Raw genomic sequence first — 57671 nt, forward strand, 5'->3', positions numbered from 1 at the left:
ATGGGGGCTTGTGAGATAGGGCGAGGGTTCTATCGCGCTCGATGTCCTGACAAGGATAGGCGAGGGCAGGTGTACCCAATAGAGGTTAGTTTTTTTTTTCAAGCAGAAGACGGCATACGAGATAGGAGTCCGTCTCGTGGGCTCGGCCACGGTGGTCTCACCGGTGCGCAGGTCGCGCACGGCGCCCTGGCGGAGGGTGACGACGCAGCCCATGCAGATGCCCATGCGGCACCCGGAAGGGAGGATCACCCCGGCGTCCTCCCCGGCGTCGAGGATGGTCGTGCCGCCGTCGGCCTCGACGGTGACATCGCTGTCGACGAAGGTGATCTCGCCGCCCTCGCCGGCATCGACGAGGGGCGGTCGGAAGCGCTCGGTGTGGAGGGCGTCGGCGAGCCCGGCCGCGGCCCAGTGCTCCTCGGCGGCGTCGAGCATCCCGGTGGGACCGCAGACCCATGCCTGGCGCTCGCGCCAGTCGGGGACGACCGTCTCGAGGTCGGTCATGGCGAGCATGCCGTCCTCGTCGTCGTGCCGGGCGACCAGGCGGATGAGTCCCGCGCCGTCGAGCTCGCGCAGCAGGCCCGCGAAGATCATCTCGTCCGCGCGCGGCGCGGCGTGGTGGACGACGACGTCGACCTCCCCGAGCCGTCCCTGCGCACGCAGGGTGCGCAGCATCCCGGCGACGGGGGTGATGCCCGAGCCGGCGGTGAGGAAGAGGATCCGCGGCGGCAGCGGATCCGGCAGGACGAAGTCGCCCGTGGCCTGGTCGAGCGCGACGAGGGTGCCGGGGCGCAGCGCGCGGACGATGTGACCGCTGACGACACCGTCGGGGATCGCCTTGACGGTGATCGCGATGACGTCGGCGGTCGGGGCGGCCGGGCACGTGAGGGAGTACGCGCGCCAGTGCCGGACCCCGTCGACGTCGACGCCGATGCGGATGTACTGCCCGGCGACGTGACCGGCCCAGCCGCGGCCGGGGCGGATGGTCACCGTGACCGCGTCGGCCGTCTCGTGGTCGACGGCGACGACCCTGCCGCGCAGCTCGGCCCCGGACCGCAGCGGGTCGAGGAGGTCGAGGTAGTCGGCGGGGACGAGCGGGCTGGTCAGCGCCTCGGCCAGGCGCCAGGCGCCGTCGACCCACGCTCGACCGGTGGGCGTGCGCCGGGTGGCAGCCGCGTCGCTGCGCACGGCGTGCGCGGTGCGGCGGGCGGAAGTGGTGCTCACCTACGGAACCGTAACTTACGGTCCCGTAGGTTTGTCAAGCGCCGTCAGCGACGACGTAGCAGGGCGCGGGGTCCGCGGCCGCGTACAGAGCGCCGTTGCCCCGCCGCCATGAGCGGCCCGAGGACCCGCCAGTACGAGCCCGGCGCCAGCCGCGCCAGGACGTCGAGCGCCTTCGCGTCCGACCCGATGAGCAGGCGCGGGCGCCGGGCGATCGCCGCCTCGATGATCTCCTCGGCGGCGCGGTCGGCGGGGTAGTGGAGGAGCTTCTCGAAGGACTTCTGCTGCTCGGCCTTCTCGACGGGGTCGACGCGCGCGCCGATGCGGGCGTGAGTGGCGATGTTCGTCCGGATGCCGCCGGGGTGGACGACGGTGAGCCCGACGGGTGCCCTCCGCTCGGCGAGCTCGCTACGGAGGGACTCGGAGAACCCGCGCAGGCCGAACTTCGCCGTGCAGTACGGGGTCTGGCCGGGCGGGCCGATGAGCCCGAAGAGGCTGCTGGTGTTCACGACGTGGGCGTTGCCGTTCTCCATCAGGAGGGGCAGCAGGGCGTGCGTGAGCCGGATCGGGGCGTGGAGGTTGATCTCGAGCAGCCAGTCGATGTCGGCGAGGTCGACGTCGTTCAGGCGCCCGCCGAGGGCGACGCCTGCGTTGTTGAAGACGAGGTTGAGGTCCGGGTGGTTGGTCGCGACCCGGCGTCCCAGTGCCTCGGTGGCGCTCCGGTCGGACAGGTCGACGACGTCGGTCGTCACGGTGACGGCGGGGGACTCGGCGCGGATGGACTCCGCGACCCGTTCGAGGCCCTCGGCGAGGACGTCGACGAGGACGACGTCGCAGCCGCGGCGGGCGAGGCCGCGGGCGATGTGCTCGCCCATGCCGCCGGCCGCGCCGGTGACGAGGGCTGTCGAACCGTGGACCGTGAGTCGAGGCAGTGCCATGTGGTGAGGATGGCAGACGGCCCGCAACCCCAGAAGGGGCTGCGGGCCGTCGGTGCGCACCGATCGGTCAGCGGGCGACCGGGCGGTCCCACTTCCGCAGCGGCGTGAGCGCGGCGAAGAACGCGTCCGCGTCCGCGGCCGACAGGCTCGGGCAGGCCTCATCGAGGTCGTCCTGCGTCAGACCGGCCGCCTCGACCACCGGCATCGCCTCCGCGCCGAGACCGATGAACTTGTAGTGGTTGTACGCGTCGTTGACGAAGTCCTTGGCCGCCGGGTCCTTCGCGAGCTCGGCCGCGCCGTCGGAGCTCGGGAGGATGGCGACGGCGTCGAACAGGACCGACGGGGCGCCCTTGATCATCTCGTCGGCCGCGAGGCGGGAGCCGTCGGAGAGCTTCACGCCGCCGATGACCGGCGCGACGATCTTCACCGTCGCCCCGACCTTCGCCGCCGCGTCCTGGATCGCCGAGACGATGTCGGCGTCCGAGCCGTCGGTGACGAGCAGCCCGAGCTTGCGGCCGGCGAAGGAGTCAGGCCCCTTGCGCAGGATGCTCAGGCTCGGCGACTCGGCCAGGTCGTCCCGGACCGGGGCGAACGGCTCGCTCGCGTCCGGCAGCGGCATGCCCAGGCCGTCCGCGACGAGGCGGGCGAGATCCTCGTGGACGTTGCCGAGGTTCGCGACGACCCGCTCGCGGATGACCGGGTTCTTGACCTTGCTCAGCTCGAACGTGTACGCGTCGACGATGTGCAGCTGCTCGACCGGCGTCTGGCTGATGAAGAACTGCCGGGCCTGGCTGTAGTGGTCCGCGAAGGACTCGGGGCGGATGCGGCGGGTGTCCCCCTGCACCGGTGCGGCGAAGTCGAGGAACGAGGCCTGCTGCGGCCGAGGACCTCGGTCGGCGCCCTGGTGGCCGTTCGGCTCGTAGTTGGCCGGGCCCTTCGGGACGTCCGTCTGCATGTGACCGTCGCGCTGGAAGTGCGCCACCGGGCACTTCGGCGCGTTGATCGGCAGCTTCGTGAAGTTGGTCGAGCCCAGCCGCGAGAGCTGGGTGTCGAGGTAGGAGAAGTTCCGGCCCTGCAGCAGCGGGTCGTTCGTGAAGTCGATGCCCGGGACGACGTTCTGCGTGCAGAACGCGACCTGCTCGGTCTCGGCGAAGTCGTTGTCGACGACCCGGTCGAGCGTGAGGGTGCCGACGACGCGCAGCGGCACGACCTCCTCGGGGATGATCTTCGTCGGGTCGAGGATGTCGAACTCGAAGGAGTCGGCGACCTCGTCGTCGAAGAGCTGGACCGCGAGGTCCCACTGCGGCAGGTCGCCGGAGACGATCGCCTCGTTGAGGTCGCGGCGGTGGAAGTCGGGGTCCGCGCCATTGATCTTCACGGCCTCGTTCCACACGACGGACTGCAGGCCCTGCTTCGGCTTCCAGTGGAACTTGACGAAGGTGCTCTTGCCCTCGGCCGTGAGGAAGCGGAACGTGTGGACGCCGAAGCCCTCCATGAACCGGAAGCTGCGGGGGATCGCGCGGTCCGACATCTGCCACAGGGTCATGTGCGTCGACTCGGGCATGAAGGAGACGAAGTCCCAGAAGTTGTCGTGCGCGGACTGCGCCTGCGGGAATCCGGTGTCCGGCTCCTCCTTCACCGCGTGGACGAGGTCGGGGAACTTGATCGCGTCCTGGATGAAGAAGACCGGGATGTTGTTGCCGACGAGGTCCCAGTTGCCCTGCGAGGTGTAGAGCTTGACCGCGAAGCCGCGCACGTCGCGGGCGAGGTCGAAGCTGCCCTTGCTCCCGGCGACGGTGGAGAAGCGGACGAACGCCGGAACGGTGGTGCCGGCCTGCTGGAAGAGCTCGGCCATGGTCACGTCGGCGAGCGCGTCGGTCACCTCGAACGTGCCGTGCGCGCCGTAGCCGCGGGCGTGCACGACCCGCTCCGGGATCCGCTCGTGGTCGAAGTGGAAGATCTTCTCCCGCATCGCGAAGTCCTGCAGCATCGCCGGGCCGCGGTCGCCCGCACGCAGGGTGTTCTGGTTGTCCCGGATCGGGATGCCCTGCGCGGTCGTCATGGCCGCACCACCGTCGACGGGGTGCTGGTGGAGCTCGCCGGCGTTGCCGGTCGTCGTGCCGTCCTTCGGAACCATGGGGGTCCTCTCGTGCCTCGTGGTGGGCCGGGGCGATCCGGTCTGCGTCCGATGACCAACCTAGGACAGACCTTGGGCATGTGTCGTCCCCCCGTCCGGGTGGAGGCGTCCAGCGCGCCGCCCTGCCGCTACCGTGGGGGCATGCCCGACCCCTCCTCACCCGCGCCGATCCGGGTCGCCGTCGTCAACGACCACGAGGTCGTCGTGGCCGGGGTCGCGGCCATGCTTGCGGGCGACGACCGGGTGCGGGTCGTCGAGCTCGCGTCGAGGGTGCCGGTCCTGTCGGAGGTGGACGTCGTCCTCTACGACCTGTACGCGCGAGCAAGGGTTGCCGAGCAGCAGGCTGGCCGCCTCATCTCCTCCCTCTCGGTCCCTGTCGTCCTGTTCGGCTGGCAGCTCGACGACGTGCTCGTCGAGGAGGCGCTCTCCGCAGGAGCCCGCGGGTGCGTCCCGAAGTCGGCGACCGCGGCCGAGCTCGTCGACGTGCTCACCCGCGTCCACGCCGGCGAGGTCGTCGTCCGGCTCGAGGCGGTTGCCGAGGAGTCGGCCGACGACCACGGCGAGGAACGGGCGCTGCCGGGATCGCGTCAGCTGCAGTGGCCGGGCAAGGCCGAGGGTCTCAGCGCCCGGGAGTCGGAGATCATCGCGCTCATCACCCAGGGCCTGACGAACGAGGACATCGCCGCCCGTGCCCACCTGAGCATCAACTCGGTGAAGACGTACATCCGCACGAGCTACCGGAAGATGGGCGTCGAGCGCCGCAGCCAGGCCGTGCTGTGGGGCGTGCAGCACGGGTTCGCGCCGGAGGCCGCCCGCAGGATCGGCTGACGGGCCCTAGTCGGTCGGGGGGAGCAGCCACGACCGCAGCACCTCGAGCACCCGGTCGTCGTTGACGAGCGTGAGGTGGTGCAGCGGCGCGACGACGGCGACGTCCTCGGCCGCGAACCGGGAGAGCGACTCCTCCGGCGACTCGTGCCGGGCGCTCGCGACGGGAACGACGAGGTCACCGATCGTCCGTCCGACGGGATGGTCGCCGCGGGTGAGGGAGCCGACGACCGCGCGGTGGCGCACCCGCCCGCGCGGACGGCCCGGGGATCGGGTGTCGGCGGGGTGGTCGGGGTCGTGCCCGGACCAGTCGGCCTCGAGGAGGTTCCCGTGCCGCATGTCCTTGATCCCGACGGACCGTGCCCGCAGCACGGCGGCCGCCCACCGGGTGCGGCGCCCCCGGTCCAGCGCCGCGGCCGCGGAGGCGACGGCCCGCTCGAGGGGTGCTCCGTGGTGCGGCGCCCCGAGCGAGACGGTGTCGGTGACCAGCCGGGTCCACGCGAGCTCGTCGGGCAGCTCGTCGACGGGGACGTCGGGTACCTGCGCGAGCGCCGAGTGGATGACGAGACCGCCCATCGAGTGCCCGACGAGCACGATCCGTCCGACCTCGACGGGCCAGCGACGGACGACGGTCCCGAGGAGCTCGAGCAGGGCCGCGCCGTTGTCCGACACCCGCAGGCCGGTGTCGTACCGGACCATGAGCGCCGTCGAGCCGAGCTCGTCGGCAAGGGCGTCCCCGTACGTCGGGGCGGTCCGGACCCCGTGCCGGCCGATCCCGGCGAACGACCACACCGCCTCGGTCTCGAAGAGGCCGTGGACGAGGACGAGGAGGGTCGGCCGCGCGGACGGGAAGGCGCGGGCCAGGCCCGAGCGCGTCGCGCGGACGCGGCGACCGGCGGCGCGCAGCTCCATGCGGGTGGTGACGATCGGAGCGGCGCGGTGCAGGGAGTCCCCGACGAGTCCGTGGACGGCACCGACCCCGGTGAGCGCGGCCGCGCGGATGGCCCCGGCGGCCAGGCGGGCGACCTCCGACGCGCTGGCGTCCTCGCTCACGCCACGACGCTAGCGGTCCGGTCGGCCCGGTGGCTCCGGACGGCCGGGATCCGTTCGTCACATGAGGCGGCGGACCTGCTGCAGGGGGAGGACGCGCATGGCGGCGCCGATCGGCACCCACGGCCAGGCCGGGACGTAGGCCTTCGGCCGGCGCCCCTCGATCGCCGCGACCATCGCCGCGACACCGGTGGTCGTGTCGACCATGAACCGGGTCTTCTGCGCGACCTTCTCGTTCATCTCCGACCGGATGTAGCCGGGGAAGACGACGGAGACGTCGATGTCGAGCTCGGGGGCGCCGAGCATCTCCGAGCGCACGCCCTCCGCGAGGTTGGCGACGAACGCCTTCGACGCGGCGTACGCCGTCATCGTCTTGCGCATGCCGCGCAGCGCGGAGATCGAGCTGACCATGACGAGGTGGCCGCGCTGCTGCTCGCGGAAGACCTCCATCGCCGCCTCCGTCTGGGCGAGCGCGCCGACGACGTTCGTCATCACCGTCTGCCGGTTCGCGTCGAACCGACCGGTGCCCATCGGCGCGCCCTTGCCGAGCCCGGCGTTGACGACGTACCGGTCGATGCGGCCCAGCTGCTCCGCGAACCTGCGGGTGGCGGCGAAGACCTGGTCGGCGTCGGTGACGTCCATCGGCTCGAGGACCACCGTGCGGTCGGGATGCGCGGCGAGGATCTCGGCGCGCAGCTGCTCGAGGCGCTCGGTGCGCCGGGCGGCGAGCCCGAGGTCGTAGCCGAGGTCGGCGAACTGGCGGGCCATCTCGGCCCCGAGGCCGGACGAGGCACCGGTGATGACGATCGTTCCGCGCGAGGAGGTCATGGGTACCACGATGCCACCGCCCGCCCCGGGTGGGGCGGGCGGTGGCACCGGCGCGCTCGTCGCGCGGGGTCAGTGCTGCTCGTTCGGATCCTTCTCGGCGTCCCTCTTCGTCGGGTGGAGCGTGCCGTGGACGTGGTCCGGCGGGCCGTAGAGCGAGTACAGCTTGAGAGGCTCCTCGCCGGTGTTGACGATGTCGTGCCAGGAGCCGGCGGGCACGAGGACGACGTCGTCGTCGGAGACGGTCGCCTCGAAGGACAGGTCGTCCTTCGACGGGCCCATCCGGACGGTGCCGGTGCCCTGCTCGATCCGCAGGAACTGGTCGTGGTCGTCGTGGACCTCGAGGCCGATGTCGTCCCCGGGCTGGATGGTCATCACGGTGAGCTGCAGGTTCTTCCCCGTCCACAGGGTCGCGCGGAAGTTGTCGTTGCCCAGCGTCGCCTCCTCGATGTCGAGGACGTACGGCTGCGGGCCGTGGTCGGTGAGGTCGATCTCCGCCATCTCTTCTCTCCTGTCTCGATCGGTACGAGGCTCAGGGACGCTGCGCACCGGAGGCGATGTCCGGGGTGTCGATCTCGTCCCCGGGGCCGTCCGCCTCCTTCGTCGCGGCGACCGAGTGGGTGCTCGATGGTGAATCGGTGCGGATGAGGTGGTCGAACGCGCTGAGCGCGGCGGTCGACCCCGCCCCGAGGGCGACGACGATCTGCTTGTACGGCACGGTCGTGCAGTCACCCGCGCCGAAGATACCGGGGAGGTCGGTTGCGCCACGGCCGTCGACGACGAGCTCCTTGCGATCGGTGAGCGCCAGGCCGGAGCCCTCGAGCCACTCGGTGTTCGGCAGGAGGCCGATCTGGACGAAGACGCCGTCGAGCTCGGTGAGGGTGCTCTCGCCGCCGTCGCGGGGCTCGTGGCGCAGGCCGGTGACCTTCGAGCCGTCGCCGACGACCTCGGTCGTCCGGGTGCCGAGGACGACGTCGACGTTCGGCAGGGAGCGCAGCTTGTCCTGGAGCACCTGGTCGGCGCGCATCTCGTCGAGGAACTCGACGAGCGTCACGTGCCCGACGACGCCCGCGAGGTCGATCGCGGCCTCGACGCCGGAGTTGCCGCCGCCGATGACGGCGACGCGCTTGCCCTTGAACAGCGGGCCGTCGCAGTGCGGGCAGAAGGTCACGCCCTTGTTCCGGTACTCGTCCTCGCCGGGGACGCCCATCGTCCGCCAGCGCGCGCCCGTGGCGACGACGACCGTGCGGGCCCGCAGCGAGGCACCCGAGGCGAGCTCGACCCGCGCGAGTCCGTCGTCGCCGGCGCCCGCGAGGGCACGCGCCTCCTGACCCTTGATGAGGTCGACCTCGTACTCGCGCACGTGCTGCTCGAGGTCGGCGGCGAGCCTCGGACCCTCGGTGTGCGGGACGGAGACGAGGTTCTCGATCGCCATCGTGTCGAGGACCTGCCCGCCGAAGCGCTCGGCGACCAGACCCGTGCGGATGCCCTTGCGCGCGGAGTAGATCGCGGCCGATGCGCCTGCGGGGCCACCCCCGACGACGAGGACCTCGTAGGGCTCGCGCTGCGACAGCTCCGCGGCGGCCTGCTGCGCGCCGGCGCCGCCGGTGCGCTCGTCGAGCTTTGCGACGATCTGGGACAGCTCCATCCGACCGGAGTCGAAGAGCTCGCCGTCGAGGTAGACGGTCGGCACGGCGAGGATCTCGCGCTCGGAGATCTCGTCCTGGAAGAGTGAGCCCTCGACGGAGGTGTGGCGGATCCTCGGGTTGATGACGCTCATCGCGTTGAGCGCCTGGACGACGGTCGGGCAGTTCTGGCACGTGAGGGACATGTACGTGACGAACTCGTGCTCGCCCTCGACCGCCTGGACTGCGGCGATCGTCGCCTCGTCCTCTTTGACGGGGTGCCCGCCGACCTGGAGGAGGGCGAGGACGAGGGAGGAGAACTCGTGGCCCAGGGGGATGCCAGCGAAGGTGACGCCGACGTCGGTGCCGGTGCGGGCGATGGTGAACGCCGGCGTGCGGGGGCCGCGCTCGTCGTCCTGCGCGGGGCGGGCGGTGACCTTGTCCGAGAGCCCGGCGATCTGGTCGAGCAGCTCGATGAGCTCGCGGGACTTGTCGGAGTCGTCGGTCGTGTGGACGAGCTCGATCGGCTCGCGCACGTTCTCGAGGAGGGTTGTCAGCTGGGCGACGAGGTCGGCGTCGATGGCCACGGTCGGTCTCCTGCGGCAGGGGTGGGCGGTCGGGGATGTGCGGAGGACGCGGCGCGGGGCCGGGCCGGTGGTGGCCCGGCCCCGCGGTCACGGAGGGCGCGGCTCGATCAGATCTTGCCGACGAGGTCGATGCCGGGCTTGAGGGACTCGGCGCCCTCCTCCCACTTGGCCGGGCAGACCTCGCCCGGGTGGGCGTGGACGTACTGGGCGGCCTTGACCTTGCGGACGAGCTCGGCGGCGTTGCGGCCGATGCCCTCGGCGGTCACCTCGAGGAACTGGATGACGCCGTCCGGGTCGACGAGGAAGGTGCCGCGGTCGGCCAGGCCCTCGTTCTCACGGAGGATCTCGAAGTTGCGCGAGATCTGCTGGGTCGGGTCGCCGAGCATCGGGTAGGTGATCTTGCCGATCGTCTCGGAGGTCTCGTGCCACGCCTTGTGCGTGAAGTGCGTGTCGGTCGAGACGCCGAAGACCTCGACACCCAGGCCCTTGAGCTCCTCGTAGTGGTCCGCGAGGTCACCGAGCTCGGTGGGGCAGACGAAGGTGAAGTCGGCCGGGTAGAAGAAGAAGATCGCCCACTTGCCCGCGATGTCCTTCTCCGAGAAGTCCTTGAACTCGCCGTTGACGTACGCGGTGCCGCTGAACGGCTTGACCTGGGTGTTGATGAGGGACATGCGTGCTCCTTGATCGTCGATCGGTCGCGACGGACCGCGTGGCGGCCCTGTCCTTTTTTGGAACGATTCCAATCTAGCGCACCGCGCCGCGTCGTGCACCCCGGGTTCGACAGCAGGTCGTCCGGCGCTGCGCCCGCGGGTCCGTGCTCGCGCGCAGCGAATCGACTCGTGGTCACCGGATCCGGTGACCACGAGCCGATTCACGAGGCGCGAACAAGGCGCGAGTCGGCTCGGACCGCGCGAGTCGACTGGGTGGGCGCGAGTCGGTTCGGGCGGCGCGAGCGGGCCGGTGGAGTCGTCAGAGCTGGCGGATGGCGCCGGGGTCGGGCGCCGGGGCGGACCGGCGGGTGCCCGCGGTCGCTCGGACGACGAGCCCGTGGACCCACACCGCGTCGATCTGGTCCCGCCAGCGGCGCGGCGTCGTGCTCGCGTCGTCCTTGGCCCAGGTCGCCATCTGGTGGCCGAGGACGTCGGGGGCGTCGGCGCGGTGCTTGTCCTGCCACCACCACTCGAAGATCGCCCGGGTGTGGGTGAGGTCGACGATCCCGTACCCGTGGTCGGCCCACTCGAGGAACTGGACGTTCGGCGCGAGCCCGGCGATCGCCCGTTCCGCGACCCGCGTGAGCCCCACGGCGCCCTCTGGCTGAACCCGGCCCCGGTGATCGCGTCGTCGGCACCGCCGCGGCCCATCGACGACGGCGAGAACTCGACCCCGACCGACTGCGCCCGGCGGTTCCACGCCCCGAGGTTGCCCGTCGTCGTGCGCACGCACCCCGCGTCCCGGTTCTCCGGGAACGATCCGTCCCGCGGGTTGCCGCCCCGGAGCCCGCTGCCGTACCCGTCGGCCGCGACCGCTCCGAGCAGGTCCGCGCCGAGGTTGCCGTGGCTGTCGCCGGAGACGCAGATCGTCCCGCGCACCCGGTCGTGGACGGCGTCCCCGCGCAGCGCAGAGGTGAACGCCGATCGCTCGGCCGGGAACTTCGCCCACCGCGAGATTCCGATCTTCGGCATGGGCTGACCCTCGACGACGTCCGGCAGGTCGACCGGGGTGAACCACGCTTGGTTCCCGACGATCCGCCACCGGGTGCCCGCGGCCTGCGACCGGCGTAGCCCATCGACGAGCCAGCGGAACTGACGTGACCCCAGGAGACTCTTCTCCCCGGCCTTCAGGTGCGAGGCGTCCGGCGTCCGGCCGTAGCGGTCCAGCCCCGACTGCGCGTCGAGCTGGAAGACGTCGGCGAGGTCCCCGTACGTGAGGTGCCGGTGGATGAGCGAGGGGTCCTTCGGCCACGGGTACGAGCCGTCGTCGACGAGGTCCCACCGCCCCGAGCCGTCCGGCAGCACGGGGCGGGTCGGCGTCCACTCGTGGAACGCGCGCATCGTGTCGGCCAGGGTCGTCCGGGCGCTGCTGGGGTCGATGCCCGGCACGTCGATCTCGTTGCCGTAGCCGGGGTCGATGTCGTGGTTGTCCCAGACGATCGACCAGGGGTGCTGCTGGTGGGCCCGCACGAGGTTCGGCTCCGAGCGCCACAGGGCATACCGGCGGCGCACCTCGTGCAGGTCGAGCCAGTCGCGGTTGTCGGGGTGGTCCATCCGGTCGAAGCCGACCCGGGAGCGCACCTTCTCGTTGCCGTCGATGAAGTCGTAGATGTAGTCGCCGAGGTGGATGACGAGGTCGATGTCGTTCCGGCGTGCGAGGTGGCCCAGCCCCGCCCAGCGGGAGGACCAGTACGACTGGCACGACATGACGGCCAGCCGCGCCCGGCCGAGGTGCCCGCTCGTGCTCGTGCGGGTGCGGCCCGTCATCGAGCGCTGGGCCCCGAGGCGGAAGCCGTAGTAGTACGTCGTCGCCGGGCGCAGCCCCGTCACGTCGACCTTGACGGTCCAGTCCCGCTCGGCTGTCGCCGTCTGGGTGCCGGACGCGACGACCGTCGTCAGGGCCGGGTCGGTGGCGACGACCCAGCGGACCGCCGGGCGCGAGCCGCGCGGGTTGGCACCGGGTGGGCCGGCCGGGTCCCGGTCCGGAAGGGTGACCCGGGTCCAGATGATCAGCCGCGTGGGCGTCGGGTCCCCGCTGGCAACGCCGTGCGCGAACGGCAGGGTGTCCAGGCGCGGGTAGTCGTCGACGCCGACGGGGGCAGCGGGAGAGGTGCCGGTCGCAGCCTCGGAAGGGCTCGCCGGCGTGGCGGCGAGGGCGAGCCCCGGCGTGGCGGCGAGGACGGTGCGGCGGCTGACGGGCGGCGGGGTCATGCCTCCGGACGGTAGGGACGGACGGTGAACCACGGGCGACGAGCGGTCGGCCCTCCGGTGTCGGTCCCCGTGCGCACCGGGGGCGCGTGCGGCGACCGTACGCTTCTGCGTCGTGAGTACCGCCCAGCTGCCCGGCTCCCCGCGCCGTGGCCCCTTCATGACGTGGTTCCTCGACGCGGAGTCCCAGCCCGACCCGGGCGGGTACTACGAGGGTCAGGAGCACGCGAAGAAGACCGAGCACGTCCAGGCCTGGCCGAAGGTCATGTGTCTGACGGGCGTCGACTACTTCTCCACCCTCGGCTACCAGCCGGGCATCGCGGCCCTGGCCGCCGGTGCGCTCGCCCCCGTCGCGACGCTCGTCCTCGTCCTCGTCACCCTCCTCGGCGCACTGCCGATGTACCGGCGGGTGGCCGAGGAGTCCCCGCACGGCGACGGCTCGCTGTCGATGCTCGAGCGGCTCCTCACGTACTGGCCGAGCAAGCTGCTCGTCCTCACCCTCCTCGGGTTCGTCGCCACCGGCTTCGTCATCACGATCACCCTGTCGGCCGCCGACGCGACCGCCCACCTGGTCGAGAACCCCTTCCTGCACGAGGCCCTCGAGGGCAAGAGCGTCGTCGTCACCCTCGGTCTGCTGCTCGCCCTCGGCGCCATCTTCCTCAAGGGGTTCAAGGAGGCCATCGGGGTCGCCGTCGTCCTCGTGCTCATCTACCTCGGGCTCTCGGCCGTCGTCATCGTCGACGGGCTGCGCGAGATCGTCGCGCACCCCTCGCTGCTGTCCGACTGGAACGCCTCGATGCTCGCCGGCAACGGCAACGTCCTGGGCATCATCGGTGCCGCGCTCCTCGTCTTCCCCGCGCTCGCGCTCGGCCTGTCCGGCTTCGAGACCGGTGTCGTCGTCATGCCGCTCGTCAAGGGCGAGCCCGGTGACGACCCCGCCCACCCGGTCGGCCGGATCAAGAACACCCGCAAGCTGCTCACGACGGCTGCCCTCGTCATGAGCGTCATGCTCCTGGGCTCCTCGCTCGCGACGACGCTGCTCATCCCCGCCGAGGAGTTCCAGCCGGGCGGCTCGGCGAACGGTCGCGCGCTGGCCTACCTCGCGCACGAGCGGCTCGGTGAGGGGTTCGGCACGGCCTACGACGCGGCGACGATCGCGATCCTGTGGTTCGCCGGGGCCTCGGCCATGGCGGGCCTGCTCAACATCGTGCCCCGCTTCCTCCCGCGGTACGGGATGGCGCCGGACTGGGCCCGCTCGACCCGCCCGCTGACGCTCGTGTTCATCGGCATCGCCGCGCTCGTCACCGTGATCTACCAGGCGAACGTCGACAAGCAGGCGGGTGCCTACGCCACCGGCGTCCTCGCGCTCATGACGTCGGCCGCGTGCGCCGTCTTCCTCACCGAGCTGCGGCGCAGGCACCGGCTCGCGGCGGCGTTCTTCGGCGCGATCAGCCTGATCTTCATCTACACGCTCGGCGTGACGATCCTCGAGCGCCCCGAGGGTCTGGTCATCGCGCTCATCTTCGCCGCGCTCATCCTCGTCGTGTCGGTCTACTCGCGGATCACCCGCAGCACCGAGCTGCGGGTGAGCCACGTGACCTTCTCCGACGACGCGCTCGAGATCCTCGACGCCGCGGTGAGCAACCCGCCGGTGCGGTACATCGCCCGCAAGCGCGGGTCGTGCGCCGACGACGTGTACCTCGCCAAGGACCTCGAGGTCCGCCGCGACAACCACCTGTCGGACGACGAGGAAGCGATCTTCCTCGAGATCGTCGTCAGCGACGCGAGCGAGTTCGAGACGACGGTCGAGGTCGAGGCCGACACGGTCGGCGCCTACTGGGTCTTCCGGGCCACGGGCGCGAGCATCCCCAACGCCATCGCGGCCGTTCTCCTGGCCACCCGGGACCGCTTCCCCGACTCGGAGATGCCGCACTGCTACTTCGAGTGGAGCGAGAAGCCCCCGGCGCAGAACGCGCTGCGGTTCTTCCTCTCGGGGCAGGGCGACGTCCCGCCGCTGACCCACGAGATCCTGCGCAAGGCCGAGCCGGAGCAGAGCAGGCGCCCGCAGCTGCACGTCGGCGGCTGAGCACGGCCCGGCGTCAAGGGCCCCGGCGGGGGCACGCCCTGCGGGTCGGCCGGACGCCCCGTCCTACTGTGTTGGGCATGGCGGATCGGACGGTGGGCGAGATCGACAGGCGTCCGGGACGGATTCTGGGCGGCGTCGCCCTCGTCACGACGGTGCTCGCGCTCGTCATCGGGCGGGCCGTCGCCCCGTACCTCGTCGCCGACCCCGGACCCCTCGTCCGCTGGGGGCTGCCGCTGGTCCGCACGGTCCACGACCTGGCCGCCGCCGCGACGATCGGGTTCGCGTTCGTCGGCGCGTTCCTCGTGCCGGAGACGACCCGGACCCGCCGCCGGCTCACGGCCTCCGGGTGGGCCGCCCGCGCGGCCCTGCTGTGGGCGTTCACCGCGGTCCTCGGCGCGTCGCTGACGTTCGCCGACCTCGCCGGGACGGCGCCCGGGGCCGATGGTTTCCTCGCGCAGCTGCGCGCGACCGGCTGGTCGGTCGACACCGTCCGCAACCCGCTGCTCACGGCGATCGTCGCGGTGGCGATCGCGGCACTGGTCGGGCGGACCGAGTCGAAGGTGCGCCTCGCGTGGGGTTTCGCCCTCGGTGTCCTCGCCCTCATGCCGCTCGCGCTCGTCGGGCACACCTCCGCCAGCGTCGATCACATGAACGGCGTCAACGGCCTGGCGGTCCACCTCGTCGCGGCGTGCCTGTGGGTCGGGGGTCTGGCCGCGATCGCCGTCCTCCGGCCGGGCCTGGGCGCGCACCTGCCCGTGGTCCTGCGCCGGTTCTCCGCCGTGGCGCTGTGGTGCGTCGGCGCCCTGCTGCTCTCCGGGCTCCTCGTCGTCGTCACGAGCATCGCGAGCCCGCGCGACCTGCTCTCGCGCTACGGGCTCGTCCTCGCGATCAAGGTCTTCGCGCTGACCGCGCTCGTCGCGGCGGGCTGGGCCCACCGCCGTCGGGTCATCGCGGGCCTCGAGGCTGCGCCGCAGGACACCGTTGCGTTCGTCCGGCTCCTCCTGGCGGAGATCGCGACGATGGGCGTGGCGTTCGGGGCCGCCACCGCGCTGACCCGCACCCCCGCTCCCGGGGACGCGGCGCTCGCGCCGCCGTCCACGGCGGTCTACCAGCTGTCCGGCTACCCCGATCCCGGCCCGCCCGACGCGTCCAGCTGGTGGCGAGACTGGAGCATCGACTGGCTGTGGCTGGCCGTCGCCGCCGTCGCCGTCGGGGTGTACGTGTCGTGGGTGCTCCGGCTGCGGCGCCGCGGTGACTCCTGGCCGTGGCTGCGGACCGCGTGCTGGGTGGTCGGCTGGCTCGTGTTCGTGTACGCCACGTGCGGCGCGCCCGGCGTCTACGGCCGGATCCTCTTCAGCTGGCACATGGTCATGCACATGTCGGTCGCGATGGTCGTGCCGCTGTTCCTCGTGCCGGCCGCCCCGATCACGCTCGCGCTCCGGGCCCTGCCGGCCCGGCGGGACCGGACGATGGGCCCGCGCGAGGCGCTCCTGGGGTTCGTCCACAGCCGCTACCTCGCGGTCTTCGCCAACCCCGCGGTCGCCGCGTCGATGTTCTTCTTCTCGATGGCGATCTTCTACTTCTCGCCGCTGTTCGAGCTCGCGCTGCGCACCCACACCGGGCACGTGCTGATGATGGTGCACTTCCTGCTCGCCGGGTACGTCTTCGCGTGGGTGCTCGTCGGGATCGACCCCGGGCCCAAGCGGTGGTCGCCGCTGGCGCTGCTCGTCGTCCTCTTCGCGACGATCAGCTTCCACGCGTTCTTCGGCGTCATCCTCACGGGGATGAACAGCGTGCTCGCGCCCGAGTTCTTCACCCGGCTCGCCCTCCCGTGGGGGCCCGACCCGTTGCGCGACCAGCACCTGGGCGGCGAGATCGCGTGGGGCGTCGGCGAGGGACCGACGCTCGCGCTCGCGCTCATGGTCGCGCTGCAGTGGATGCGTTCGGACGCCCGAGAGACGCGACGGACGGACCGCCGGGCCGAGCGCGACGGCGACGCCGACCTCGAGGCGTACAACTCCTACCTCGCCGCGCTGCGGGAGAAGGACTCCGCCGCGGGTCGGCGCTGACCCGCGCCCGCGTCAGGCCGGCAGCCCCCACGACTGCGCGAGCAGCTCCATCGAGCGCACCCGCAGCGCCGGGTCGTGCGTGTACGTCGTGACGATGAGCTCGTCGAGGTCGTACGCCGTGACGAACCGCTCGAGCTCGGCGACGACGTGGGCCGGGTCGCCCACCGCCCGGCCGCGGCCCCGGGAGCGTCCGGCGATCGCGAGAAGCGGCTCGGGGAGCGCCTGGGCCAGGTCCGCGACGGGTGGGTCGAGCGGCGCCGGCTGACCCGTGCGGATCCGGACGGCCATCAGCTGGGACGTCGTGAACAGGTGCTCGGCCTCCTCCTGCGTGGGCGCGACGAGGACGTTGACGCCCGCCATGACCGTCGGCCGGTCGACCTGGGCGGTCGGGGCGTCCGCCCGGAACCCCTCGCGGTAGACGTGCAGCGCCTCGGCGATCTGCTGGGGGGCGAAGTGGCTGGCGAAGGAGAACGGCAGGCCGAGGGCCGCGGCGACCTGCGCCCCGCCCGTCGACGACCCGAGCATCCAGATCGGCACCTGCGTGCCCTCGCCGGGGATCGCCCGCAGGCCCGAGGTGCTGCCACCCTCGGGGCCGAACCAGCCGACGAGGTCGGTGACGTCCCGGGCGAACGTGTCGAGCTGTCCGCCGTCCCCGGCCCGGCGCAGCGCGGCCGCGGTCATCGGGTCGGTGCCGGGGGCACGACCGAGCCCGAGGTCGAAGCGGTCGCCGTAGAGCGTCGCGAGGGTGCCGTAGTACTCGGCGACCATGAGCGGCGCGTGGTTGGGGAGCATGACCCCGCCGGACCCGAGCCGGATCCGCTCGGTGTGCTCGGCGAGGTGACCGAGGATGACACTCGTCGCGGACGCCATGAACGCGTGCGAGCCGTGGTGCTCGGCGACCCAGTACCGGCGGTACCCGAGGGCGTCGGCCCGGCGGGCGAGCTCGGTCGATGACTCGAACGCCTCCTGCCGGGTGCTGCCCTGCGAGACGGGGACGAGGTCGAGGATCGACAGGGGGACGCGCGGGGAGGTCATGGGGGCGTCAACGCACGTGGCCCGGCAGACCTTCCGTCGCCGCGGGTCGCGACGTCAGCTGCAGCCGGACCAGATCGTCCGGCGCGACTTGCCCGCGAAGACCGAGTCGCCGCCGAAGGTGGCGCGGTAGGTCCGGCACGAGCCCGGCGGGGGCCTGTGGTTGATCGCCCACCAGCCCTGCGTGGTCGCGCGGTCGCTGTCGACCTTGTACCACCGGGTCTCGCCCTCGAGGCGGGCCTCGACGACGACCCAGCGCAGGGGGACCGGTCGGCCGCCCTCGACCCGCGTCAGGCGCCCGGCGACCTTCGTCCGGCCCGTCGTCGTGCGCGAGACGTGCGCGGAGACGTTCGTCCAGACGCCGGGCGTGGCCCGGTTGATCTCGGCCTTGGACACGGCCTTGGCGTCCCGTGTCGTCGCCGAGATGACGGCGCGGTACTGGCGGGAGCGGTCGACGGTGCGGACGTAGGTGAACTGGCCGTAGGCGTTCGTGCGGACGGTGGTCGTCGTCCGCCACGGCCGGGTCGTCCACGCCGGGCGCGACTGGATGTAGACGGTCCGGTCGACGATCGGGGAGTACGTGTCGGTGCGGTAGCCGACCCCCTGGATCCGCAGCCGCTCGCCGATCCCGAGGGTCTCGGGGGTGAGCGTGAGGCGGATCTTCGTCGGGCGGAGGGTGGACGTCGCCAGCGGTGCCGCCGGGGGCGCGGAGTGGGCGGGGGCGAGCGGCGCGAGGAGGGCGGCCGCGGCGGCGGTCGAGGTCAGGACGGTCTTCAGCACGACAGGCTCCGGACGGGGTCGGGGGGGCGCGTCCACCGTAGCCCGCATGTGATGGGTGGTGCACATGTGGCGGGTGTGACGACAGCATCGTCTGCTTTCGGGACCGAATCGTGCCCATCCGGTCCCTCGGTAACCGCGCCGCGGGCGTCTACCCTGCTCGGGACGGACCCGACGGGTCCCCCAACCAAGGAGTGACCATGTACATCGGAGTCGGGATCTTCCTGCTCGTCGTCGGCGCGATCCTGTCGTTCGCGCTCGGCGCCGACGCCGTCTCGGGCGTCAACATCAACATGATCGGCTGGATCATGATGCTCGCCGGCCTGCTGGCGATCCTCCTGTCGTTCGTCATGGCTCGCGGCCGCCGCGACCTCGACGCCGGCTACACCTCGACCCGCCGCACGATGACCGACCCGAACACGGGCGAGACGGTCGACCGCGTCGACGTCGAGCGGGACCGCGGCGCCTTCTGACGCGCCTCTCCCGACGCTGGGCCTGCGGGCCCACGGTGCCCCGGTGAGCCTCGGCCGCCGGGGCACCGGCGCGTCCGGGAACGGACCGGGGCCCGGCCCGCAGGATCGCTGCGGTGCCGGGCCCCGGGTCAGGGCTGAGCGGGTTCGGTCAGAACGCCGACTCGGGAACCTCCATGAGGTCGTTGTCGCTCGCCTCGGCGATGGCGCGCTCGGCGGCCAGACGCGGCAGCACCTGACGCGCGAAGAACTGCGCGGCGGCGATCTTGCCGGTGTAGAAGTCGACGTCCTTGCCCGACGCGCCGGCCTCGAGGGCGTCCGCGGCGACGGCGGCCTGCTTGACGAGCAGCCAGCCGACGACGAGATCACCGGCCGCGAGGAGGAAGCGGGTCGTGTTCTGCCCGACCTTGTAGAGGTTGGTGACGTCGCCACCCTCCTGGCGGGGGTCGGACTTCATCAGCTCGCCGACCATGTAGCCCATCGTCCCCTGGACGTCCTCGAGGGCCTTGGCGAGCAGGTCGCGCTCGCGGTCGAGCTTGCCGCCCTGCGCGCCCTTGGCGCCGGCCGTCTCCTGGATCTGCTGGGCGAGCCACATGAGGGCCTGGGCCTTGTCGCGGATGATCTTGCGGAAGAAGAAGTCCATGCCCTGGATGGCCGTCGTGCCCTCGTAGAGGGTGTCGATCTTGGCGTCCCGGACGTACTGCTCGATCGGGTAGTCCTGGAGGAAGCCGGAGCCGCCGAACGTCTGGAGCGACTCGGTGCCCAGGAGGACCCACGCCCGCTCGGAGCCGAGGCCCTTGACGATCGGCAGGAGGAGGTCGTTGACGCGGTTGGCCATCGCCGCCGGGCTGTCCTCGGCGATCTTCTCGCTGCCGGTGCGGCGCTGCTCGATGTCGACGATGTCCTGCTGCGTCGCGGTGAAGTGCACGAGCGCGCGCAGGCCCTCGGCGTAGGCCTTCTGCAGCATGAGGGAGCGGCGGACGTCCGGGTGGTGGGTGATCGTCACTCGCGGGGCGGCCTTGTCCGTCATCTGCGTGAGGTCGGCGCCCTGGACGCGCTCCTTGGCGAACTCGAGGGCGTTGAGGTAGCCGGTCGACAGGGTGGCGATGGCCTTCGTGCCGACGAGCATGCGGGCGTGCTCGATGACGCGGAACATCTGGGCGATGCCGTCGTGGACGTCGCCGAGGAGCGTGCCGACGGCCGGCTCCTTCTCGCCGAAGGTGACCTCGCAGGTCGTGGAGACCTTCAGGCCCATCTTCTTCTCGACGTTGGTGACGTAGGCGCCGTTGCGCTCGCCGAGCTCACCGGTCTCGAGGTCGACGTGGAACTTCGGGACGATGAAGAGCGACAGGCCCTTCGTGCCGGGGCCGGCGCCCTCGGGGCGGGCGAGGACGAAGTGGATGACGTTGTCCGTCATGTCGGACTCGGCCGAGGTGATGAAGCGCTTGACGCCCTCGATGTTCCACGTGCCGTCGCCGTTGTCGTGGGCCTTCGTCCGGCCGGCGCCGACGTCCGAGCCGGCGTCCGGCTCGGTGAGGACCATCGTGCAGTGCCAGCCCTTCTCGATGATCCAGCGGGCGAGCTTCTTCTGCTCCTCGTTGCCGAGGAGGGCGAGGAGGTTGCCGAAGGAGTACGAGGCGGCGAACATCGCGATCGCCGGGTTGGCGCCCAGGACCATCTCGTTCATGGCCCACTTCAGCGACGGCGGGGCGTCGGTGCCGCCGAACTCGGCCGGGGCGTCGACGCTCCAGAAGCCGGACTCGACGTAGGCCTGGTAGCTCTTGGCGAAGGACTCGGGCATCGTCACCGAGAACGTCTTCGGGTCGTAGACCGGCGGGTTGCGGTCGGCGTCGGCGAACGACTCGGCCAGCTCGTTCTCCGCGAGGCGCGCGACCTCCTTGAGCATCTCCTTGGCGGTGTCGGCGTCGACCTCGCCGTACGGGTCCTGACCGAGGACCTCCTGGCGGTTGAAGACCTCGAAGTAGTTGAACTCGACGTCCCGCAAGTTGCTCTTGTAGTGACCCATCGGTCGCGTCCTCACTGTCGCAGGGGAAGGAAGTCGTCGCCGGGTAAGCGCGCGCTCACCTAGCCTGCCTCATCGTCTCCGGCCGGGTGGGCCTCGGGCAAGGCGGGGGACACGATCGTGGCGAACGACACTCGCGCCGGCGTCTCTGGTTCACTGGCGGGCGTGCCGACGAAGCCCCCTGCCGACACAGAGCCCGACGACCTCGACGCGACCTTCGGCGACCCCCGGGGTGATGACCTGATCGACGACGACCGCAGCGGTGACCTGCTCGAGCTGACCGAGGGGGAGCGCCCCGCACGGCCCGGGATGAAGCAGCTGGCGTTGCTCGGAGCGGGCCTGCTCGGGGCCCTCGTCGCGGTCGCCCTGCTCATCGGGCTCTTCGTGTCGCTGGCCGACCCGACGCGGCACCACGAGCCGTGGGCGGGCGGCGTCGCGGCACCCGAGGGGAAGCCGTACGAGTACGTCGTCGTCGACGGGCGCTCGGGGATCGACTCGACCGACACCGTCTACGTCCAGCAGAAGCCCGAGAAGGGCGAGGACTTCTGGCGCGTCGGGTGCTTCTCGGACGCCGCGTCGGAGGCGTCGTCGCTCGACTCCGTGGCGTGGGAGGGCGCGGGGGCGCTGCGGCTGACGACGGTCGACGGTCGCAGCGTGCGCGTCCCGATCGACACCGAGACCGGCGAGCCCGGCAAGGCCGAGGGCGAGCGCATCTTCAGCTGCTGAGTGGCTTAACCCGTACGCTGGGGGCATGACGACGGCAGACGTGCACGACCTCGTGCCGCACACGTGCCGGGACCTCGTGTTCGGGACTGCCGCGGGTCTGCTCGCCTACGAGGACGCGTTCGACGAGCCGCTTGACGAGATCGCGGAGTTGTTCGCCGGCGCGTGAACGCGCTCCTCGACACGCTCCGGTGCGGCCTCCACCGGCGGGGCGCCAAGCAGTTCGCGCATCTCGTTGCCGTGCTTGCGGATCTGATGCGGACCCCAGCCCTCGGTCTCGGCGGTCCATGCCATGAGCTGGAACTTTAGGCTCTGCGCCTTTGACACGTACTGCTTGATCTTCGCCTCTGGCACGAGGTTGGAGCGCTGCAAGTTCTCCGATGCGCTTATGCCCGGCATGCGCTGTCAACGGCTGCGGCGGTAGATCTCCCTGCGGTGCCCGACGGCGAGGACGAGGACGCGGAGCACGCCATCGTCGATGTCGTAGACGATGCGGTAGTCGCCGGTACGCACCCGCCACTCGCCGGCGCCGCCCTTCAGCTTGCTGGCGTTGGCGGGCCGCGGGTCCGATGCCAGCAGGTCAATGGCGGTCCGCACGCGCCTGCGCGCCGCACCGTCGAGCTTGCGCAGCTGGCGTGAGGCGGCCGGGGCGATCTCGACCAGGTAGGTCATGCCATGCCGAGGTCGGCCTTGACCTGCTCCCACGGGATCGCACCCTCGGCGTCGATCTCCTCCCGAGCGGCTCGAGCGGCTTCGATGTCAGCGAGGTCTTCTGCGGCCTCGATGAGTCGGTCGAGATCGTCGGCGTCGATGACGGCGGCGACCCGTTGGCCCCGCCGGGTCAGGTACACGGGGTCGTGCCGAACCCGAGCCGAGTCCACGACATCGGCCAGCCGGGCGCGCGCATCGGTCACGGTCATCTCACTCATGCACGTGATTGTGCGCTGAAACCGCCGAAATGTACATCGGTGAGGTGGGTGAAGCGGTGCGGGCGGCGAGCAGCTGCGAGGGGCCGGTCGGCGTCCCGCCGTTGGTGGAGGACCACCTCTCCCGTCAGGACGTTCTCCTCGCCCCGGCCGCCTCCGCGGTGCCTGACCGCGGATCCCTCGCAGGAGAATTCGTCCAGCAGCTGGCGGATAGCGCGAGTCACCAGGTGACCATACGACCCGCCGTGGCGCGGGGCTGCGCGGCTCAGCGGACGCCCCGCGGTCTCGCTCGACGGTCGTCCGTCTGTCGTCGGGCGGTGGCATCGACGCTGATCCGCGCTCGTCGGCGACTTCCCGCTGTCGGTGCTGCTTGGCAGCCTTCCGGTATGGACGCACACCGCCGACCGTTGTTCGACGGCGCCAGACGCACTGATGGGTCTCCGGGCAAGCACCGCGAGTCCACCTTCGAGTTCTTGAACCGTGTCGCAGGGGACTACTGGGAACACCCTCGGGATCTGATGCAGCAGTGGCTTGACCACGTCTCGAGCGGAGACGAGTATATGGATCTGCGCAATCGCCTGCGCAGTCGGGATGACGACCAGTTCCGAAGCGCCTTTCTCGAGCTCTACCTACACGAAAGCCTGTTGCGCGCCGGCTACGAGGTCACTATCCACCCAGACGTCGCGGGCACTTCGTCTCGGCCAGACTTCTCGGCTGAGCGCGACGGCGAAAGGATTTACGTCGAAGCAATCGCTCCCGGCGCGACTCCGACAGCGAAGGCCGCCGCGCAGCGGCGTGCCGTCCTCTTCGACGTGGTGGACCAGGTCCCGGACCTCCGGTTCTATCTGTGGTTGAACGATCTGTCTGACGGGCCGCGACCCCCGGCCGCGGCTCGCCTACGCGCTGACCTCACTCGTTGGCTCTCCACTCTTGACCCCACCAGTGAGATCGATCTCGATCGTGCCGCGACCTACGAGTGGACCCACGATGGGTGGTCGGCCACGTTCAAGGCCATTCCTGCCGGGCCCGGACCCCAGCGTCGAGGTGCCGACCACCGAGCGATCGGTGTGTATGGGCACACCCGGGCGGGCATAGTTGACGACGCGCCATGGATCCGCAAAGCGCTCACCAGCAAGCACCGCAAGTATGGGGACCTCGACGCCCCGTTTGTCGTGGCAATCGGCACCTACAACTTCGCTAGTGACCGTTGGCACGCCACCAATGCTCTGTACGGAGGGGAGGCGTACCGCTTGAGTGAGACGGAGGCAAGCGAAATTCGGGCACAGCCGTTTCGACACCCTGACGGCTACTTTGGCGCCCCGCCAAGGTGGCAGAACCGTCACGTGGCTGGCGTGCTGGTTGTGAACCAGCTGATGCCGTATCACGTGCAGCGGGCCGAGGTCACTCTTTGGCGCCATCCGGCCCCCTTCCGCGGGCTGCCCCGGGATCTGGGGATCCCCGCAGCAACAGTTCAAATCGAAGGTAGACAGCTGGATCAGCAGCCCCCGACCGGGACCGCGCAGGACTTCTTCGGTCTGTCCGATCCTTGGCCACCCGGCGAACCGTGGTCCGGGCGAACTCGCTACGGACTGATGAGACGCGGATAGAGGGAATTTTCGAGGAAACCTCGACGCAAGTATCGTCCATGTGCCGGGAGTACCCCGGACCGCCGTGTGATCGCCCGACGAGCGCCACACGGGGTTGCACCAACGGGGACGGTGTTCGTCATGGTCCCTGCACGAATGCCGCAAACAACTCCCGCGGACTCTGACGTGTCCTCGTGGAGGGGTGTTGCCCTAATTCGCTCCGGCCCTTAGTTTCCAGGCTTCCTGTCTGCGCCGGTCGCACCCTTCACACGCACGGTGCAACTTCTTCACACGTCACCCAAGCAGGGCCGGCAGTTACTCAGGGGGCCGTCGGACCAGCACTGATGCCGGGCCCGAATTTCCGTTCCTTTGAGGCGCGCTCGACCAGCCCCGCGCTGAACAGGTTCACGAGGGTCACTGCGAGGGAGACAGCAACGGTGGCTTCCTCCATGGAGACATCCCCCGGCGCGCTCGGCTGTCCACCGTGTCGATCGTGCTGTCCGTGCCAAAGCACCCTGGCCATGCCGATCAGAACTTCGGTGGGTGGGGCCTGGGCGTGCAAGCGCTTCATGGGGAGCAGCCAGTCAGTTTGATTCTCCATCTGTTTGAGCACGGTGCCGAGCGTTGCCGATTGGTTGTTCGGCGACACCACCGGGATTGCTGCGTCCTCCACCGCTTTGATTGCCAAGCCGTACGCGGCACTGGCGTTGGGCTCGATCCCGTACAGCGCCTCCCATGCGCTGGCCAGTCGTGCGCCCGCTCGGTCGGCGCTGGCAATGACCGCGTCGGCGGCTACCTGCACGCCCTTCGGCACGCGGCGGACGAGTGCCACCCGGCCGGTTCGTTCCCCCACCTGCCAAGCCGACTTCGATCGCGTGAGAGCCGCATCCAGAGCCCGGTCGTCGGCCTGGTCTGCGTGAGCGAGTAGGTAGTCAACGATCATCAGAGGCTTCTGGCTCTGTTTCAGAGCCGCCATCACGATCTTGAACTGAGCCTCTCCTTGCGCTGCACCATTCTCCCGCATACGGATCGCCGGTAGCCCAATCTGGAGCGTCTGGCACATGGCCTCTACCAGCGTCTCCTGAACCATGGGGAACCGGCCGCTGCCATCCCTGTATCGGCGGTGAGTTGTGATCGTGTTGCGGATCCACGCCCATAGGGCAGTGTCGAGCCACACGGGCACGCCCTCGTGCAGCGCGTCGTACTCCGCGATTTGGTCTTCAGTCTCGACTCCAAGCGGGCGCCACGTCTCATCAGCCATGATCAAGATATTGACACTCGGTGGCGACATCGTCACGGAGGTCACTTGCTCAGGGCTACCGACAGGGTCAGGCACGGCGCGCCCGCAGTCAGCGGGCTATCGCCACCGCTCTGACGCCGCGGAACCGGCCGCTGGCAGCCCCCGGCCTTGCCACGCCGGTCGGAGCCCATGTCGCTCCCTTCACTCCGTGTTGGCGAGCTCCTCGTCAGGACGATGTGCCAGTAGCGACCCAGCCCAGGGCACGGGCCACCCATGGCGTGCCGCAGCGCGCTGAACGTTCCACGGTCGAACCCGAAGACATCGGTGTCCTTCGCGGTGAAGAGGACCGTCAATTTCGGCGCGAAGACTTCTGTGGGAGTGAGGAGGCTCGACTCGTCGCCAAGGTCGCGGCGGGCCGCGACAACGAACTCCGCGTACAGCCGCATGATGACCGGACCCGGCGCGTCGCCGTAGGCTCCCTGCATCATCCGTCCGAATGCCCGTTGGCAGTCATCCGATGCGTAGGCCAGGGCCTCGCGCCAGAACTCATTCATTACCCGCATCTACCGACACGGCGTGCAGCGACAGCGTGACCGTCGATATCAGCGCGCGAGCATCCACACCCGCTGCAGCGGCAGTCGCACGCGCACCTCGTCCGGCAACTTCTCGTAGTTGTTCTGGACGGTCTCGATGATGTCGGCCGACTCCCACACCTTGATCTTGAAACGCTGATGCTTGACTGCGTCACGAGCCGGCTTGGACAGCCCGGCCCACGTAGCGATCAGTCCATAGTCGGCGCCTTGGGAGGCCACGAGCCCGGTGAGTTGAGAGATCGCCTCCGATCCGACCTGAGGGGTCTTGACCTGGACGACGATCTTCGGTGACTCCAGTCCGAGCAGTCCGCGCCCAGCCACGCGACGGTCTCGATGACCTGCTTGCCGCCACCCCGGCGATTCCTGGGACGCCGATGGGCGAGCCCGGGACGCGTGAGCTCCCCAGGCAGACCCACCGCCGGATCCTCCGCACCTTCGCCCGCGGCCGGCTTGACCGCTCGGTGACCGAGGTCTGAGGTTCGGCCTGGAGAGAGCGCGCCGGCAAGTCGCGGCCGTGTGTTGGCGGGGTGTCGTGGTCAGGGCGCCGCGCTACATTCAGCCGTATGTCAGATGCGACCGAGTCGCTTGAATTGATTCACCACGCGCTCACGCAGGCCGGGGCCGTCGTCCAGCCGGTTGACGATGAACTGGACTTCGAATTTCGCGGGCACAGGGGGACTGCCCGCATCGAGGGGCCCAATCAATGCCTCATTCTCGTGATCCTGGACGCGTCGAACTGCTTGGTGGAACTGGGCCCTGACGTCGACTCGGCCGGATGGGACGCCTTCGCAGCGCTTGAACTCGGCGATGGTTCAGGGGCGAGTCCGGAAGAGGGAGAGGTCGACTTCGACCCGGATGTTGCCGCCGAATGGATCGAGCAGGTCAGACCAAGGTACGGACGACTGAGGACCGGACAGGGGGAGCCGGGCGAGTGGGTCATGCTCTACGAGTGCGATATCCCCAGAGGGTCTGAGAACCTGAGCACAGTGGCGCTCGAGGAGGCGCTCGACCTGTCGCGGCACTACTGGTGGACGGCCCCCGGCGTCGCAGGCATCGATCCGATCCACCCCGAGTGCGACCCCCTGACGGTCTCGCCCAAGAACGCGTGGCTGATCTTCGGAGACGGGGCGTCCATTCCTGGCCAGCGGGAGATCGACGAGGCCCGCGCAGACGCCGCACGGGGGGTGTACTGGTACGACTGGACATGCGCAAAGCAGACTGAGCCCGGCGACCTGCTGTTCGGCTATTTCATCGATCCGGACAAGTCGATCCTCTTCGTCGCACGAGCGGCGACGGCGGCGTTCTACTCGGATCAGCAGGTCAACGCCAGGCGCAGGCTCAGGGGTGCACGGTGGTGGACCGTCATCAGCCCACCGGAGATGATTCCGCCAATCTCTTTCGCTGAACTTCAACAGGCGGCTGGGGCGCCCCTGAACCTCAAGGGCGCGAGCGGCAAGCTGTTGCGTCCCGAGGCGGCCACTCTTCTGATGGACAAGATTCGGGCCAGCGGGCCGATGACCGCCGCGCTGGCGGCAGTGCTGAGCCCGGTCACTGGAGATCCTGACCTGACCGACCCCGCCACCACAGATCTCGCGGCGTGGCGAGACATTCCGTCAGGGCCGATGCACAAGGAAGCCCTGGTTGAGCAGCACGTGGTTGAACCCCTTCTTCGCCTGACATTGGGCCACACGAACCGGACATGGAGTCGGCAGTACCGCGTGGGCCGAGGTTTGGCTGACTACGTCGTCCTCGAGGGAGATCGGCCAGTGTGCGTGGTGGAGGCCAAGATCCGCATCCGGCACTCCGCGGGGCAAGAATGGTCGCACTCGCCCGACTTCCAGCAGGTGTCTCGGTACGCCGCGAAGCTGGGCTGCCCGTCCGTGCTGATCGATGCACACGAGATGCATCTGATTGAGGCGGGTGGGCAGGCGCCTCAGCGCTCGATCAGACGCGCGGATGTCTCGACGGCGGACTTGGAGGCCATCGGAAAACACCTGGGCGCCCGGTAGACACGCCCGGGCGGGCGCAGCCGAAGGTCGCTCCGGGCACAAGGTCGGCGAGCGGGCCACTGAGCCGTAGCTGAGGTCTAGAGTGACGAGCGAGGGTCTGGGAGCGGGAGGAAAGATGGGTACTGGGGTCGCGGGGGATGCTCGGACACCGTGGATCGACACGACGTTCGACTTCCGGTCGGACGCGGATGGTGGCGACCCGGATCGGACGAGCCCGACGTTGCGGCGCTACCACCAGATCCTGTGGAGCAAGGACCTGCCGTGCGGTCGACAGTTCGACCTCGACACGACGACCGAGTGGGAGTACCTGCACCACCGGTCCGACCTCGGGGAGTTCTTCCTGAGCAGTGACGCGGTCATCGCGACGTATCAGGAATGGATCTCCACGCGGGACCTCATCGCGCAGATGCCCGAGGGAGACGTCGATGAGTTCGAGACGCTGGGGTACACGATCGGCGGGATGATGATCTTTCCGAGCAACCGGGTCGACGGCGCTTGGACGATCAACATGGCCCGCGGGATGCACCGCTCCCAGATCGCCGACCGGATGGATCTCACGCTCGAGTGCATCCGTCGCTACTACGATGGCGATCTCGACACTCCGCTCGGCGCCACGCTTGCGCGGTACCCCGAGTTCTTCGCCCTGTTCGAGTCGTTCCAGGGGTACGTCGACTACTTCCTGCTCAACGACCTGGCGCCCGACGGCCGGGTGCAGTTCTTCCTCCCGTTCGACGGCTTCAACGGGAGGGCAGTTCCCGAGGACGCGGCCCAGTACGCGGAGTTCCGGAACCGTTCGATGGAGTTCGTGCGTCGGCGGAATCTCAGGATCGAGGCGTGGGAACGACACGCCCGCACGTGAAGATCGACGAAGGGCCGCACCGACTGCTCGGTGCGGCCCTCCGTCCGTTGGAGCCGATGACGGGAATCGAACCCGCGTGTCCAGCTTGGGAAGCTGGCGCTCTACCATTGAGCTACATCGGCGCGCGCCCATCGAGCGCAGCGAGTAGCGTACCGCACGCGGCGCGCAGCGCCCCTCCCCGTCCCGCAGCGTCGCTGGTCGGGCCACCTCCCCCCTGAAGCAGAACGGAACACCCCTGTGTCCACCGTGCCCGGCGCCGAGCCCGACGCGCCCACGCCCGCCCGCCCCGAGATGCGGGACGGCCGGATCTACGACCGCACCCACCCGGACCACCCCGACTACAGCGACAAGATCGACGCCGGCGTCCTGAAGATCGCTGGCGTCGTCGTCATCGGCGCGATCATGTCGATCCTCGACATCACTGTCGTCAACGTCGCGCTGCCGACCTTCCAGCGGGTCTTCGCCGACGGCGGCGAGGAGCTCGCGTATTCGACCGTCGCCTGGACGGTCACCGCCTACACCCTCGCCCTGGCCACGGTCATCCCGCTCACCGGCTGGGCGGCCGACCGGTTCGGAACGAAGCGCCTCTACCTGATCGCCGTCGCACTCTTCACCCTCGGGTCCGCCCTGTGCGCGATGGCGAGCTCCATCGAGATGCTCGTCTTCTTCCGCGTCCTCCAAGGCCTCGGCGGCGGCATGCTCATGCCGCTCGGCATGACGATCATGACCCGCGCCGCCGGCCCCGAGCGGATGGGTCGCCTCATGGCCATCCTCGGCGTCCCGATGCTCCTCGGCCCCATCCTCGGGCCGATCCTCGGCGGCTGGCTCATCGACGACTTCAGCTGGCACTGGATCTTCGCCATCAACATCCCGCTGGGCCTCATCGCGATCCTCTACGCCCTCAAGGTCCTTCCGAAGGACCACGTCGAGCCGAGCGAGACCTTCGACTGGATCGGCATGCTCCTCATGTCCCCGGGCCTGGCGCTCTTCCTCTACGGCGTGAGCTCCATCCCTGAGGAGGGCACCTTCTTCTCGACGAAGGTCGGCGTCCCCGCGACGATCGGTGTCCTGCTCATCGTCGCGTTCGTGTTCTGGGCCTTCCGCCCGAAGCACCCCCTGCTGGACCTGCGGCTGTTCCGCAACCGCAACCTCACGGTCTCGACGATCACGATGTTCCTCTTCGGAGCGGCCTTCTTCGGCGGCCTGCTGCTCGTCCCGACCTACTTCCAGCAGGTCCGTGGCGAGTCCACGCTCAACGCCGGTCTCCTCGTCGCCCCGCAGGGCCTCGGGGCCATGCTGACGATGCCGATCGCCGGTGCCCTCGCGGACAAGATGCCCGTCGGTCGCATCGTCCCGTTCGGCCTCCTGGCGATCATCGTCGGCTTCGCCGGCCTGACCCAGATCACCGACACCACGCCCTACCCGGTGCTCTGCGGCTTCCTCTTCGTCATGGGGCTGGGCATGGGCGGCACGATGATGCCGATCATGACTTCGGCGCTGAAGACGCTGCGCGCCCACGACGTCGCCCGCGGCTCGACGCTGCTCAACATCGTCCAGCAGGTCGCGAGCTCGATCGGCGTCGCGATCATGTCCGTCCTCCTGACGAACGCCTTCAAGGACCGGCCGCTCATCGGGCAGGCCCAGGAGTTCGGCCAGGCTGCCGAGGGCGTGAAGGACCCCCGCCAGGTCGGTGCGCTCCTCGAGAAGTTCCCCGAGGTGGCCAAGGTCCTCGCGCCGTTCGGAAGGGACCAGGCCGCCGGCCAGGCCGCGCTCATGTCGCAGGTGCGGCAGCAGATGGCCGAGGCGTTCGCGCACTCGTACTGGGTCGCGCTCGGGCTCGTCGCCCTCACGCTCCTCCCGGCGTTCTTCCTGCCGCGCAAGCACGAGGAGTCGCACCTGCTCGACGACGAGGACGAGGGCACCCGCGCGCCCGTCGTCCTCCACTGACAGGACCGGGCGTCCCCGCCGGCGTCATTCGTCGGCGGGGACGCCCGCCTCGAGCTCGGCGAGCCACGCCGTGGGCCGGGCGTCCGACGGCATCCGCCAGTCACCGCGGGGGGACAGCGCCCCACCGGGGGAAACCTTCGGCCCGTTCGGCAGCGCGGACCGTTTGAACTGGTTGGCGAAGAAGCGCTCGAGGAACACCCGCAGCCACCGACGGATCTCCCCGAGGTCGAAGGCGCCCTTCTCGTCGTCCGGCAGCCCCGCGGGCCACGCCCCGGCGTCGGCGTCGCGCCACGCGTGCCACGCGAGGAAGGCGATCTTGCTCGGGACGTACCCCCGCCGCAGCACGTGGAAGAGCGTGAAGTCCTGCATCGCGTACGGGCCGATCTTCGCCTGCGTCGACTGCGGGGCGTCGCCGGAGGTGCTCGGGACGAGCTCGGGGGAGATCTCCGTGCCGAGGATCGACGTCAGCGTCGCCCCGACCTCCTCCTCGAACTGGCCGGACGAGACGACCCACCGGATGAGGTGCTGCATGAGCGTCTTCGGGACGCCCGCGTTCACCCCGTAGTGCGACATCTGGTCGCCGACGCCGTAGGTGCACCAGCCGAGCGCGAGCTCCGAGAGGTCCCCGGTGCCCAGGACGATCCCGCCGCGCTGGTTCGCGAGCCGGAACAGGTAGTCCGTCCGCAGCCCGGCCTGGACGTTCTCGAAGGTCACGTCGTAGACCGACGCGTCGTGCGGCCCGTCGGGGTCGAGCCCGAACGGGTGCCCCATCTCCTTGAGCATCTGCGTCGCCGCGGGCCGGATGTCCAGCTCCTCGAAGGTCACCCCGAGCGCCTCCGAGAGGGCGATCGCGTTCGTCTTCGTCCGATCGCTCGTGGCGAACCCCGGCATGGTGAACGCGAGGATGTCGCTGCGCGGTCGGCCGAGCCGGTCCATCGCCTTCGCCGCGACGATGAGCGCGTGGGTGCTGTCGAGCCCGCCGCTGACGCCGATGACGATCTTCGGCTGCCACGTGTCGGTCGCGATCGCCCGCAGGCGCTGCTCGAGCCCGGCGACCTGGATCGTGTACGCCTCGTAGCAGTCGAGCGCCAGGCGCGCCTCGTCGTCGGGGACGAAGGGGAAGCGGTCGACGTGCCGCCGCAGCCCGAGGTCACCGGCCGGGGGTCGCAGCTCGAAGTGGATCTCCCGGAAGGCGAGCGAGCTCGCGCCGAAGGACCCGGTCGAGGCAGCCGTGCCGATCCCCGCGCCGCCGATCCCGTTGACGCCGAGCGCCCGGGCGTTGTCGTCGAACGAGGGGACCCGCAGCCGCTCCTGCCGGATCCGGTCGAGGTCGATGTCTGCGACGCTGCGCCTGGGCCCTTCGGGGAAACGCTCGGACTCGGCGAGCAGGTCCCCGATCTCGTAGACCATCGTCTGCCCGTCCCACGACAGGTCGGTGCTCGACTCGCCCTCGCCGGCCGCGGCGAAGACGTACGCGGCGGTGCACCGGGCGGAGGCCGACCGGGTGAGCAGGTGCCGGTCCTCGGACTTCGCGACGGTGATCGGCGACCCCGAGAGGTTGACCAGGACGTGGGCCCCGCCGAGGGCCGCGAGCGCGCTCGGCGGCACGGGCACCCACATGTCCTCGCACACCTCGACGTGGAACGACAGGTCCGGCAGGTCGCTCGCGCGGAAGATGAGGTCCGGCCCGAACGGGATCTCCTCGCCCGGCTCGCCCGTCGGCCCGGGCACCCCGGCGATGGTGATGAGCTCGTCGGCCATGACCTCGCCCGAGGCGAAGTGCCGCTTCTCGTAGAACTCGCGGTAGTTGGGCAGGTACGACTTGGGTGCGATCCCCAGGACGCACCCGTCGTGGAGGACGACCGCGCAGTTGAAGAGGCGGTTGCCGTTGCGCAGCGGGGCCCCGACGACGACGACCGGCCGCAGCCCCGAGGTCGCGGCGGCGAGCTCGGCGAGCGCGGCCTCGACGTCACGGAGCAGGACGTCCTGGAGGAGCAGGTCGTCGATCGAGTACCCGGTCAGCGACAGCTCGGGGAAGACCGCGAGGGCGACCCCCTCGGCGTGGCACTCCTGCACCTGCTCGACGTGCCGCTGGGCGGCCTCGAGCGGGTCGGCCAGGGCCGTCGGCAGGGTGCACGCGGCGACGCGGGCGAACCCGTGGCGGTAGATGTTGGCGAACTCGTCGAGCGAGGGCGAGCGGGTCATGGGGCCACGCTACGGCCCGGCGTCGGCCTGTCGCGCGCTCAGCGTCGGTACCACGGGACGCAGGCGCGCCGCGGCTCGCCGGTGCCCTCGCGCGGACCCCACACCTGGACGTCCCCGAACGTCGCGAGCCGGACGAGCCCGAGCTCGCGCGCCTCGCGGACGTGCCGGACGGGGTTTCGCTGCGGCTCGTACTCGCCCTCCCGCGCCAGGTCGACGGCGACGTAGTCGGGCGGCAGCTGCGGGTGCAGCTCGCGCATGACGACGTTGTCCTTCGTCAGGCGGATCGCGAGCCGGTCCTCGGCGATGACGCACCGGTCGGGCGGGATCATCGCCCGGGCCGCGGCAAGGTCCCTCTCACGCTGCTGCTGCCGGTAGGAGACGCCGGAGAACTCGTCGGCCAGGCGCCAGACCGTCGGCGCGGCGAGCATGCCGAGCGGGGCGCTGAGCGCGAGGACCCCCGACAGGATCCGGCCGGTCCGCCCCAGGCGCGCCCGGCTCGCGCCCGGCCCCTGGCGCAGCCGCCGGGTGGCGCGCCACCGCTGAAGGTTCCGGGCGCCGTGGAGCGCGGCGAGGACGAGGAAGGGCCAGATGATGGCCTGATAGTGGAAGTGCGGCCCCCACAGGCGCTCGCGGTCGGAGAAGAAGCGCTCGGCGAGGATCGGCAGCGCGACGAGCGAGTACCGCGACAGCAGCGGCAGGCCCAGCAGCGGGACGACGAGCAGGAGCATCGTCACCGTCTTGATCGGCGGGAGGAAGAACAGCTCCGCGGCGTGCAGCGGGTCGGTGAGGATCGCGACGATCGCGCTCGGCGCATCGGGGCCGAGCGACTCGTACTCCCAGTACGCGAACTGCCCGTCCGGCGCGTACCGGGGCAGGAACCATCCCGTCACCGCGACGTAGTGCAGCGCCCCGACGACGACGAAGCCCGCCCCGACCCGCCGCCCGCCGCGCATGGTGAGCAGGACGAGCCCGAGGACGGCCAGGACGATGCCCATGTCCTCCCGGACGAGCAGGAGCAGCAGACCCCAGAGCACGACGGGCCGCCACGCTCGACGATCGACCGCCTCGACGAGGGCCGCCGCGATCGGCAGGCCGAAGGAGATCTCGTGGACGTCGTGGTCGACCATCGCCTGGATCGGGAAGCCGAGGAGGTACCCGCCGACGAACACGTCCGACCACGGCTGCGGCAGGTAGCGGCGGGCCAGTCGCCAGATCGGCCACGCCGAGAGCAGGACGAGGACGACCTGGAGGATCAGCAGGGTGCGGGGGTCGTCCCAGATCCAGTAGAAGGGCGCCGCTACGGCGATGATCGGGTGGAAGTGGTCGCCCCAGATGAGGTAGTCGACGCCCTTGATCGACACGTACGGCCGTCGGCCGTGGGCGTAGGCCCGCACCGCCTGGTCGAAGATCCCGAGGTCGTAGCCGGCGGCCTGCCAGCGGTTCCACCGGGACAGGGTGTGCACGAGGTAGAGGGTGCCGATGGCGACGAGTCCGAGGGTCCGCAGGAGCGTGCTGCGGTCCGGGCGTCGGAGGGTCGGCACCCGGGGGAGGCTAGTCGACCTCGCCCGCGCCGGTGCCTGCCGTAGCCTGCACCCGTGCTCCTCTCCGACCGCGACATCCGCGCCGAGGTCGAGGCCGGCCGGGTCGGGCTCGACCCGTGGGACGCCTCGATGATCCAGCCGAGCAGCGTCGACGTGCGCCTCGACAAGTTCTTCCGGCTGTTCGACAACCACAAGTACCCGGTCATCGACCCCGCGGAGGACCAGCCGGAGCTGACCCGGCTCGTCGAGGTGGACCCCGCGGACGGCTTCGTCCTCCACCCCGGCGAGTTCGTCCTCGGCTCGACCCTCGAGCAGGTCACCCTCCCCGACGACCTCGCCGCCCGGGTCGAGGGCAAGTCGAGCCTGGGCCGGCTGGGTCTGCTCACCCACGCCACCGCCGGCTTCGTCGACCCGGGCTTCTCCGGGCACGTGACGCTCGAGCTGAGCAACGTCGCGACGCTGCCGATCATGCTGTGGCCGGGGATGAAGATCGGTCAGCTGTGCTTCTTCCGGCTGTCCAGCCCGGCTGAGCACCCCTACGGCAGCAAGCAGTACGGCTCGCACTACCAGGGCCAGCGCGGGCCGACGGCCAGCCGGTCGTTCGCGAACTTCCACCGGACGCCGGTCTGACGTGACCGTCCGTCCCGGCGGCGTCGGCACCCACGACGGGCAGGCGCCCCGGTCCGGCTCCCTCGCCGACATCGTCGAGGTGGTCCGGCCCGACGACGACGCTGCCGTGACGGAGGAACCGCGCCGCACCGGACCACGGCCGGCGCTGCGCTGGGTCGTCCGTCCCCGCCGGGCCCGAGCCGTCGTCCTCGTCCTCCACGGCGGGTCGGAGAGGTCGACGAGCGCGGCCCGCTGGTGGGACCCCGCCGTGCTCCGGATGGTCCCGTTCGCGCTCGAGTCGGCCGCCCGTGGCCGGGGGCGGGTCGCGGTCGCCCAGCTGCGGTTCGGCGTCCGCGGCTGGAACGAGGGTGTCGAGGACCCCGTCCGCGACGCCCGGTGGGCGCTCCGGCGGATCCGCGCGCACTACCCCGACCTGCCGATCGGGATCATCGGCCACTCGATGGGTGGCCGGACCCTCCTGCACCTCACCGGCAGCCGGAACGTGGCCGCCGCGGTCTTCCTCGCGCCGTGGGTCCCGGAGGAGGACCTGCCGCGGGTGCGGGCCAACCGTGGGCTGCAGGTGCTCCTGCTCCACGGCCGGCTCGACCTCGTCGTCCGGCCCGACCACTCCGAGCTCGCGGCGCAGCGCTACCGGGAGCTCGGCGCGCAGGTCACGCACCTCGAGCTGCCGTACGGCCAGCACTCGATGATGGTCGGGGCCAAGCACTGGCACCGCCGCACGGCCCGGTTCCTGCGCGAGGCCCTCCGCCCCCGAGGCTGAGTCGCGCCGCGGCGGGTGCGTGGACGCGGCTGCTGCGGTCATGTCCGGACGCCGCGGCGATGGCCGGTGCGTCCGACCCGAACCGCGGCGCCTGCATGAGCGCCCCCCGAGCGAGGTGTGGCCGCCGCGTGGGGCGCCCATCGCGGCTCCGGCCTGGGTTGACTCACCGGTAACAGACGGCAGACTGGCGCAGGTGACCGCCTCGACCGACCGCCCCGTCGTCTCCGCCTCCGTGAGCACGGACGGCCGCGACTCCCCGGGCCGCCGCTGGGACCCGCGTGACCCCGACGCGACCGAGATCCCCGGCGAGCGGGTGAGCGCCTTCGCCGACGACGCGCTCGGCACGGGCGACGCGACCGACGTCGCCCACCGGATCGCCTCGGGGGAGATCAGTGCCGCCGAGGCGGTCGAGGCCGCGATCGCCCGGGTGGAGGCGGTCCAGGGGCGGCTCAACGGCCTGCAGTTCGAGGACTTCGACCGCGCCCGCCGCCGCGCCGCGACCGTCCCGACGAGAGGGGACGCCGTCGCCGCGTTCGCCGGGGTCCCGGGCGCCTTCAAGGACAACGTCACCGTCGCCGGGATGCCGCTGACGATGGGCTCCCGGGCCGTCGTTCCTCGGCGGCTGAGCACGGACGGCGGCGTCGTCAAGCAGATCCTCGACACGGGGATGATCCCCATCGGCTCGACGACCTGCCCCGAGTTCGGCTGGACCGCGACGACCGAGCGGCTCGGCGGGGACGTCACCCGCAACCCGTGGCACACCGGGTACTCCTCCGGCGGGAGCTCCGGCGGCTCGGCGGCGTTCGTCGCCTCGGGCGCCCTGCCGATCGCCCACGCGAACGACGGTGGCGGATCCATCCGCATCCCCGCCGCGGCGTGCGGGCTCGTCGGGCTGAAGATGTCGCGCGGGCGCACCCTCGGCGACCCGTCGACCGCCGACACCCCGGTCAAGGTCGTCAACGACGGCGTCCTCACCCGGTCGGTCCGCGACACCGCCCGGATGGTCGCAGCGCTCGAGCAGCGGTACCGCAACCCGCGTCTGCAGCCCGTCGGAGAGGTCGAAGGCCCCGGAGCCCGACGGCTGCGGGTCGGCGTCACGATCGACTCGCCCGTCGGACCTGCGACCGACGCCCCGACCCGGGCCGCCGTCGAGGCCACCCGCGCACTGCTCGACGACCTGGGCCACGACACGGTCGACTTCGCCCCGCCCGTCCCGCGCTTCTTCAAGTCCGACTTCGAGGACTACTGGGCGCTCCTCGCGTTCGCCATCAGCAAGAACGGCCGGAAGCAGTTCGGCCCGGGGTTCGACGCGACGCGGCTCGACCCGCTGACCCTCGGCCTGGCCCAGCGGTTCTCCCGGCGGATCCTCAAGGCCCCGCTCGTCCTCGCACGGCTGCAGGCGTCGTCACGGGCCTACGAGCGCTCCATCGCCGACGTCGACCTCGTCCTCACACCCGTCCTGTCGCACCAGACCCCGCCGATCGGCTACCTCTCGGCCGACCAGCCGTTCGAGGACCACTTCCGCCGGCTCGTCGACTACTGCTGCTTCACCCCGCTGCACAACGCGACCGGGGCCCCCGCGATCAGCCTGCCGCTCGGCGCGACGCCGGACGGCCGCCCCGTCGGGGTGATGTTCAGCGGGGCGCGCGGCAGCGAACGGACCCTCCTCGAGATCGCGTTCGAGCTTGAGGCGGCCCGGCCGTTCGCGAGCGTCGACGGCTCACCCTCGGCGCGAAACGTTTCCATCAGTTAATGTTCTCGGGCCTGCTGGTCCGTGACGTGGCCCCCGGACGGGGGTCGCCGGACCGGCCCGATGGGGACGCACCCGGCGTCACCCAGCTGCGGAAGGGGAGCCGGTGATTCGGCTCGACGGTGTCACGAAGACCTATCCGGACGGCACGACGGCGGTGGACGACCTGAGCCTCGTCGCGCCGAAGGGCCGAATCACCGCCCTCGTCGGGCCCTCCGGCTGCGGCAAGACGACGACGCTGCGGATGATCAACCGGATGATCGAGCCGACGGCCGGGACGATCACCGTCGACGGCCAGGACGTCGCCTCGATGGACGCCGCGCAGCTGCGGCGAGGTATCGGGTACGTGATCCAGCACGGCGGACTCTTCCCCCACCGGACCGTCGAGCGGAACGTGATGACGGTGCCGCTCCTGCTTGGCTGGGACCGCACCCGGGCCCGGGCACGCGCGACCGAGCTGCTCGAGATGGTGGGCCTCGACCCCGCGATGGCGAAGCGCTACCCCAGCCAGCTCTCCGGCGGCCAGCAGCAGCGGGTCGGGGTCGCCCGGGCGCTCGCGGCCGACCCGCCCGTCATGCTCATGGACGAGCCGTTCTCGGCGGTCGACCCGGTCGTCCGCGAGCAGCTGCAGGACGAGTTCCTCCGGCTGCAGCGGGAGCTCGGCACGACGATCGTGCTCGTCACCCACGACATCGACGAGGCCATCAAGCTGGGTGACCAGGTCGCCGTGCTGCGGGTCGGGGGACGGCTCGCGCAGGCGGCCGACCCGGCGACGCTCCTGACCCACCCGGCCGACCCGTTCGTGGCCGACTTCCTCGGCCGGGACCGCGGCTACCGCGGTCTCGGGTTCACCCACGCCCGGTTGCCGATCCACCCGGAGACCACGACGCCGCTCGGCCAGCCGGTCGGGTCCGTCGGCGATCGCTGGGTGCTCGTCGTGGACCCCGCCGACCGGCCGCTCGGATGGGTCGAGCGCGAGCGGGTCGCTGGGCCCGTGACCAAGGACGACCTCGCGCTCGGCGGCACCTTGGCGCCCGTCGACGGCTCCCTCCGGGCGGCCCTCGACGCGGCGCTGTCGTCGCCGAGCCGGCGCGGGGTCGTCGTCGACGGTGACGGCTGCGTCGTCGGGACGGTCCGGGCGCCGGAGGTGGTCGCTGCGATCGAGCGCACCGAACGGCCCGACGCTCCCGACGAGAGCCCGGCGCCGGCCGGGGAGACGTCCTGATGGAGTGGGTCGGCGAGCACCTGGACCTCATCGGCCGGCTGCTCACGCTGCACGCCTGGTACGCGTTCCTGCCGTTGCTCATCGGGCTCGCGCTGTCCATCCCGCTCGGCTGGGCAGCGCACCGCTGGCCCGCGGGCCGTGGCGCGGTCCTCACCGTCACCGGTCTGCTCTACACCGTCCCCTCGCTCGCGCTGTTCATCCTCATGCCGCTCGTCCTCGGCACGAAGATCCTCGACCCGACGAACGTCATCGTCGCGATGACGATCTACACCGTCGCGCTGCTCGTGCGCACCGTCGTCGACGGCCTGGGGTCGGTGCCCGAGGAGGTCGACCGGGCTGCCGTCGCGATGGGTTACGGCCCGCTCCGGCGCTTCCTCGGGGTCCAGCTCCCGCTCGCGGCGCCCGTCATCGCCGCCGGCCTGCGGGTCGCGGCGGTGAGCAACGTGAGCATGCTCTCGGTCGCCTCGCTCATCGGCGTACCCCAGCTGGGGGACCTGCTCACGGACGGCTACAACCGTGACATCCCGGCCGAGCTCGTCGCCGGCATCCTCGCCTGCATCCTCGTCGCGCTCGCGTTCGACGTGCTCATCCAGCTGGTCACCCGCGTGCTCACCCCGTGGACGCGCGCGAGCACCTCCGGGAGGGCGGCATGACCACGTCGATCTGGGCCTGGCTCACCGCCGCCGACAGCTGGCGGGGGCCCGACGGCATCCCGACCCGGCTGCAGGAGCACCTGTCGATCACCGCGCTCGTCCTGCTCATCGCGTCGGCGATCGCGATCCCGCTCGGACTGTGGATCGGGCACAGCGGTCGGGGCCGGTGGCTCGTCGCGCTCGCGAACTCCGCCCGCGCCGTCCCCACGCTCGGCCTGCTCTTCGCCCTGTCGCTGTGGATCGGCCCGCACATCGCCTCGGACCTCGCCTTCACCATCCCGAGCATCGTCGTCCTCGTCCTCCTCGCGATCCCCCCGATCCTGTCCGGGACCTACGCCGGTGTGGACGCGGTCGACCCGGCCGCCCGGGACGCGGCCCGGGGCCTGGGCCTGACCCGCTGGGGCGTCCTGCGGCAGGTCGAGCTGCCGTGCGCCCTGCCGCTCCTGCTCTCCGGGTTCCGCTCGGCCACCCTCCAGGTCGCCTCGACCGCGACGATCGCCGCGGCGATCGGGCTCGGTGGCCTGGGGCGGTACCTCATCGACGGGATCGCCGCCGGGGACTACGCGGCGACGGCAGGCGGGGCCGTCCTCGTCGCGGTCCTGGCCGTCGCGCTCGACGTCCTCCTCGCCCTGCTCACCCGCGTCCTCGTCTCCCCGGGGCTCCGCACCGGCACCGGGCGCGCCCGGCCGCGTCGGACGACCGGCCCCGACGATGCCGCCGCGACCGCCGTCGCGGCCAGCCACACCTGACCACCGACCACCGACCACCGACCACCGACCACCGACGCACCACCGATCCAGCCAGGAGATCCCCATGTCCCGCACCACCACCGCCGCCGCAGCCTTTGCGCTCGTCGGCGCCCTGTCCCTCTCCGCCTGCGGCGGGGGCGGCCCCGACCCCCTCGCCACCTCGTCCTCCGGCTCGGCCCAGGGCGGCGCGGGCGAGGTCGTCGTCGGGTCGGCCGACTTCTCCGAGTCCATCCTCCTGGCGCACATCTACGCAGGGGCACTCGAGGCCGACGGGGTGAACGCGACGACGAGGACGAACATCGGCTCGCGCGAGATCTACCTCAAGGCGCTCGAGGACGGGTCCGTCGACGTCATGCCCGAGTACACCGGCGCCCTGGCCGTCTACTACGACAAGACCTTCTCCGAGACCGACCCGGAAAAGGTCTACTCGGGCCTGCAGAAGGAGCTCCCGGAGGGCCTGACCGTCCTCGAGAAGTCCGCCGCGGAGGACAAGGACTCGATCGCGGTCTCGCGCAAGACCGCCGACGAGAAGAACCTGACGACGATCGACGACCTCGAGCCGGTCGCCGGCGAGCTGACCCTCGGCGCGCCGTCGGAGTTCCAGAACCGCGAGCAGGGAGTCAAGGGCCTGAAGTCGCAGTACGGCGTCGAGTTCGGGCAGTTCCGGGCGCTCAAGGGCGCTGCGCTCGTCAACGCCCTGAAGAACGGCCAGGTCCACGCCGCCAACCTCTTCTCGACCGACCCGAACATCGCGGCCAACGACTTCGTCGTCCTCGAGGACGAGAAGAACCTCTTCGGCAGCCAGAACGTCGTGCCGCTCGTGACGACGGACGTCGAGGAGCAGGTGTCCCCCTCGCTGAACAAGGTTTCGAAGGCCCTCACCACGGAGAAGCTCACGGCGATGCTCCAGAAGACGGACATCGACAAGGAGGACCCGGAGAAGGTGGCCGACGAGTTCCTCGAGGACGAGGGCATCACCAGCTGACCGTCGCCACCACCGCCCGGTGGTCGCTGCCCGGGATGCGCGGCGCGTCGAAGGACTCGCACCGCGCGTCCCGGGTGAGGACGTGGTCGATCATCAGCGGCGCCCACCGGCCGTCGACGACCGGCGACCAGGTCCCCGGCGTCCCCAGGCCCAGGGCGTCCGCGCACTCGGTCAGGCCGGTGTCGCGGACGAAGCGGCGGTAGCGGATCGTCGTCACGGGGGCGTTGAGGTCACCGAGGACGACGACCGGCCCCGACTGCTCCACCCGTGCACCGATCGCTCGGAAGCCCGTGTCCCAGAGCCGTGGGGGCTGGAACGCGGGGTTGACCAGGCGGGTGCCGATGACGCGCAGGTCGCTTCGGTCGCCGTCGATCGTCACCTCGCCCGTCGGGGTCCCGGCGCCGGTGACGGTGCGGGGGCTCACCACCCGTGCGTCGCGCGCAAGGATCACCGTCGAGGTCTCGATCGCCTCGTCGAACTCGGACCACACGACCCGCATCCGCAGGGCACGGGCGTACCCCTCGAGGGTGCCCGGCGCGACCTCGGCGAGGACGACGACGTCGGCGTCGGCCGCGACCCGGGCGAGCACGCCGGCGTCGGCCCGGCCCTGCAGCGTGTTGAGCGCGACGACGGTCGCCGTGTCGGTCGGCTCGGGCGGGGGTCCCGGGGTGGACGGCGTCGTCCCGGGGATCGCGTAGCCGACGAGCGGGAGGACCGGGATGATCACCGTCGCGAGGATCGCGGCGCGGGTCAGCCACCGGTGCCGCCCGCCGAGGAGCGCGCACACCGCCGCCACGGCCGCGAGCGGCAGCAGCAGGGTGCCGACGACGACAGCGATCCATGACGTCCCGCCGGCCCACCAGGCCAGGGGTGCCACGAGGGCGCAGAGGACGAGACCGGCAAGGGTGAGACGGTTCCACCAGCGCTGCAGCAGCGCGATCCCTGACCCGGCCATGCCGTCAGTCTTCCAGCGGGCGGGCCGGGCCCGAACGGCGCAGCCCCTCCCACGGACCGGGCGGGATGGCAGGGTGGGGCCATGGTTATCGAACGCCCCTCGACGGACACCGACGACGAGGTCGTGACGAGCGCCCGGGACGGGGTCGGCTGGATCGTCCTCAACCGGCCGCGGGCGATTAACGCCCTCACGACGGGGATGATCGAGCAGATCGACGCCGCCCTCGACCGGTGGGAGCACGACGGGTCGGTGCGGGTGATCGTCCTCGCCGGCGCGGGCGAGCGCGGTCTGTGCGCCGGCGGCGACGTCGTCGCGGTGCGGGCCGCGGGGCTCGCGGGTGACCTGGACGCCGGGCGGTTCTTCGAGCGGGAGTACGACGTCGACCTGCGGCTGGCGACCTCGTCGGTGCCCGTCGTCGCGGTGATGGACGGTGTCGTCATGGGCGGCGGGCTCGGGCTCAGCGCGTTCGCGGCGCACCGGATCGTCACCGAGCGGTCGGTGCTGGCGATGCCCGAGACGATCATCGGCTTCTTCCCCGACGTGGGCATGACCTACCTGCTCGCGCGTGCGCCCGGTGAGCTCGGCACGCACGTCGCGCTCACCGGGGCGACCTTCGGTGGAGCCGACGCGATCGCCCTGGGGCTCGCGGACGTCCTCGTCGACTCGACCGCCCTCGATGCGGAGGTCGGCGCGGCGGTCGACGCCTTCCTCGCTGGCGGGCTGCCGGAGGGTGATCGCCCGGACGCGCCGCTGCAGGAGGAGCGCGGATGGATCGACCGCTCCTACGCCGGGGACGACGTCGCCGAGATCGTCCGACGGCTCGAGGCCGCGCCTGAGCCGGGCGCTGCCGTCGCGCTCGAGGCGATCCGCGCGCGGTCGCCGCTCGCCGTGGCGGTCACGCTTGAGGCACTGCGGCAGGCGGGCCGCGCCGAGTCCCTCGCGGAGGTCTTCGACCGGGACCGGGTCGTCGCCCGCAACTCGATCGAGCACGCGGAGTTCGCCGAGGGGGTGCGCGCGCAGCTCGTCGACAAGGACCGCTCGCCGCGGTGGCGGCACGCGCGGGTCGAGGACGTCACCCGTGCCGAGGTCGAGGCCTTCTTCGCCTGAGGACGACGAAGGGCGCCCCGGGGATCTCCCCGGGGCGCCCTTCGCGTGTCAGTCGCGGGGGAGCGTCACTCCCACGACATCTTCGGCCCGTCCGGTGCGACACCGGTCGACGGCTTGGGCGCCTCGGGCTCCGCAGCCTCGGCGGCCGGCGCAGCCTCGGCGGGCTGCTCGACGTCCGCGCTCGCCTCGGCCTGCTCGGCGGGGGCCTCAAGCTCCGGGGTCGGGGTCTCCTCGACCGTCGGGGTGCCCTGCGCCTCGGCCGCGGGCTCCTCGGCCGCGGGCTCCTCGGCCGCGGGCTTCTCAGCCGCCGGCGCCGGGGTGGCCTCGGCGACCGGGGTGTCCGCAGGCTCCCACGACATGAGCTTGCCTGCGGGCGCGGTGCCGGTGGCAGCGGCCTTCGGGGCGTCCGCCTGAGAAGCCTCGGCCTCGACCGCCGCGGTGGCGGGGGCGCCCTCGGCCTTCGGCTTCTCGGCCTGGGGGGCCTCCGGCTCTTCGGCCTTCGGCTCCGCCGCGGCGGGCGCGGCCGGCGTGGCCTCGTCCTCCCAGGACATGGTCTTGCCCTTGGGCGCGGCGGCAGCGGGGGCGGCCTCGGTCTTCGGCTCCTCGGTCGTGGACTCGGTCGCAGCCGCGGCGGGCGCGGCCGGCGTGGCCTCGTCCTCCCAAGACATGGTCTTGCCCTTGGGTGCGGCGCCAGTGGGGGCGCCCTCGGCCTTCGGCTTCTCGGCCTGGGGGGCCTCCGGCTCTTCGGCCTTCGGCTCCGCCGCGGCGGGCGCGGCCGGCGTGGCCTCGTCCTCCCAGGACATGGTCTTGCCCTTGGGTGCGGCGCCAGTGGGGGCGCCCTCGGCCTTCGGCGCGGCGGCCGGTGCCGGGGCGGGCGAGGTCTGGGTGACCTCGTCCTCCCACGACATCGTCTTGCCGGCCGGGGTCCCCGTCGCCTTCGGCTCCGCCGACGTACCGATCGTCGCGTCCCCGGCCTCCGCCTCGCGGATCGCCTCGCCGGTCGCCTCGGACTCGGCAGCGCTGGGCTCCTCCGCGACCGGCTCGTCACCCGTCTGCGCGACCTCCGCCGGCTGGTCGACCGCGGTCGGGAGGTTCGTCGACTCGGCGTCGTCCGCCTCGGTCGTGCCCTCCTCCTCGACGGCCTCCTCCGAGCGACGGACCGCTGCGAGCAGCATCTGCGCGACGTCGACGACCTCGATGTCCTCGCTCGCGCCCTCCGACTGCTTGGCCGTGAGGCCGTCGGAGAGCATGACGCGGCAGAACGGGCACCCGACCGCGATGCGCTCGGCACCCGTCGCGATGGCCTCCTCGGTGCGGTTGACGTTGATCCGCGTGCCGAGCTTCTCCTCCATCCACATGCGGGCACCACCGGCGCCGCAGCAGAACGAGGTCATGCCCGAGCGGGGCATCTCGCGCAGCTCGACCCCGGGCAGCGACCCGATGAGCTCACGCGGCGGGGCGTAGACGTCGTTGTGCCGACCGAGGTAGCACGGGTCGTGGTACGTCACGGTCGGGGCGTTGGACGAGACGTCCTTGGCGCTCGACTTCTTCGGACCCTGCGGCGCAGCGACCGGCGTGAGGCGCTTCTCGCGCACGAGCCGGTTGAGCAGCTGCGTGTGGTGGACGACCTCGTACTGGCCGCCGAGCTGCGGGTACTCGTTCTTGATCGTGTTGAAGCAGTGGGCGCAGGTGACGACGATCTTCGTCGCGCCGAGCTCGTTCATCGTCTCGACGTTCTGCTGCCCGAGCATCTGGAAGAGCACCTCGTTGCCGGCGCGACGGGCGGAGTCACCCGTGCAGGTCTCGCCGTCCCCGAGGACCGCGAAGCTCACGCCTGCGGTGTCGAGGAGCTCGGCGACGGCGCGCGAGGTCTTCTTCGCGCGGTCCTCGTAGGCGCCGGCGCAGCCGACCCAGAAGAGGTAGTCGACGTCGGAGAGGTTCTCGACGTCCTTGCCCGCGACCTTGACCTCGAACGGCAGGTCCTTCGCCCAGTCCATCCGGGCCCGGGCGCCCATGCCCCACGGGTTGCCCTTGTTCTCGAGGTTCTTGAACAGCCCGCCGAGCTCGCTGGGGAACGCGCTCTCGATGAGGTTCTGGTAGCGACGCATGTCGAGGATGTGGTCGACGTGCTCGATGTCGACGGGGCACTGCTCGACGCACGCGCCGCACGTGGTGCACGACCAGAGGACGTCCTGGTCGATGACCGCGTCGGGGCCGTGGGGGTTGTAGGCCGTCAGCGGGTTGTCGAGGTCGTAGCCGGTCTCGCCGATGAGGGGCAGCTCGGCCCACGGGACAGCGGTCGTGGTGGCCGCGACGGCCGTTGCGCCCTGGCCCTCGCCGGTGCGGATCTCCATCGACGACGCCTTCCGGGCCTCGATGCCGTGCAGGCCGTCGGTCGGGGTGCCCGCCGGGTCGGCCAGCGCGACCGCGCCGAGGGAGTCGGCAGCGGCACCGCCCTTGACGGCCTGCAGGTACGGCGCCTTCGCAGCCGCGTGGTCACGCAGCGTCATCATGAGCAGCTTCGGCGAGAGCGGCTTGTCCGTGTTCCACGCCGGGCACTGGCTCTGGCAGCGACCACACTCGGTGCAGGTGGTGAAGTCGAGCAGGCCCTTCCACGTGAAGTCCTCGACCTTGCCGACGCCGAGGGTCGTCTCCTCGTCCATCTCCTCCATGGCCTCCATGGAGAAGGGCTTGCCGTCGATCGTCATCGGCTTGGCGGCACCGAGGGCGGTGCTGCCGTCGGCCTCGCGCTTGAACCAGATGTTCGGGAAGGCGAGGAAGCGGTGCCAGGCGACACCCATCGTCGGCTGCAGGGAGATCGTGATCATCCACGCGAAGGAGATGAGGATCTTGATCATCGCGACGAGGTAGACGACCTGCGCGAGCGCCGGGAGCGACAGCCCGCTCCACATGCCGGCCAGCCACCCCGTCAGCGGGAAGTGCAGCGCGAGGCTCGACTCCGGCTCGAGGCGCTGGACCATCGCGGCCTCGAGCGTGCGGAGCAGGAGGATGCAGATCGTGACGCCGAGGATCGTCAGCTCGACGTAGTAGGCCTGCCAGAAGGTCGAGCCGAAGAACCGCGAGCGGCGGCCCTGCTCACCCTCGGCTCCGCGGGGGTGCGCCTTCTGGCGGACGACCATGAGCACGACGATGCCGATGAGGCCGGTCCACGCGAAGAGCTCGATGAGCCACTCGAACGGCGGGAAGTGCCCGATGATCGGCAGGCGGTAGTCCGGCCGGACGAGCTGGAAGAACGCGTTGACGAGCGTCGCGAAGAGGATGAGGAAGCTCAGCGACGTGAACCAGTGGGCCACGGCGACGGCCGGCAGGCGCGACATCCGGGTGTGGCCGAGGAACTCCTTGATCAGGACCCACGTGCGCGCGCCAGGGCGGTCGGTGCGCGGTTCGGGGCGGCCCAGCCGGTAGTGCTTGACGAAGCGCGCGACCTGGCGGAACAGCAGCGCCCACCCGATGAGGGGGATGACGAAGCACACGACGAGCGCGAGGATCTGCAGCGGCGTGACTTCGCCGAACGTCTCGGGGTCGGGCTTCGGCCACCACGGCATGGTGTCCGACGCGAGGACGCTGAGGGGCAGCGCAAGGGCGGGGGCTGTCATGGGGCGGATCCTACTGCCGCGTAAGCGACCGCTCACCGTCTCGGGGGCGTCATCGTCGTCACGTTCGCCCGGGCGGGGTCCCGGGGACGCATAACATCGTGTTGGAATATCCATAACGAACATGGCATTGACCCTGCCGAGGACCCCATCTCCCACGAAAGGCGCCCAGCATGCCCATCCACGACGACGTCACGAAGCTTGTCGGCGGTACCCCGCTCGTCCGCATCAACCGGATCATCGAGTCGGACGCCACCGTCGCGGCCAAGCTCGAGTTCTACAACCCGGCGAGCTCGGTCAAGGACCGGATCGGTGTGGCGATCGTCGACGCGGCCGAGCGTTCGGGCGAGCTGAAGCCGGGCGGGACGATCGTCGAGGCGACGTCGGGCAACACGGGCATCGCGCTGGCGATGGTCGGCGCGGCCCGCGGCTACAAGGTCGTCCTCGCGATGCCGGAGACGATGAGCAAGGAGCGCCGGGCGCTGCTCGCCGGCTTCGGCGCGGAGCTCGTCCTCACCGAGGGTCCCAAGGGCATGAAGGGCGCGGTCGAGAAGGCCGACGAGATCGTCGCCGAGCGCGAGGGCGCGATCCTCGCCCGCCAGTTCTTCAACCCGGCCAACCCCGAGGTGCACCGCGCGACGACCGCCGAGGAGATCTGGGCGGACACCGACGGCGCGGTCGACATCGTCGTCTCGGGCATCGGCACGGGCGGCACGATCACGGGTGTCGGGCAGGTCCTCAAGGAGCGCAAGCCGGGCGTGCAGATGATCGCGGTCGAGCCGGTCGAGTCGCCCATCCTCAACGGCGGCCAGCCGGGCCCGCACAAGATCCAGGGCATCGGCGCGAACTTCGTCCCCGAGATCCTCGACACCGAGATCTACGACGAGGTCATCGACGTCGACGCCGCGACCTCCGTCGAGTGGGCCCGCAAGGCCGCCACGCAGGAGGGTCTGCTCGTCGGGCTGTCCTCCGGCGCGGCCCTCGCCGCGGCCGACCAGGTCGCCCGCCGCCCCGAGAACGCGGGCAAGACGATCGTCGTCATCATCCCCAGCTTCGGCGAGCGCTACCTCTCGACGATCCTCTTCGAGGGTCTCGTCGACTGATGACCGCCACGCTCGATCGCACCGTCGCCGACCCCACGTCGGCGACGGTGCCGTCGTCGTCCGAGCCCGCCGCTGCGGCCGACGACCTCTCGTGGTGGGCGCAGATCCGTGAGGACATCGCAGCCGCGCGCAGGCGCGACCCGGCGGCGACGTCGGCCGCGGTGACCGTCGTGTCGTCAGCCGGTCTGCATGCGATCTGGCTCCACCGGCTCGCGCACGCCCAGTGGCGTCGCGGTGGATGGCGGAAGATGCTCGCGCGGGTCATCGCGTACCTGTCGCGGGCGTGGACCGGGGTGGAGATCCACCCGGCGGCGCAGATCGGACGGCGGTTCTTCATCGATCACGGGATGGGCGTCGTCATCGGTGAGACCGCGGTCGTCGGCGACGACTGCATGCTCTACCACGGGGTGACGCTCGGCGGGACGGCGAACGCCCGGGTGAAGCGCCACCCGACGCTCGAGGACGGGGTGCTCGTCGGATCTGGCGCGAAGATCCTCGGGCCGGTGACGCTCGGCGCGGGGTCGAAGGTCGGTGCGAACGCGGTCGTCCTCCATGACGTGCCTCCGGGAGCGGTCGCCACCGGCGTGCCGGCGACGATCCACCCCCCCCGCCACCAGCGCCCCGCCGAGGTCCTCTACGCCGACCCGGCCCTCTTCATCTGACCCCTCCCCCTCTTCACCCCCTCTCCCCTCCTTTGCAACTGCGCGCGCAATTGACATCCGCGCGCCATGCATCGCGCGCAGATGTCATCGATGGCGCGCAGATTCGTACGACCGAGGCCCGACGACCGACGCCCGCGGGCCCAGGCCGGACCGGGGTGTGAGGTCACCGCGCAGGCGGTCGGTTGCTGCACCCGCTGCGTGACCGGTGACCGCCGACGCACCACGCGGCGCTCAGAGATCGAGTTCAGAAATCTGCGCGTCACATGGGGCAGACGCGCGTGACATATCGCACGCAGATGTCAATTGCGCGCGCAAATGCAGGAAGGGTGGGGGAGGGGCCGGTCAGGCGTTGATGTTGCCCGGGCCCTGGGCCTCGTTGTTGCTGGACTGGACGTGGATCTCGTTCGGCTCGAGGTTCGTCGCGGGCTCGGTGGCCCAGACCTCGTCGGGCGTCGAGCCGCCGGTGGCCTTGCCCGCGGCCGCCGCGACCGTGCTGCCCGCGGCCGACGCGGCGCCGCTCAGGGCGCTCTTGGCGGCCGGGGCGGCCTTCGTCTTCGCGGCGACCTTCGCGTCCTCGACCTTCGACTGGACGGCTGGCGAACCCCAGGCGCGGCCCGCGAGCTTCTGGATCTGGGCGTAGCGCTCCTTGCCCGCACGGGCACCCAGGACGTAACCGGCGGCGGCGCCGAGGACGAACGAGAACTTGGCCATGGTGATCCCTCCACTGCTGGGTGGTTGCGGTCCGCGGCCACCCTAACGCGGATACCGTGGGACGCCGTCCGCCCTCCGGCGGGCAGGGCGGGTTCGCATAGTGGCCGAGTGCAGTCGCCTTGAAAGCGACCAGGGGGAGACCCCTCGTGGGTTCAAATCCCACACCCGCCGCGCGGCCGCGACCCCGGTCCGAGCGCGATGCTCGGACCGGGGCCGCGTCGGCCGGGACCTGGACTCAGCCGGTGAACTTCGTCGTCAGGCGGTTGAAGACCGTCTCGCCCGTCGCGTCCTTGACCCCGTCGTTGTCCGTGACGACGTAGACCGTCCCGTCGGGCTGGACCGCGACGCCCTCGAGCTTCTCCTGCGTCCAGCCTTTGTCGGCACGCAGGCGCCAGATGAGGTCGGCGGCGAGCGTCTTGTCGACCACCGTCAGCGGCGACGCCGTGTCCTCGGCGGTCGGAACCGTCGTCGGCAGCTGCACCGAGTAGATGCGCTTGACCGTCGCACGCGGGCCGTTCAGCTTGTCCCGCTCGACGACGACGAACTTCCCGCCCGCGACGTGGCTGACCTCGGACAGGCCCATCCAGTCACCCTCGGTCGTCGTCGACTCCAGGCGGTAGCCGAACCAGCGCCACGCCTTGTTCGCGACCGAGTACTGCCCGATCCGCACGACGCCCGCGCCATCGGTCTCACCCGTCGCGTTCTTCGGGTCCGAGAAGAGCGGACGCTGGAGGACGACGGTGAGCACCTCGTCCGCGCCGGACCCGGTCGAGTCGACGCCCTCCAGGCCCCACTTGCCGACCTGCGCGGCGACGTCCGCCGGCAGGGTGACCCGCTCCTCGACCTCGCCCGCGGCGTTCGTGCGGACCAGCGTGTTCTTCGCACCGGTGGTGCCCTCGGAGGCCAGCCAGAAGCCGCCGTCCTGACGGGTGGCGATCCCCTCGATGTCGAGGCCGGTCGCCGGGGCGCCGCCCTCGGTCACCGTCGTCACGCCGGTGATCGTCGCGGGCTTGGTCGTCACGTCGACGTCGTAGATCCGGCCGGTCGCGCACGCCGAGTCGCTCGCGGCGTAGAGGTGCCCGGGCTTGCCCGCGTCCTCGGTCAGCGCGCCGAGAGCGCCCCAGCCGATCGGCGCGCCGTTCTCGTCGTCCTTCGAGACGATCGAGGGGAAGCCGTTGGCCGTCGACGACATCCGGAACAGGTTGACGCTCGAGCGCACCCCGGCATCCGCGTCGTCGACCTCCGAGGACACGGCGAGCATCTTGCGGCCGGGGATGGGGAGGATCCCCTCGGGGCCGTTCGTCGTCGCGAGGATCTGCTGGAAGACCGGCTTGGTCGGGTTGTCGAGGAGGTACACGGCGACGAAGTTGCTGCGCTCGGAGCCGACGAAGGCGTAGCGGTGGCCGCCGATCGTCGCGACCGAGACGCCCTCCGGCTCCGTGCCCTTCTTCCCGGCGCGGTCCTCGTTGTGCAGGCCGTGGCGCGCCGCGAGGTGCTCGAACGAGCTTCCCGCGTCCCAGACCACCTCACCGGTCGTGCTGTCGAAGATGCTCCAGCCGCGGGTCCCGCCCTTCCAGTCGCCCTCGTTCGCGGTGGCGAGGTAGCGGTCGTCGATCCAGGCGAGGGCGTCGGGCTCGCGCGGCAGGTCGATGCCGCCGGTGAACGAGAACTTCCCGTCCTTGGCCGTGTCGATGCCGGTGACCTTCGCGTTACCCACGCTGAAGACCTTCGTGATCTTCCGCGTCGCGAGGTCGATGAGGACCACGCCGTTGTTCTCCTGGAGCGTCACGGCGAGCTGGTTGCGGCCGTTGATGCTCACGTACTCCGGCTCGGGGTCGCGCGGGGTGTCGAGGCCGGCCTCGGACAGCGACGCCAGCGCAGCACCGCTGTAGGCCGTGAGGCGCACGTCGTTCTTCGCCCAGCGCCACGGGCTCCGCGCGAGGTCGAGGACCGCGATGCGTCCGGCGGGGTACTGCGGCAGGCCCCCCTTCGTGCCGTACGCCGGGGTGACGGACTCGTCGCGCTCGTTCTCGATCGCGATCGCCGCGTACGCCCCGTCCTTGCTCACGGCGATCGAGTCGGGCTGCCCGCCGAGCTGGAACGTCCGCACCCGCGTGCGGTCCGAGAGCCGGTAGACGATCGCACGGCCGCTGGGGTCGGTGTACGAGGCGCTCGTGTCGACGACGACGACGAGGTACCCGCCGATGATGCTCACCGACGTCGGCTCGGCGTTCTCGATCGCGGAGAGGTCGATGCTGCCCAGGCCCTTCGGGGCGGCCGGGTTCGAGATGTCGAGGATCCCGACCCGCTTGCCGGCGGCGTCGGTGTAGGCGAGCGTCTTGCCGTCCGGGCTCACCGACGAGATCTCGGCGACCGTCTCGGCCGCGGGGTCCACCCCGGCCGGGAGGTTCTGGTGCACGGGGTAGGTCGACGTGCGCTTGAACGGGACGACGGGCGTCGTCGCGGTCGTCGCCGCGCGCACCCCGCCGGTGGGGGCGCTGGCCGAGGCGCTCGTCGCGACGAGGCCGCCGCCGAGGGCGAGGGTGAGTGCCGCGGTGAGCGCGGCGGGGCGGGACAGGCGGGCCATGGTGGTCCTTCCGGTGGGCGGGTTCGGCGAACGGTAAGGGCGTCAGGTGTGGCGGGTGGCTTCCCCCGGATGAACGAGGGGCGACGACCCGTTGAACGGCGACGAACGGTCCCCGACCAGCCGCCCGTCGGTATCGTCGGCGCGGTGAGCCCCCTCCCCGTCGTCGCGGTCCTCAACGGCCCGAACCTCAATCTCCTCGGCGAGCGCGAGCCGGACGTCTACGGCTCGGCGACCCTCGAGGACGTCCGCGAGCGGTGCGAGGTCGTAGCGAGCGCGCACGGCTTCGCCCTCGACTTCCGGCAGACGAACCACGAGGGCGTGCTCATCGACGCCATCCACGAGCTGGGCGCCTCCGCGGCGGGGCTCGTCGTCAACGCGGCCGGATGGACCCACACGTCGGTCGCGATCCGGGACGCGCTCGCCAACGTCGTCGCACCGGTCGTGGAGGTGCACATCTCCGACATCCACGCGCGCGAGGAGTTCCGGCGGTTCTCGTACATCACGGACGTCGCGGCCCACGTCATCGTCGGGCGCGGCACCGACGGCTACCTCGAGGCGATCGACTGGCTCGCCGCTCGGCGCGGTTGACACCGGTGCTGGGCACCCCGCTCGTCCTGCGCGGTCAGCGGTTCGACCGGTCGCGTCCGGCGGTCATGGCGATCGTCAACCGCACGCCTGACTCCTTCCACCCCGGCAACCGGTACAGCGACGTGCAGGAGGCGCTCGCGGCCGTCGACCGTGCGGTCGAGGAGGGCGCGGACATCGTCGACGTCGGGGGTGTGCGGGCCGGGCAGGAGGGCGCGGCGGTCTCGGCGGAGGAGGAGGTCGAGCGCGTCGTGCCCTTCCTCGAGCAGGTCCGCGCCGCACACCCCGACCTCGTGCTCAGCCTCGACACGTGGCGCAGCGAGGTGGCGCTCGCCGCGCGGGACGCGGGTCTCGACCTCGTCAACGACACGTGGGCCGGGCACGACCCCCGGCTGCTCGACGTCGCGGCGGAGCTCGGCGCCGGGTACGTCGTCTCGCACACCGGCGGGCTCCCGCCGCGCACCGACCCGGTGGCCGTCACCTACCCGCCGGAGCCGGACGGCGTGGTCGACGACGTCGTCCGCACCCTGCGGGCCGGGGCCGAGCGGGCGCTCGCCGCGGGCATCCCGGCCGAGGCGGTGCTCCTGGACCCGACCCTCGACTTCGGCAAGACGACCCGGCACTCCCTCACCCTGCTCGCCCGCACCGCTGACCTCGTCGGGCTCGGTCACCCCGTCATGCAGGCGATCTCGCGCAAGGACGTCGTCGGGGAGACCCTCGGGCTGCCCGTCGAGGAGCGCCTCGCTGGTTCCCTCGCGGCCACCGCCGTCGCCGCGCACCTGGGCGCCGTCTGCTTCCGGACCCACGACGTCCGTCAGACCCGTCGCGCGCTCGACATGGTCGCCTCGATCAGCGGGGGCAGGCCGCCCGTGGCAACGCGACGTGGCCGTCAGGGAAACGCCCGCTGAACAGGGTTGATCCACGGAAGTCCGCGACGGTCCGACCAGCCGGAGGGGCCCGGTTCTCTGCTAGCGTCGCCCGCGGTTGCAGCAGCAGTTCCTGGCAGTACGAGGCCCCGGTCCCCGGGGTCGAGGACGAGTCCCGCAGGGGCCCGTGCTTGGGGTGGCGATGCATCCACCGGGGCCCGCGAGGTGCGGGCACCACCTGCCGATCAGAAGAAGGATTCACCCCATGGCACAGGGCACCGTTAAGTGGTTCAACGCTGAGAAGGGCTTCGGCTTCATCGCCCAGGACGGCGGCGGCCCCGACGTCTTCGTCCACTACTCGGCGATCGACTCGACCGGCTACCGCAGCCTGGACGAGGCGCAGCGCGTGGAGTTCGAGGTCACGCAGGGTCCGAAGGGCCCGCAGGCTGACCACGTCCGCCCGGTCTGAGTCACTGCTGCGGGGTGACCCGCTGACTCTCCACGAGGGCCCCACCCGGATCGCCGGGTGGGGCCCTCGTGCTCGTCGTCGACGACGGCGGCCCGCCTACACTGGCGGATCGGCCTCGCGCCCGGGCGAGGCGACGGACGACGGGTGGTGCGCGCATGGACGAGGCCACGTCGACCGGGAGCGCGACCCCGACCCAGCGGCCCCGGCGGCGCTGGGCGCGCCAGCTGGCGTGGGTGGTCTGCATCGCCCTCGTCCTCAGCAGCGCCGTCGGGGTCGTCTACGTGCGGCTCGCGAGCAACATCCACCGGCTCGACATCTCTGCGCTCCTGGGTGAGGACCGTCCGGCGCGGGCGCAGGGGCCCCTCAACGTCCTCGTCATGGGCTCGGACACCCGCACGGGGATCGGCACGACGAAGTTCGGCACGGACACGGTCGAGGGCGGGGCGCACTCCGACACGAACCTGCTCGTGCACCTGTCCGCCGACCGGCAGCGGGCCGTCGTCGTCTCGATCCCTCGGGACTCCATGACCCGGGCGCCGAGGGACTGCACCGATCCGCGCTCGAGGGCGCAGGACGGCCCGGTCCGGCAGTGGAACCGGAACTTCACCCTCGGGGGCCCCGCGTGCACCATCCGCACGCTCGAGGCCGCGACGGGGGTCTTCGTCGACCACTTCGTCGTCGTCGACTTCCGGGGGTTCGCCGACATGGTCGACGCGCTCGGTGGGGTGGACGTGTGCACCCCCGTCCCGATCAGGGACGAGGACTCCGCGCTCGACCTGCCCGCGGGACGGCACCACCTCGACGGCGAGCAGGCGCTGGGGTACGTGCGCGTCCGCAAGACCCTGGGCGACGGCTCGGACCTCGGGCGGATCGAGCGGCAGCAGGCCTTCCTCAGCTCCGTGGCGCAGGAGGCGACGTCCTCGCGGCTGCTCGCCCGACCGGACCGGCTCTACCGGTTCCTCGACGCGGCCACCCGGTCGATGACGACCGACCCCGGGCTGTCCGTCGGCGGCATGCAGGACATCGCCGCAAGCCTGCAGGACCTGGGCGTGGAGAACATCGAGCTCGTCACCGTCCCGACCCGCCCGTACCCCCGCGACCCCAACCGGGTCGAGTGGGCACCGGCGGCGACGGGGCTCTGGGCCGCCATCCGCGAGGACCGTGAGCTGCCGGGGACGAGGGCGCCCCAGCGATCCCGGAGCACCCGGGGCGAGGGCCCGAGCACCCGGGGCGAGGGTTCGATCCCTCGCCGCACGGCGGCCGGCAGCATCTGCGCCGGCTGACCCGCGCCGCCCGTCGCCCGCGCCGCGGGGCCGGACCCGCTTTGGCAGGGGTCCGACGGTGCGGCTACCCTGTCCGGGTTGTCTGGAGGCGTCGCCTAGTCCGGTCTATGGCGCCGCACTGCTAATGCGGTTTGGGGCTTAAACCCCATCGAGGGTTCAAATCCCTCCGCCTCCGCCACACCACCGAGGGCCGAACCCGTCGCGGGTTCGGCCCTCGTCGTGTCTCCCGCAGTGGGAGGACCGGCGTCGGTCAGTTCTTGATCCAGCCGAAGCGGACGATCGTCAGCTCCGCCGAGGCGCCCTTGGCGACGTTGGCGAAGACCTCCACGGTGTCGGCCTCGACGGCCGAGCCCGTCGTCGGGCTCTGCTTGAAGTACATGCCCTTGACGCCGTCCTTGAGCAGGAAGGTCGGCTTGGCCGACTTCGGCATCCGCGCGCTCGGCTCCCAGCGCCAGCGGGCCACCCGCTCGCCGTCCTTGCGGAACTCGACGTACACAGACTCCAGCACCGAGAAGTCGGGGCTGTCGAGCTGGATGCGCACGCCCATCGTGCGACCGTCGCCGGGGGCGGCGAAGGCCACACCCATGTACTGGCTGCCGGTGAGGCCGCCACCCTTCGGCGTCCCGGCGATCGTCAGCCCGGCAGCGTTGCGGACGTAGGACCCCGCGGTGATCGACTGGCCGCTGTCGCCGCGGGTGACGTTCATGCGCTTCGTCCACGCCGAGTCGGCGGTCGGGAGGTCGGTCGGGCTCACGTTGACGATCTCGACGGCGCGCGTGGGGTCCGGCTCGATGTGGGCGGTGTGGTCCCGGGCGGCGGACGCCGCAGCGCGGGCGCGCGGCGAGGGCTCCGGCGAGCGGGACGCGAGGATGAAGACCCACGTGTTGTCGACGACCTCGACGTAGTGGGGGATGAGGCCCGCGTCCCGCGTCATCGCCCGGATGCGGTCGACGCCGAACATCGCGGTGTGGCCCCAGACGCCCTCGAGGCGGCCGAGCAGCGGGACGGAGTAGAGCAGGTCGGCGCCGTCGGGCAGCGCGTCCGCCAGCGTCTTCACCGCTGCGGCCGGGTCGGGCACGTGCTCGATGACCTCGCAGCACATGAGGAGGGTCGCGCCCATCTCCTCGACCTCGTCCCGGGTGACCTCGTACAGGTCGCCCACCTCGACGTTCGCGCGGTCGCCGAAGCCGTTGAGCTCGAGCATCTCGCGCGTCGCGACGACGTTGCCCTCGACGAGGTCGACGCCCTTGTACGCGCCCAGGTCCGCCCCGCGCATGAGCATCGTCGCCAGGAACCCGCGGCCGATGCCGATCTCGAAGAGGCGCTCGCCGGGCGTGAAGTAGTCGAGGGTGCGGCGGTAGCGCGTGACGTTCGCCGGCGACTCGTACATCGCGCGGTGGGTCGGGCCCAGGTGCTTGCCGGACGTCGGCGGCTCGTACCAGTCGGCCGCCAGCTGGCGCTCGGACTCGATCCGGAGGGCGTCCGCCTTGGCCGAGGGGCCGTTCCCGATCTGCTCGAGCAGGTGGGCGTGCTCCCAGCCCCTGGCGACGAGGGCGGCCTCGAGGGGGTCGCTCGGCTGCAGAGGGGTGGTGGTGTCCTGGGTCATCCGGTCATGTCCTTGTCGGTGTCGATCGTGCGGGTCGTCGAGCGCGTTCCAGCCATCCTCGCAGAGGGCCGGTCAGATCACCGGAGTGTTCCGTCGGCGTTCCTCGTCCAGGAGGGCCCGGCGGGCGGCCCGGGTGGTCGGCGGCTCGTCGGGGCGCATCCGGGAGCGCCCGCCTCGGGCCGTGACCGCCAGTCCGAGCATGATCCAGAAGGCGATGGCGATGCGGACGGCGTTCGCCGGGTCGTCCAGGAGCGAGACCGTGAGGAAGCCGACGAGGCCGGCCCCGATCGCGCCGGCCTCGAGCGAGCGGCGCTGCGCGGCCCGCGCGACCGTCAGGAGCGCGACGAAGGTGATGAGGCCCATCGCCAGGAACCCGAGCGGGCCGGTCTCGAGCAGCCAGTTGAGCCAGAGGTTGTGGGCGTGCTGGAACTTGAGCGAGTCGTCGAGCCGAGCCTGCAGGGCGGCGCCGCCGTGTCCCATCCCGACCCCGAGCGGGTGCCCGAGCGCGATGTCGACCGCGGCCCGGTAGACCCGGCCGCGCACACCGAGGCTCGCCCCCGACACGGCGAGGCCGACGAGCGCGACGAACCCCAGGGCGAAGGTCCCGACGAGCACCGTGACGATCGCGCGCCAGTTCGCGCGCCGCAGGGCGAACCACGCGAGCAGGCCGAGCACGGCGGCGACGTACGCGGCGCGGGAGAAGGTGAGCAGGAGTGCGATGTATCCGGCGGCGACGATGGCCAGCGAGACGACCTTGGGGGCGTGGTCGACCTGCGAGAGGGCGGCGGCCGCCGCGAGCGGGAGGAACAGCAGGAGGAACGCCGCGAGGAGGTTCGGGTTCGTCATCGTGCCGATGACCCGGATCATCGCGTCGGGGTTCGTGCACGCGTCGGAACGGCCGTCGAGCGAGGCGCGGCAGAAGCCGGTCGGCTTGTCGTTGGCGAACTGGCTCAGGGCCGTGAGCGCGGCGGCGGACACGACGACGAGCGCGAGGATCCGCAGGGCGTTCCAGCTGTCCGGGAGGCCGCGGCGGATGCCGACGGTGAGGTAGAAGATCGCGACGACCGTGATGAGCCCGCGCCAGCTGGACCAGCCGACGCCGGTCCACGCGCACGTGATCGTCGCGGCGACGACGAGCAGGAGCACCGGGATGTCCAGGGGC

47 protein-coding genes and 3 tRNA genes (1 of these 50 running past the window's edge) are annotated in these 57671 nt (G+C 71.3%); 26 read left to right on the forward strand and 24 right to left on the reverse strand.

What is annotated here, in order from left to right:
* Window positions 1-1265 precede the first annotated feature (1265 nt).
* Window positions 1266-2156 carry an SDR family NAD(P)-dependent oxidoreductase gene (locus DAA34_RS03905; protein WP_106817704.1) on the reverse strand — a complete coding sequence of 297 codons (891 nt, stop codon included), beginning with the start codon at window positions 2154-2156 and terminating at the stop codon, window positions 1266-1268.
* Window positions 2157-2223: 67 nt separating this feature from the next.
* On the reverse strand, window positions 2224-4293 hold the full coding sequence (locus DAA34_RS03910; protein ID WP_106817705.1) for a catalase: 2070 nt from the start codon (window positions 4291-4293) through the stop codon (window positions 2224-2226).
* A gap of 141 nt (window positions 4294-4434) precedes the next feature.
* On the opposite strand from DAA34_RS03910, the gene DAA34_RS03915 reads away from it, so the two are divergent.
* Window positions 4435-5121, forward strand: a complete 687-nt coding sequence (locus tag DAA34_RS03915; protein ID WP_106817706.1) for a response regulator transcription factor — start codon at window positions 4435-4437, stop codon at window positions 5119-5121.
* Between the two features lie 6 nt (window positions 5122-5127).
* Here the strand turns inward: DAA34_RS03915 and DAA34_RS03920 are convergent, their stop codons facing one another.
* From DAA34_RS03920 to ahpC, 5 genes are all read right to left on the reverse strand, one after another.
* On the reverse strand, window positions 5128-6171 hold the full coding sequence (locus DAA34_RS03920) for an esterase/lipase family protein (RefSeq protein ID WP_106817707.1): 1044 nt from the start codon (window positions 6169-6171) through the stop codon (window positions 5128-5130).
* A 57-nt stretch (window positions 6172-6228) separates the two neighbouring features.
* A complete protein-coding gene (locus DAA34_RS03925) occupies window positions 6229-6996 on the reverse strand; it encodes an SDR family oxidoreductase (protein ID WP_106817708.1) in 768 nt (255 codons plus the stop codon).
* Window positions 6997-7065: 69 nt separating this feature from the next.
* A complete protein-coding gene (locus tag DAA34_RS03930; RefSeq protein WP_106817709.1) occupies window positions 7066-7494 on the reverse strand; it encodes a cupin domain-containing protein in 429 nt (142 codons plus the stop codon).
* Window positions 7495-7525: 31 nt separating this feature from the next.
* Window positions 7526-9205: an alkyl hydroperoxide reductase subunit F gene (ahpF, locus tag DAA34_RS03935; protein WP_106817710.1), complete on the reverse strand. Its 1680-nt coding sequence runs from the start codon at window positions 9203-9205 to the stop codon at window positions 7526-7528.
* Between the two features lie 107 nt (window positions 9206-9312).
* Window positions 9313-12126 (reverse strand): alkyl hydroperoxide reductase subunit C, encoded by a 2814-nt coding sequence (ahpC, locus tag DAA34_RS12790; protein WP_158707600.1) that lies wholly within the window; start codon window positions 12124-12126, stop codon window positions 9313-9315.
* 157 nt (window positions 12127-12283) lie between these two features.
* On the opposite strand from ahpC, the gene DAA34_RS03945 reads away from it, so the two are divergent.
* Entirely contained in the window at window positions 12284-14209 is a 1926-nt protein-coding gene (locus tag DAA34_RS03945) for an APC family permease (RefSeq protein ID WP_106819776.1), read from the forward strand.
* 77 nt (window positions 14210-14286) lie between these two features.
* Entirely contained in the window at window positions 14287-16278 is a 1992-nt protein-coding gene (locus DAA34_RS03950; RefSeq protein WP_106817712.1) for a cytochrome c oxidase assembly protein, read from the forward strand.
* Between the two features lie 12 nt (window positions 16279-16290).
* Here DAA34_RS03950 and DAA34_RS03955 read toward each other — a convergent pair whose 3' ends face one another.
* Both DAA34_RS03955 and DAA34_RS03960 read right to left on the reverse strand, forming a co-directional pair.
* Window positions 16291-17313, reverse strand: a complete 1023-nt coding sequence (locus DAA34_RS03955) for an LLM class flavin-dependent oxidoreductase (RefSeq protein WP_106817713.1) — start codon at window positions 17311-17313, stop codon at window positions 16291-16293.
* Window positions 17314-17367: 54 nt separating this feature from the next.
* Entirely contained in the window at window positions 17368-18090 is a 723-nt protein-coding gene (locus DAA34_RS03960) for a hypothetical protein (RefSeq protein ID WP_106817714.1), read from the reverse strand.
* A gap of 197 nt (window positions 18091-18287) precedes the next feature.
* Between DAA34_RS03960 and DAA34_RS03965 the strand changes: the two genes are divergently transcribed.
* Window positions 18288-18560 (forward strand): DUF6458 family protein, encoded by a 273-nt coding sequence (locus tag DAA34_RS03965; protein WP_106817715.1) that lies wholly within the window; start codon window positions 18288-18290, stop codon window positions 18558-18560.
* A gap of 148 nt (window positions 18561-18708) precedes the next feature.
* On the opposite strand, the gene DAA34_RS03970 is transcribed toward DAA34_RS03965, so the two are convergent.
* Complete coding sequence (locus DAA34_RS03970) at window positions 18709-20583, reverse strand: acyl-CoA dehydrogenase (protein ID WP_106817716.1); 1875 nt, start codon at window positions 20581-20583, stop codon at window positions 18709-18711.
* A 162-nt stretch (window positions 20584-20745) separates the two neighbouring features.
* Here DAA34_RS03970 and DAA34_RS03975 point away from each other — a divergent pair, with 162 nt between their 5' ends.
* Window positions 20746-21306, forward strand: a complete 561-nt coding sequence (locus tag DAA34_RS03975) for a hypothetical protein (RefSeq protein WP_106817717.1) — start codon at window positions 20746-20748, stop codon at window positions 21304-21306.
* A gap of 25 nt (window positions 21307-21331) precedes the next feature.
* Window positions 21332-21472 (forward strand): hypothetical protein, encoded by a 141-nt coding sequence (locus DAA34_RS12085; protein ID WP_158707601.1) that lies wholly within the window; start codon window positions 21332-21334, stop codon window positions 21470-21472.
* Between the two features lie 236 nt (window positions 21473-21708).
* On the opposite strand, the gene DAA34_RS03980 is transcribed toward DAA34_RS12085, so the two are convergent.
* Both DAA34_RS03980 and DAA34_RS03985 read right to left on the reverse strand, forming a co-directional pair.
* Entirely contained in the window at window positions 21709-21975 is a 267-nt protein-coding gene (locus DAA34_RS03980) for a type II toxin-antitoxin system RelE family toxin (RefSeq protein WP_106817718.1), read from the reverse strand.
* Entirely contained in the window at window positions 21972-22232 is a 261-nt protein-coding gene (locus DAA34_RS03985; protein ID WP_199847415.1) for a type II toxin-antitoxin system Phd/YefM family antitoxin, read from the reverse strand. Before DAA34_RS03985 ends, DAA34_RS03980 begins: the two co-directional genes overlap by 4 nt.
* Window positions 22233-22615: 383 nt before the next feature.
* On the opposite strand from DAA34_RS03985, the gene DAA34_RS03990 reads away from it, so the two are divergent.
* Window positions 22616-23836: a hypothetical protein gene (locus DAA34_RS03990; protein WP_106817719.1), complete on the forward strand. Its 1221-nt coding sequence runs from the start codon at window positions 22616-22618 to the stop codon at window positions 23834-23836.
* A 298-nt stretch (window positions 23837-24134) separates the two neighbouring features.
* On the opposite strand, the gene DAA34_RS03995 is transcribed toward DAA34_RS03990, so the two are convergent.
* From DAA34_RS03995 to DAA34_RS04005, 3 genes are read right to left on the reverse strand one after another with little or no spacing between them, the layout of a single operon-like run.
* On the reverse strand, window positions 24135-25121 hold the full coding sequence (locus DAA34_RS03995; protein ID WP_158707603.1) for a hypothetical protein: 987 nt from the start codon (window positions 25119-25121) through the stop codon (window positions 24135-24137).
* Window positions 25118-25609 (reverse strand): hypothetical protein, encoded by a 492-nt coding sequence (locus DAA34_RS04000; RefSeq protein WP_158707604.1) that lies wholly within the window; start codon window positions 25607-25609, stop codon window positions 25118-25120. Before DAA34_RS04000 ends, DAA34_RS03995 begins: the two co-directional genes overlap by 4 nt.
* A gap of 48 nt (window positions 25610-25657) precedes the next feature.
* Window positions 25658-25969: a restriction endonuclease gene (locus tag DAA34_RS04005; RefSeq protein ID WP_106817722.1), complete on the reverse strand. Its 312-nt coding sequence runs from the start codon at window positions 25967-25969 to the stop codon at window positions 25658-25660.
* 242 nt (window positions 25970-26211) lie between these two features.
* Between DAA34_RS04005 and DAA34_RS04015 the strand changes: the two genes are divergently transcribed.
* Both DAA34_RS04015 and DAA34_RS04020 read left to right on the forward strand, forming a co-directional pair.
* Window positions 26212-27657 (forward strand): hypothetical protein, encoded by a 1446-nt coding sequence (locus DAA34_RS04015; protein ID WP_106817724.1) that lies wholly within the window; start codon window positions 26212-26214, stop codon window positions 27655-27657.
* 115 nt (window positions 27658-27772) lie between these two features.
* The gene (locus tag DAA34_RS04020) at window positions 27773-28516 is read left to right on the forward strand and encodes a DUF6994 family protein (RefSeq protein ID WP_106817725.1); all 744 of its coding nucleotides are present in this window, start codon (window positions 27773-27775) and stop codon (window positions 28514-28516) included.
* Between the two features lie 48 nt (window positions 28517-28564).
* Here DAA34_RS04020 and DAA34_RS04025 read toward each other — a convergent pair.
* Window positions 28565-28638: transfer RNA gene (locus DAA34_RS04025), tRNA-Gly, on the reverse strand.
* A 115-nt stretch (window positions 28639-28753) separates the two neighbouring features.
* Between DAA34_RS04025 and DAA34_RS04030 the strand changes: the two genes are divergently transcribed.
* The gene (locus DAA34_RS04030; protein WP_325027419.1) at window positions 28754-30463 is read left to right on the forward strand and encodes a DHA2 family efflux MFS transporter permease subunit; all 1710 of its coding nucleotides are present in this window, start codon (window positions 28754-28756) and stop codon (window positions 30461-30463) included.
* 24 nt (window positions 30464-30487) lie between these two features.
* On the opposite strand, the gene DAA34_RS04035 is transcribed toward DAA34_RS04030, so the two are convergent.
* A complete protein-coding gene (locus DAA34_RS04035; RefSeq protein ID WP_106817726.1) occupies window positions 30488-32668 on the reverse strand; it encodes an NAD(+) synthase in 2181 nt (726 codons plus the stop codon).
* Between the two features lie 38 nt (window positions 32669-32706).
* Window positions 32707-34209 (reverse strand): DUF2079 domain-containing protein, encoded by a 1503-nt coding sequence (locus DAA34_RS04040; protein ID WP_158707605.1) that lies wholly within the window; start codon window positions 34207-34209, stop codon window positions 32707-32709.
* A 54-nt stretch (window positions 34210-34263) separates the two neighbouring features.
* On the opposite strand from DAA34_RS04040, the gene dcd reads away from it, so the two are divergent.
* The 7 genes from dcd (at window position 34264) to DAA34_RS04075 (ending at window position 40961) form a co-directional block, all read left to right on the forward strand.
* On the forward strand, window positions 34264-34839 hold the full coding sequence (gene dcd / locus DAA34_RS04045) for a dCTP deaminase (protein WP_106819782.1): 576 nt from the start codon (window positions 34264-34266) through the stop codon (window positions 34837-34839).
* Window position 34840: 1 nt separating this feature from the next.
* Window positions 34841-35599 carry an alpha/beta hydrolase gene (locus DAA34_RS04050; protein ID WP_158707606.1) on the forward strand — a complete coding sequence of 253 codons (759 nt, stop codon included), beginning with the start codon at window positions 34841-34843 and terminating at the stop codon, window positions 35597-35599.
* A gap of 193 nt (window positions 35600-35792) precedes the next feature.
* Window positions 35793-37352, forward strand: coding sequence for an amidase (locus DAA34_RS04055; RefSeq protein WP_234354098.1), 1560 nt, complete (start codon window positions 35793-35795; stop codon window positions 37350-37352).
* Window positions 37353-37455: 103 nt separating this feature from the next.
* Window positions 37456-38574: an ABC transporter ATP-binding protein gene (locus tag DAA34_RS04060; protein ID WP_106817729.1), complete on the forward strand. Its 1119-nt coding sequence runs from the start codon at window positions 37456-37458 to the stop codon at window positions 38572-38574.
* Window positions 38574-39227 carry an ABC transporter permease gene (locus tag DAA34_RS04065; protein WP_106817730.1) on the forward strand — a complete coding sequence of 218 codons (654 nt, stop codon included), beginning with the start codon at window positions 38574-38576 and terminating at the stop codon, window positions 39225-39227. Before DAA34_RS04060 ends, DAA34_RS04065 begins: the two co-directional genes overlap by 1 nt.
* A complete protein-coding gene (locus DAA34_RS04070) occupies window positions 39224-39976 on the forward strand; it encodes an ABC transporter permease (protein WP_106819786.1) in 753 nt (250 codons plus the stop codon). Before DAA34_RS04065 ends, DAA34_RS04070 begins: the two co-directional genes overlap by 4 nt.
* 64 nt (window positions 39977-40040) lie before the next feature.
* Window positions 40041-40961, forward strand: a complete 921-nt coding sequence (locus DAA34_RS04075; protein WP_106817731.1) for an ABC transporter substrate-binding protein — start codon at window positions 40041-40043, stop codon at window positions 40959-40961.
* On the opposite strand, the gene DAA34_RS04080 is transcribed toward DAA34_RS04075, so the two are convergent.
* Complete coding sequence (locus tag DAA34_RS04080; protein WP_106817732.1) at window positions 40951-41916, reverse strand: endonuclease/exonuclease/phosphatase family protein; 966 nt, start codon at window positions 41914-41916, stop codon at window positions 40951-40953. The genes DAA34_RS04075 and DAA34_RS04080 overlap by 11 nt on opposite strands.
* 81 nt (window positions 41917-41997) lie before the next feature.
* Between DAA34_RS04080 and DAA34_RS04085 the strand changes: the two genes are divergently transcribed.
* On the forward strand, window positions 41998-43023 hold the full coding sequence (locus DAA34_RS04085; protein WP_106817733.1) for an enoyl-CoA hydratase/isomerase family protein: 1026 nt from the start codon (window positions 41998-42000) through the stop codon (window positions 43021-43023).
* Between the two features lie 65 nt (window positions 43024-43088).
* On the opposite strand, the gene DAA34_RS04090 is transcribed toward DAA34_RS04085, so the two are convergent.
* Entirely contained in the window at window positions 43089-46640 is a 3552-nt protein-coding gene (locus DAA34_RS04090) for a (Fe-S)-binding protein (RefSeq protein WP_456077577.1), read from the reverse strand.
* A 170-nt stretch (window positions 46641-46810) separates the two neighbouring features.
* Here DAA34_RS04090 and cysK point away from each other — a divergent pair, with 170 nt between their 5' ends.
* Entirely contained in the window at window positions 46811-47740 is a 930-nt protein-coding gene (gene cysK / locus DAA34_RS04095; protein ID WP_106817734.1) for a cysteine synthase A, read from the forward strand.
* Window positions 47740-48402 (forward strand): serine O-acetyltransferase EpsC, encoded by a 663-nt coding sequence (gene epsC, locus DAA34_RS04100; RefSeq protein ID WP_106817735.1) that lies wholly within the window; start codon window positions 47740-47742, stop codon window positions 48400-48402. The genes cysK and epsC overlap by 1 nt, the downstream gene beginning before the upstream one ends.
* 342 nt (window positions 48403-48744) lie before the next feature.
* Here epsC and DAA34_RS12255 read toward each other — a convergent pair whose 3' ends face one another.
* Window positions 48745-49113 carry a protoporphyrinogen oxidase gene (locus tag DAA34_RS12255; RefSeq protein ID WP_199847416.1) on the reverse strand — a complete coding sequence of 123 codons (369 nt, stop codon included), beginning with the start codon at window positions 49111-49113 and terminating at the stop codon, window positions 48745-48747.
* Between the two features lie 86 nt (window positions 49114-49199).
* On the opposite strand from DAA34_RS12255, the gene DAA34_RS04110 reads away from it, so the two are divergent.
* Window positions 49200-49284: transfer RNA gene (locus tag DAA34_RS04110), tRNA-Ser, on the forward strand.
* A 64-nt stretch (window positions 49285-49348) separates the two neighbouring features.
* Here DAA34_RS04110 and DAA34_RS04115 read toward each other — a convergent pair.
* Window positions 49349-51700: an esterase-like activity of phytase family protein gene (locus DAA34_RS04115; RefSeq protein WP_106817736.1), complete on the reverse strand. Its 2352-nt coding sequence runs from the start codon at window positions 51698-51700 to the stop codon at window positions 49349-49351.
* 144 nt (window positions 51701-51844) lie between these two features.
* On the opposite strand from DAA34_RS04115, the gene aroQ reads away from it, so the two are divergent.
* The 5 genes from aroQ to DAA34_RS04140 all read left to right on the forward strand — a co-directional run bounded on the left by aroQ (window position 51845) and on the right by DAA34_RS04140 (window position 55081).
* Window positions 51845-52288, forward strand: coding sequence for a type II 3-dehydroquinate dehydratase (gene aroQ / locus DAA34_RS04120; protein WP_106817737.1), 444 nt, complete (start codon window positions 51845-51847; stop codon window positions 52286-52288).
* Window positions 52289-52293: 5 nt separating this feature from the next.
* Window positions 52294-53193, forward strand: coding sequence for a dihydropteroate synthase (gene folP / locus DAA34_RS04125; protein ID WP_407657000.1), 900 nt, complete (start codon window positions 52294-52296; stop codon window positions 53191-53193).
* Window positions 53194-53416: 223 nt separating this feature from the next.
* The gene (locus tag DAA34_RS04130) at window positions 53417-53620 is read left to right on the forward strand and encodes a cold-shock protein (RefSeq protein ID WP_106817738.1); all 204 of its coding nucleotides are present in this window, start codon (window positions 53417-53419) and stop codon (window positions 53618-53620) included.
* A 155-nt stretch (window positions 53621-53775) separates the two neighbouring features.
* Window positions 53776-54903: an LCP family protein gene (locus DAA34_RS04135; RefSeq protein WP_106817739.1), complete on the forward strand. Its 1128-nt coding sequence runs from the start codon at window positions 53776-53778 to the stop codon at window positions 54901-54903.
* Window positions 54904-54987: 84 nt separating this feature from the next.
* Window positions 54988-55081: transfer RNA gene (locus DAA34_RS04140), tRNA-Ser, on the forward strand.
* Window positions 55082-55153: 72 nt separating this feature from the next.
* Here the strand turns inward: DAA34_RS04140 and DAA34_RS04145 are convergent.
* Both DAA34_RS04145 and DAA34_RS04150 read right to left on the reverse strand, forming a co-directional pair.
* On the reverse strand, window positions 55154-56509 hold the full coding sequence (locus DAA34_RS04145) for a class I SAM-dependent methyltransferase (RefSeq protein ID WP_106817740.1): 1356 nt from the start codon (window positions 56507-56509) through the stop codon (window positions 55154-55156).
* Window positions 56510-56581: 72 nt separating this feature from the next.
* On the reverse strand, window positions 56582-57671 hold the 3' portion of the coding sequence (locus DAA34_RS04150; protein WP_106817741.1) for an O-antigen ligase family protein. The gene runs 230 nt beyond the window's last position; 1090 of the gene's 1320 nt are visible here — the last part of the coding sequence; its start codon lies off the right edge, out of view — the gene reads right to left on this strand; the stop codon is at window positions 56582-56584.

Origin of the sequence: Janibacter massiliensis (assembly GCF_900289115.1) — a bacterium.
Taxonomy (GTDB): domain Bacteria; phylum Actinomycetota; class Actinomycetes; order Actinomycetales; family Dermatophilaceae; genus Janibacter_A; species Janibacter_A massiliensis.

Coding starts and splice junctions, on each gene's coding strand:
- DAA34_RS04115 (WP_106817736.1), bottom strand. CDS start 51,700: ATGGCCCGCCTGTCCCGCCCCGCCGCGCTCACCGCGGCACTCACCCTC.
- DAA34_RS03980 (WP_106817718.1), bottom strand. CDS start 21,975: ATGACCTACCTGGTCGAGATCGCCCCGGCCGCCTCACGCCAGCTGCGC.
- DAA34_RS04020 (WP_106817725.1), top strand. CDS start 27,773: ATGGGTACTGGGGTCGCGGGGGATGCTCGGACACCGTGGATCGACACG.
- DAA34_RS12085 (WP_158707601.1), top strand. CDS start 21,332: ATGACGACGGCAGACGTGCACGACCTCGTGCCGCACACGTGCCGGGAC.
- DAA34_RS04065 (WP_106817730.1), top strand. CDS start 38,574: ATGGAGTGGGTCGGCGAGCACCTGGACCTCATCGGCCGGCTGCTCACG.
- DAA34_RS04015 (WP_106817724.1), top strand. CDS start 26,212: ATGTCAGATGCGACCGAGTCGCTTGAATTGATTCACCACGCGCTCACG.
- DAA34_RS04145 (WP_106817740.1), bottom strand. CDS start 56,509: ATGACCCAGGACACCACCACCCCTCTGCAGCCGAGCGACCCCCTCGAG.
- DAA34_RS03930 (WP_106817709.1), bottom strand. CDS start 7,494: ATGGCGGAGATCGACCTCACCGACCACGGCCCGCAGCCGTACGTCCTC.
- DAA34_RS03945 (WP_106819776.1), top strand. CDS start 12,284: ATGACGTGGTTCCTCGACGCGGAGTCCCAGCCCGACCCGGGCGGGTAC.
- DAA34_RS03950 (WP_106817712.1), top strand. CDS start 14,287: ATGGCGGATCGGACGGTGGGCGAGATCGACAGGCGTCCGGGACGGATT.
- DAA34_RS03985 (WP_199847415.1), bottom strand. CDS start 22,232: ATGAGTGAGATGACCGTGACCGATGCGCGCGCCCGGCTGGCCGATGTC.
- DAA34_RS04085 (WP_106817733.1), top strand. CDS start 41,998: ATGGTTATCGAACGCCCCTCGACGGACACCGACGACGAGGTCGTGACG.
- DAA34_RS04070 (WP_106819786.1), top strand. CDS start 39,224: ATGACCACGTCGATCTGGGCCTGGCTCACCGCCGCCGACAGCTGGCGG.
- cysK (WP_106817734.1), top strand. CDS start 46,811: ATGCCCATCCACGACGACGTCACGAAGCTTGTCGGCGGTACCCCGCTC.
- DAA34_RS04080 (WP_106817732.1), bottom strand. CDS start 41,916: ATGGCCGGGTCAGGGATCGCGCTGCTGCAGCGCTGGTGGAACCGTCTC.
- DAA34_RS12255 (WP_199847416.1), bottom strand. CDS start 49,113: ATGGCCAAGTTCTCGTTCGTCCTCGGCGCCGCCGCCGGTTACGTCCTG.
- DAA34_RS03925 (WP_106817708.1), bottom strand. CDS start 6,996: ATGACCTCCTCGCGCGGAACGATCGTCATCACCGGTGCCTCGTCCGGC.
- DAA34_RS03955 (WP_106817713.1), bottom strand. CDS start 17,313: ATGACCTCCCCGCGCGTCCCCCTGTCGATCCTCGACCTCGTCCCCGTC.
- DAA34_RS03970 (WP_106817716.1), bottom strand. CDS start 20,583: ATGGGTCACTACAAGAGCAACTTGCGGGACGTCGAGTTCAACTACTTC.
- DAA34_RS04035 (WP_106817726.1), bottom strand. CDS start 32,668: ATGACCCGCTCGCCCTCGCTCGACGAGTTCGCCAACATCTACCGCCAC.
- DAA34_RS04075 (WP_106817731.1), top strand. CDS start 40,041: ATGTCCCGCACCACCACCGCCGCCGCAGCCTTTGCGCTCGTCGGCGCC.
- DAA34_RS03990 (WP_106817719.1), top strand. CDS start 22,616: ATGGACGCACACCGCCGACCGTTGTTCGACGGCGCCAGACGCACTGAT.
- DAA34_RS04135 (WP_106817739.1), top strand. CDS start 53,776: ATGGACGAGGCCACGTCGACCGGGAGCGCGACCCCGACCCAGCGGCCC.
- DAA34_RS03965 (WP_106817715.1), top strand. CDS start 18,288: ATGTACATCGGAGTCGGGATCTTCCTGCTCGTCGTCGGCGCGATCCTG.
- epsC (WP_106817735.1), top strand. CDS start 47,740: ATGACCGCCACGCTCGATCGCACCGTCGCCGACCCCACGTCGGCGACG.
- DAA34_RS04130 (WP_106817738.1), top strand. CDS start 53,417: ATGGCACAGGGCACCGTTAAGTGGTTCAACGCTGAGAAGGGCTTCGGC.
- DAA34_RS03905 (WP_106817704.1), bottom strand. CDS start 2,156: ATGGCACTGCCTCGACTCACGGTCCACGGTTCGACAGCCCTCGTCACC.
- ahpC (WP_158707600.1), bottom strand. CDS start 12,126: ATGACCCCGCCGCCCGTCAGCCGCCGCACCGTCCTCGCCGCCACGCCG.
- DAA34_RS04090 (WP_456077577.1), bottom strand. CDS start 46,640: ATGACAGCCCCCGCCCTTGCGCTGCCCCTCAGCGTCCTCGCGTCGGAC.
- DAA34_RS03915 (WP_106817706.1), top strand. CDS start 4,435: ATGCCCGACCCCTCCTCACCCGCGCCGATCCGGGTCGCCGTCGTCAAC.
- DAA34_RS04000 (WP_158707604.1), bottom strand. CDS start 25,609: ATGAATGAGTTCTGGCGCGAGGCCCTGGCCTACGCATCGGATGACTGC.
- DAA34_RS03910 (WP_106817705.1), bottom strand. CDS start 4,293: ATGGTTCCGAAGGACGGCACGACGACCGGCAACGCCGGCGAGCTCCAC.